35 protein-coding genes and 2 tRNA genes (1 of these 37 only partly in view) are annotated in these 42535 nt (G+C 65.6%); 29 read left to right on the top strand and 8 right to left on the bottom strand.

From position 1 onward, the window contains the following. Positions 1-2426 (bottom strand): aminopeptidase N (gene pepN / locus Q1V78_RS04655; protein ID WP_300612145.1); only part of this gene is annotated, 2426 nt, incomplete at its 3' end. Positions 2427-2588: 162 nt separating this feature from the next. Here pepN and Q1V78_RS04650 point away from each other — a divergent pair. The 8 genes from Q1V78_RS04650 (at position 2589) to clpX (ending at position 8921) form a co-directional block, all read left to right on the top strand. Continuing rightward, positions 2589-3218 carry a disulfide bond formation protein DsbA gene (locus tag Q1V78_RS04650; RefSeq protein ID WP_300612157.1) on the top strand — a complete coding sequence of 210 codons (630 nt, stop codon included), beginning with the start codon at positions 2589-2591 and terminating at the stop codon, positions 3216-3218. 5 nt (positions 3219-3223) lie between these two features. Continuing rightward, a complete protein-coding gene (locus Q1V78_RS04645) occupies positions 3224-3697 on the top strand; it encodes a ribose-5-phosphate isomerase (protein ID WP_300612143.1) in 474 nt (157 codons plus the stop codon). A gap of 118 nt (positions 3698-3815) precedes the next feature. Continuing rightward, positions 3816-3890, top strand: a tRNA-Gly gene (locus Q1V78_RS04640). Positions 3891-4008: 118 nt separating this feature from the next. After that, positions 4009-4082 (top strand) — tRNA-Pro (locus Q1V78_RS04635). Positions 4083-4444: 362 nt separating this feature from the next. Then, on the top strand, positions 4445-6019 hold the full coding sequence (tig, locus tag Q1V78_RS04630; RefSeq protein WP_300612141.1) for a trigger factor: 1575 nt from the start codon (positions 4445-4447) through the stop codon (positions 6017-6019). A 262-nt stretch (positions 6020-6281) separates the two neighbouring features. Then, the gene (locus tag Q1V78_RS04625; RefSeq protein ID WP_187441097.1) at positions 6282-6854 is read left to right on the top strand and encodes an ATP-dependent Clp protease proteolytic subunit; all 573 of its coding nucleotides are present in this window, start codon (positions 6282-6284) and stop codon (positions 6852-6854) included. Positions 6855-6857: 3 nt separating this feature from the next. Beyond that, the gene (locus Q1V78_RS04620; RefSeq protein WP_284780974.1) at positions 6858-7478 is read left to right on the top strand and encodes an ATP-dependent Clp protease proteolytic subunit; all 621 of its coding nucleotides are present in this window, start codon (positions 6858-6860) and stop codon (positions 7476-7478) included. 168 nt (positions 7479-7646) lie between these two features. Continuing rightward, positions 7647-8921 carry an ATP-dependent Clp protease ATP-binding subunit ClpX gene (clpX, locus tag Q1V78_RS04615; RefSeq protein ID WP_300612139.1) on the top strand — a complete coding sequence of 425 codons (1275 nt, stop codon included), beginning with the start codon at positions 7647-7649 and terminating at the stop codon, positions 8919-8921. Between the two features lie 90 nt (positions 8922-9011). Here the strand turns inward: clpX and Q1V78_RS04610 are convergent, their stop codons facing one another. Next, positions 9012-9782, bottom strand: a complete 771-nt coding sequence (locus tag Q1V78_RS04610; RefSeq protein WP_300612137.1) for a hypothetical protein — start codon at positions 9780-9782, stop codon at positions 9012-9014. Between the two features lie 132 nt (positions 9783-9914). On the opposite strand from Q1V78_RS04610, the gene Q1V78_RS04605 reads away from it, so the two are divergent. The 4 genes from Q1V78_RS04605 (at position 9915) to Q1V78_RS04590 (ending at position 15924) form a co-directional block, all read left to right on the top strand. Continuing rightward, positions 9915-10919, top strand: a complete 1005-nt coding sequence (locus Q1V78_RS04605; protein WP_300612135.1) for a malate dehydrogenase — start codon at positions 9915-9917, stop codon at positions 10917-10919. Between the two features lie 123 nt (positions 10920-11042). Continuing rightward, positions 11043-13829, top strand: a complete 2787-nt coding sequence (locus Q1V78_RS04600; RefSeq protein WP_300612133.1) for a valine--tRNA ligase — start codon at positions 11043-11045, stop codon at positions 13827-13829. Continuing rightward, positions 13826-15463 carry a folylpolyglutamate synthase/dihydrofolate synthase family protein gene (locus Q1V78_RS04595; protein ID WP_300612131.1) on the top strand — a complete coding sequence of 546 codons (1638 nt, stop codon included), beginning with the start codon at positions 13826-13828 and terminating at the stop codon, positions 15461-15463. Before Q1V78_RS04600 ends, Q1V78_RS04595 begins: the two co-directional genes overlap by 4 nt. Positions 15464-15495: 32 nt before the next feature. Next, on the top strand, positions 15496-15924 hold the full coding sequence (locus Q1V78_RS04590) for a DUF4233 domain-containing protein (RefSeq protein ID WP_300612129.1): 429 nt from the start codon (positions 15496-15498) through the stop codon (positions 15922-15924). Positions 15925-16035: 111 nt separating this feature from the next. On the opposite strand, the gene Q1V78_RS04585 is transcribed toward Q1V78_RS04590, so the two are convergent. Beyond that, positions 16036-17559, bottom strand: coding sequence for an AMP-binding protein (locus Q1V78_RS04585; RefSeq protein WP_300612127.1), 1524 nt, complete (start codon positions 17557-17559; stop codon positions 16036-16038). 165 nt (positions 17560-17724) lie between these two features. Here Q1V78_RS04585 and ndk point away from each other — a divergent pair, with 165 nt between their 5' ends. Then, positions 17725-18135 (top strand): nucleoside-diphosphate kinase, encoded by a 411-nt coding sequence (ndk, locus tag Q1V78_RS04580; RefSeq protein ID WP_070757592.1) that lies wholly within the window; start codon positions 17725-17727, stop codon positions 18133-18135. Between the two features lie 80 nt (positions 18136-18215). Here the strand turns inward: ndk and Q1V78_RS04575 are convergent, their stop codons facing one another. Then, positions 18216-18995, bottom strand: coding sequence for a hypothetical protein (locus Q1V78_RS04575; RefSeq protein WP_300612123.1), 780 nt, complete (start codon positions 18993-18995; stop codon positions 18216-18218). Positions 18996-19323: 328 nt separating this feature from the next. On the opposite strand from Q1V78_RS04575, the gene Q1V78_RS04570 reads away from it, so the two are divergent. The 13 genes from Q1V78_RS04570 (at position 19324) to holA (ending at position 35448) form a co-directional block, all read left to right on the top strand. Continuing rightward, entirely contained in the window at positions 19324-22857 is a 3534-nt protein-coding gene (locus Q1V78_RS04570; protein WP_300612121.1) for a translation initiation factor IF-2 N-terminal domain-containing protein, read from the top strand. Positions 22858-23225: 368 nt separating this feature from the next. Further along, positions 23226-23528 (top strand): 50S ribosomal protein L21, encoded by a 303-nt coding sequence (rplU, locus tag Q1V78_RS04565; protein ID WP_012360616.1) that lies wholly within the window; start codon positions 23226-23228, stop codon positions 23526-23528. Positions 23529-23591: 63 nt separating this feature from the next. Next, positions 23592-23858 (top strand): 50S ribosomal protein L27, encoded by a 267-nt coding sequence (rpmA, locus tag Q1V78_RS04560; protein ID WP_012360615.1) that lies wholly within the window; start codon positions 23592-23594, stop codon positions 23856-23858. Between the two features lie 128 nt (positions 23859-23986). Then, positions 23987-25501: a GTPase ObgE gene (gene obgE / locus Q1V78_RS04555; RefSeq protein ID WP_300612115.1), complete on the top strand. Its 1515-nt coding sequence runs from the start codon at positions 23987-23989 to the stop codon at positions 25499-25501. A gap of 110 nt (positions 25502-25611) precedes the next feature. Beyond that, on the top strand, positions 25612-26790 hold the full coding sequence (gene proB, locus Q1V78_RS04550) for a glutamate 5-kinase (protein ID WP_300612153.1): 1179 nt from the start codon (positions 25612-25614) through the stop codon (positions 26788-26790). 62 nt (positions 26791-26852) lie between these two features. Further along, on the top strand, positions 26853-28142 hold the full coding sequence (locus tag Q1V78_RS04545) for a glutamate-5-semialdehyde dehydrogenase (RefSeq protein WP_300612151.1): 1290 nt from the start codon (positions 26853-26855) through the stop codon (positions 28140-28142). A gap of 51 nt (positions 28143-28193) precedes the next feature. Next, positions 28194-28844: a nicotinate-nucleotide adenylyltransferase gene (nadD, locus tag Q1V78_RS04540; protein WP_300612113.1), complete on the top strand. Its 651-nt coding sequence runs from the start codon at positions 28194-28196 to the stop codon at positions 28842-28844. A 117-nt stretch (positions 28845-28961) separates the two neighbouring features. Next, positions 28962-29435 carry a ribosome silencing factor gene (gene rsfS, locus Q1V78_RS04535; RefSeq protein ID WP_300612111.1) on the top strand — a complete coding sequence of 158 codons (474 nt, stop codon included), beginning with the start codon at positions 28962-28964 and terminating at the stop codon, positions 29433-29435. 39 nt (positions 29436-29474) lie between these two features. Further along, on the top strand, positions 29475-30248 hold the full coding sequence (locus Q1V78_RS04530; RefSeq protein ID WP_300612109.1) for a histidine phosphatase family protein: 774 nt from the start codon (positions 29475-29477) through the stop codon (positions 30246-30248). Beyond that, a complete protein-coding gene (locus Q1V78_RS04525) occupies positions 30245-31228 on the top strand; it encodes a DegV family protein (protein WP_300612107.1) in 984 nt (327 codons plus the stop codon). The genes Q1V78_RS04530 and Q1V78_RS04525 overlap by 4 nt, the downstream gene beginning before the upstream one ends. A gap of 108 nt (positions 31229-31336) precedes the next feature. Next, complete coding sequence (locus Q1V78_RS04520) at positions 31337-32233, top strand: ComEA family DNA-binding protein (RefSeq protein WP_300612105.1); 897 nt, start codon at positions 31337-31339, stop codon at positions 32231-32233. Continuing rightward, positions 32230-34437: a ComEC/Rec2 family competence protein gene (locus Q1V78_RS04515; protein ID WP_300612103.1), complete on the top strand. Its 2208-nt coding sequence runs from the start codon at positions 32230-32232 to the stop codon at positions 34435-34437. Before Q1V78_RS04520 ends, Q1V78_RS04515 begins: the two co-directional genes overlap by 4 nt. Positions 34438-34443: 6 nt before the next feature. Then, positions 34444-35448 (top strand): DNA polymerase III subunit delta, encoded by a 1005-nt coding sequence (holA, locus tag Q1V78_RS04510; protein ID WP_300612101.1) that lies wholly within the window; start codon positions 34444-34446, stop codon positions 35446-35448. Positions 35449-35540: 92 nt separating this feature from the next. Here the strand turns inward: holA and Q1V78_RS04505 are convergent, their stop codons facing one another. From Q1V78_RS04505 to Q1V78_RS04495, 3 genes are all read right to left on the bottom strand, one after another. Then, on the bottom strand, positions 35541-36569 hold the full coding sequence (locus Q1V78_RS04505) for an ADP-ribosylglycohydrolase family protein (protein WP_300612099.1): 1029 nt from the start codon (positions 36567-36569) through the stop codon (positions 35541-35543). Between the two features lie 156 nt (positions 36570-36725). After that, positions 36726-36989: a 30S ribosomal protein S20 gene (gene rpsT / locus Q1V78_RS04500; protein ID WP_300612097.1), complete on the bottom strand. Its 264-nt coding sequence runs from the start codon at positions 36987-36989 to the stop codon at positions 36726-36728. A 176-nt stretch (positions 36990-37165) separates the two neighbouring features. Next, positions 37166-37735: a type II toxin-antitoxin system PemK/MazF family toxin gene (locus Q1V78_RS04495; RefSeq protein WP_070757614.1), complete on the bottom strand. Its 570-nt coding sequence runs from the start codon at positions 37733-37735 to the stop codon at positions 37166-37168. Positions 37736-37887: 152 nt separating this feature from the next. On the opposite strand from Q1V78_RS04495, the gene lepA reads away from it, so the two are divergent. Then, positions 37888-39741, top strand: coding sequence for a translation elongation factor 4 (lepA, locus tag Q1V78_RS04490; RefSeq protein ID WP_300612093.1), 1854 nt, complete (start codon positions 37888-37890; stop codon positions 39739-39741). A 132-nt stretch (positions 39742-39873) separates the two neighbouring features. Here the strand turns inward: lepA and Q1V78_RS04485 are convergent, their stop codons facing one another. Continuing rightward, the gene (locus tag Q1V78_RS04485; RefSeq protein WP_300612091.1) at positions 39874-40911 is read right to left on the bottom strand and encodes a bile acid:sodium symporter family protein; all 1038 of its coding nucleotides are present in this window, start codon (positions 40909-40911) and stop codon (positions 39874-39876) included. 212 nt (positions 40912-41123) lie between these two features. Between Q1V78_RS04485 and Q1V78_RS04480 the strand changes: the two genes are divergently transcribed. Continuing rightward, complete coding sequence (locus Q1V78_RS04480; protein WP_331550709.1) at positions 41124-41603, top strand: phosphoprotein phosphatase; 480 nt, start codon at positions 41124-41126, stop codon at positions 41601-41603. A gap of 238 nt (positions 41604-41841) precedes the next feature. Further along, positions 41842-42535: the 5' portion of a hypothetical protein gene (locus Q1V78_RS04475; RefSeq protein WP_300612089.1), read on the top strand. 77 nt of this gene lie beyond the right edge of the window; only the first 694 of its 771 coding nucleotides appear in the window; the start codon lies at positions 41842-41844; the stop codon falls past the right edge of the window.

The following is a 42535-nucleotide window of genomic DNA, read 5'->3' as shown; positions in this document are numbered from 1 at the left end:
GGCTGCAGCAGTTCGCCCTGACCCACCCGCGTCAGCCCCGCCATGCGGTGGCGCAGCGCGAGGTTGGAGAGCAGCGGGCCACGCTGCGTGATCTCCTCCCACACAGCGGCCTTGACCTCGGCGGTCGGGACGGCCGAGCGCGCCTCCAGCGCCAGCATCGCACCGGAGGAGGACGCATCGCGGTTCTCCTCCTCGGCGATCCGCGCGGCCACCTGCTCTTCAGCCTCCCCGCTTTCGTCCTGGCTGGCGGCCAGGGCGATGAGGAACTGCCAGCGCAGGTCCTGGTCGATCTCCAGTCCCGGCGCATAGTTCGCCGCAGCCCCGCCAAGCAGCTCCTGCAGGATCTGGGCGGACTCGGCGCTGTGGACGCTGTGCGCAAATGCACGGGCGAAAGCCAGCTGCGCCTGGCCCGTGGTTTCCTTCATGCCGCGCAGGAAGGCCTCGCGCAGCAGTTCCCAGCCCTGCTCGCGCCACTGCGGGGCAGCGTAGGTGCTCACCGCCACCCGGGACTGCGCGAGAAGCTGCTCCAGTACCGCCATCTCGGTCTCCGCGACGGCACCGCGGGCAACAAGTGCCACGAAGTCGCGGGCGTGCATCTGCGCATTTCGGGTCATGTTCCAGGCCGCGGACCAGATCAGGGAACGCGGCATCGGGTCTGCGATCGCGGTGATGTTCTCGGTCGCCACCTTCAGGGAGTCGGCGTCCAGCTCGATGAATGCGTAGCTCAGGTCGTCGTCGTTGACGATGACGAGCTCGCCCGCCGGCGTTCCATCCAGCTCCGGGATCGCGGTGTTAGGCCCAGCGACGTCGGCGTCCACGCGGGTGATGCGGCTGAGCTGCCCGTCGTCGTCGGTGCGGTAGATGCCGATGCCGATGCGGTGGGTACGGGTTTCGCCGGCCCCCGGGGCCGCCCCGCTTTGCTCGACAGCGAAGTTCCGGTAAGCGCCATCGACGACCTCGAAGCTGGCCTTGAGCGTGTTGATGCCCGTGGTCTTCAGCCACTGATCAGCCCAGTCCGAAAGATCCCGGCCGCTGGAGCGCTCCAGCGCGGAGAGCAGGTCATCGAAGGTGGCGTTCTCCCAGGCGTGTGCCGCGAAGTGAGTGCGCACCCCGGCGAAAAAGGCCTCCAGGCCCACGTAGGCGGCTAGCTGCTTGAGCACGCTCGCGCCCTTGGCGTAGGTGATGCCGTCGAAGTTGGCGTCCACGGTGACGATATCGGAGGCATCGGTGAACACCGGGTGGGTGGTGGAAAGCTGGTCCTGGGCATAGGCCCAGGCCTTCTCCTTGTTGCCGAAGGTCACCCACGCGGTGTCGAAGCGGGTGGCATTCGCCTGGCTCATGGCGGCCGACCAGGTGGCGAAGGACTCGTTGAGCCACAGATCATCCCACCAGGTCATCGTGACCAGGTCGCCGAACCACATGTGCGCCAGCTCGTGGAGGATTGTGTCCGCGCGGCGCTCGTACTCATAGTGGCTGGCCGCAGACCGGAAGACGTACTCGTCGCGGATCGTCACCACACCGGCGTTCTCCATCGCGCCCATGTTGTACTCCGGGCAGAACACCTGGTCGTACTTGTAGAAGGGATAAGCGATGCCGAAGTGCTCGGAGTAGTAGTCGAAGCCCTGCTTCGTGACGGTGAACAGCTCCTCGGCGTCCAGGTGCTCGGCCAGGGACTGCCGGCAGTACAGGCCCAGCGGCACGGTCTGAGAGCCGCTGTTCTGGATCTCGCCCCGGGTGCGCGCCTCCAGCAGCGCATCGTCGGAGGTCTCCGGGTGGGCGGTGATCTCGCCACGCCACACGTCGGTGACCTCGTGCCACGGCCCTACACAGAAGGCGATCAGGTAGGTGGACAGCAGGTGGTCCACCTCCGCGCGGTGGACCACCGTGTCGCCCTCGAGCTCGGCCGCAACGACGTTATTCGTCACCACGCGCCATGGCTGTGGTGTACGCACGCTCAGCGAGTAGGTGGCCTTGATATCCGGCTGGTCGAAGCAGGCGAAGACGCGCTTGGCGTCGGCGGTCTCGAACTGGGAGTAGAGGTAAACATTGCCGTCCGCGGGGTCCTGGAAGCGGTGCAGCCCCTCGCCGGTGACGGAATAATCGCCCAGGGCGTCCACCACCAGCTGGTGGGTGCCCTCGGCCAGGTCCGCAAGGGCGATGCCCGCGGTGGCGTCGTAGTCGCCGGTCCCGATGGCTTGTTCGGTGATGTCCTTCCCATCGAGGTGAATGGATTTCACCTCGCGCGCCCGGAAATCCACGAAGGTGGAACCAGCACCAGATCGGAAGTCGATCGTGGTGCGGCTCGGGAACTGCTCGCGCTGCATATCCTCGCCGGCAGAAAGGTCCAGCTCCACGGTGTAGTGGACATTGGAGATCAGCTCGGCGCGGGCCTGAGCTTCGGTTTGAGTGAGATTCGTTGAGGTCATGCGCTCCACCCTACGCGCGGGTTCGGACACGGATTTCCGCTCCTTGCACCCGAGGGCGTCGTCGTGAAGAAAAGTGGGGAACTGCGAGATGTATACAGTGGCGGGAAGAACAGAAGAAGAAAAAGAAAGGAGCCCGCCGTGGCCACCACGAACGAGCTGAACATGTACTTCGACGTCACCTGCCCCTTCGCCTGGGTGACCAGCCGCTGGCTACTGGAGGTCGAGAAGGTCCGCGACGTGAAGGTGAACTTCATCCCGATGAGCCTGTCCGTCCTCAACGACGGCCGCGACCTCGACCCCGCCTACATGGACCGCATGGAGGCAGCCTGGGCACCAGCGCTGGCCGCTGCCGCGATCTACGCCAAGCACCCGGACCAGATCGCCGATTACTACACCCTGATGGGCGAGGCCATCCACAACGAGAACCGCGGCGAGCGGGACTACATTGGTTGCTACGACGACCTCATCGCCGAGGTCGTTGAGAAGCTCGACCTTCCGGAGGGCTTCATCGACCGCATCGGGCTGCGCCCCCACGCCGAGAACGCATTCCTCGACGAGCTGAAGGAAACCCACCGGCACGGCATCTCCCTGGTTGGCGACGAGGTCGGCACCCCGATCGTGGACATCGACGGCCGTGGCTTCTTCGGCCCCGTGCTGACCCGCGTGCCGAAGGGGGAGCAGGCAGGCGAGCTGTTCGACGCCTCCGTCACTCTGGGTAGCTACCCGCACTTCTTCGAGCTCAAGCGGACCCGCACGGAGGATCCGAGCGCCACGGAGACTGCGGTAGGCTAAAGATCATGCGAATTTATCTTGGTGCCGATCACGCCGGTTTTGACATGAAAAACCTCATCGCAGACCACCTCAGGGCCGCTGGACACGAGGTGATCGACTGCGGTGCACACACCTACGACGCGAACGACGACTACCCGGCTTTCTGCATCGAGGCAGCCCGCCGGGTTGTTGCCGACGAGGGCTCCCTGGGCATCGTCCTGGGTGGTTCCGGCAACGGCGAGCAGATCGCCGCGAACAAGGTGGCGGGCGCACGCTGTGCGCTGGCCTGGTCCGTGGAGACCGCGAAGCTCGCCCGCGAGCACAACAATGCCCAGCTGATCGGCCTAGGCGGCCGCATGCACTCCGAGGAGGAGGCGCTGGCCATCGTGGACGCCTTCATCGCCCAGGAGTGGAGCGAGGCGGAGCGCCACCAGCGTCGCATCGACATCCTCGCCGAGTACGAGAAGACCGGTGAGGCTCCGGCACTCCCGGAGGCCTAAAGTCCACGGCTCACCCCGGTGGAGCCGGTTGGGTAGTTGACCGAGCCATCGTGTAGGGTGTCTATCCACAGCAAGCTTCGTGCTCACGCCGGGCCGGCATGATGTGAAGATTGCTTTTGGGAACGTCGTATAGTGGCTAATACCTCAGCCTTCCAAGCTGAAGACGCGGGTTCGATTCCCGTCGTTCCCTCCACTCTGACCAGCGGTTATAGCGGGGGATTCCAGGCTGTGCACAGCGGTTTGGACTTTCCCCAGGGCTAACGTATGGTTAGAGCGCACGCAACGCGAGCTTAGGTTCGCGAAAGTGTGGCCGGGGCATGGCGCAGTTTGGTAGCGCACTCGCTTTGGGAGCGAGGGGTCGCAGGTTCAAATCCTGTTGCCCCGACGGCAATGTTTAACCCCTAGTCTTCGGACTAGGGGTTTTCTCGTGTCTTAGGCTCGTCAAGTGCCTATCGCCCTGGCACGCTAAGCAGATCAATGGTGGACTCAAGACCCTCGCATTTGGCACGAATCTGGCACGACTTGGCACGGAGGAGGGGCGCCTCATCGCTGCTGCATGATCGGATGAGTGAGCCGAAATTGCGTGATTTCTGCCTGACGGAAACGCACCTGGTAGGGCGTCCTCGGCCAAAACTAGGTGGGGGTGTGGTGACACGGAAAATCAAGACCCTATAAACTTGGTCGATGTCCAACGCTGACTGGCGACACAGGCCGTCAGCAACCATGAATACACAGGAGAGTGCACTCGTGAAGAGCTCTGTTGAAAAGCTCAGCGCTACCCGCACCAAGATCACCGTCGAGGTACCCTTCGACGAGCTCAAGCCGGAGTTCGACAAGGCGTATGCCTCCCTGAGCCAGCAGGTCAACATCCCTGGCTTCCGCAAGGGCAAGGTCCCGGCGAAGATCATCGAGACCCGTCTCGGCCGCGGCGTGGTCCTCGACCAGGTGATCAATGAAATGCTGCCGTCCCGCTACAGCCAGGCTGTCGAGGAGCACGACGTCAAGGCCCTCGGCCAGCCGGAGATCGACATCACCGAGCTTAAGGACGGCGAGTCCGTCACCTTCACCGCCGAGGTCGACGTCCGTCCGGAGATCGAGGTCCCAGACTTCTCCGACATCGCCGTTGAGGTCGACGCCATCAAGGCCGACGATGAGGCCGTCGAGGGCGAGCTGAAGAACCTGCAGGCTCGCTTCGGCACCCTGAAGTCCGTCGATCGCAAGGTCAAGAAGGGCGACTTCGTCTCCATTGACCTGTCCGCCACCGTCGACGGCGAGACCGTGGACGAGGCCACCACCGAGGGCCTGTCCCACGAGGTTGGCAACGACTCCCTCATCGAGGGGCTGGACGACGCCCTGGTCGGCATGAAGGCCGGCGAGGAGTCCACCTTCACCTCCAAGCTGGTTGCCGGCGAGCACGCCGACGAAGAGGCAGAGGTTACCGTCAAGGTCGACTCCGTCAAGGAGCGCGAGCTGCCGGAGCTGGACGACGACTTCGCACAGCTGGCATCCGAGTTCGACACCCTGGACGAGCTCAAGGACTCCCTGGCAACCCAGGTTGAGGAGCAGCTGAAGAACGGCCAGGCCGGCCAGATCCGCGACAAGGTCCTCGAGGCTGCGCTCGAAAAGGTCGAGGTTCCACTGCCGCAGTCCGTGGTTGACGAGCAGGTGCAGGGCCAGATCCAGCAGCTCATCAGCCAGTTCGGTGGCGACGAGAAGGTCTTCGAGCAGATGCTCGCAGCCCAGGACATCACCCGCGAGAAGTTCGAGGAAGATGCCCGCGAGGCCGCTGAGGGCTCCGTCCGCACCCAGCTGTTCCTGGACGCCCTGGCTGACGTCGAGCAGCCGGAGGTCTCCCAGGAGGAGCTGATGGACCACATCGGCTTCACCGCTGCCCAGTACGGCATGGACCCGAACCAGTTCATCATGCAGCTGCAGCAGGCCGGTCAGATCGGCAGCCTGTTCGCTGACGTCCGCCGCGGCAAGGCTCTGGCGATCAATATCGCCAAGAGCTCCGTGAAGGACTCCGAGGGTAACGAGGTCGACCCGAAGCAGTTCTTCGGCACTGAGGAGGAGTCCGAGAAGGCCGAGGAGGCCAAGAAGGACGAGAAGCCGAAGAAGGCCGCTAAGAAGTCTTCCGCGAAGAAGACCACCAAGAAGGCTGCTAAGAAGTCCACGGCGAAGAAGACGACCAAGAAGTCGACCGCCAAGAAGTCCACGGCGAAGAAGACGACCAAGAAGTCGACCGCCAAGAAGACGACCAAGAAGGCCGCAGCTACGAAGACCACGAAGAAGGCTGCAGCCAGGAAGAGCGAGGACAAGTAATCCCCGCGCACGCTAGCCACCCGGCCTGCTGTGCCTGACAAGGTTCGGTGAGCGCCGGCGGCGTCGTGACACCAAAGCGGCGGCTTTGACCGACGGCTTTGACTCAGCACCCCTGGAGGAATACTCCGGGGGTGCTGTGCGCTTAAAGCGAACAGGGGCTTTTCATAGGGCACGACCCGAGGGTTAGTCGCTACTGTGGAAGCCACAAAGAATAAACCAATGAACGAAAAGGGGCACAATGAGCAGTCTTTCGAGCAGCCTCATGTCCGCCGACACGGCTGGGATGAACCTCAACGACTCGGTCTTCGAGCGTCTGCTGCGCGAGCGCATCATCTTCCTGGGCAGCCAGGTTGACGACGAAATCGCTAACAAGCTCTGCGCTCAGATCCTGCTGCTGGCAGCGGAGGACCCGGAGAAGGACATCTCCCTGTACATCAACTCGCCGGGTGGCTCCGTCACCGCGGGTATGGCCATCTTCGACACCATGCAGTACGCGCCCTGCGACATCGCCACCTACGGCATGGGCCTGGCAGCGTCCATGGGCCAGTTCCTGCTCTCCGCAGGCACCAAGGGCAAGCGCTACGCTCTGCCGCACGCTCGCATCATGATGCACCAGCCTTCCGCTGGCGTGGGCGGTACTGCGGCCGACATCGCCATCCAGGCAGAGCAGTTCGCACACACCAAGCGTGAGATGGCGGAGCTGATCGCCGGCTTCACCGGCCAGACCGTCGAGCAGATTACGAAGGACTCCGACCGCGACCGCTGGTTCACCGCCCAGCAGGCCAAGGACTACGGATTCGTCGACCACGTCATCAGCTCTGCGAAGGAGAAGTAAAGAATGAAGATGCCAGAATCGCGCTACATCCTGCCATCCTTCGTTGAGCACTCCAGCTACGGGGCGAAGGAATCCAACCCGTACAACAAGCTCTTCGAAGAGCGGATCATCTTTCTGGGCACCCAGGTGGACGACGCCGCGGCCAACGACATCATGGCCCAGCTGCTCGTCCTGGAGGGCCTCGACCCGGACCGCGACATCACGATGTACATCAACTCGCCTGGTGGTTCCTTCACCAGCCTGATGGCCATCTACGACACGATGCAGTACGTCCGCCCGGACGTGCAGACCGTGTGCCTCGGCCAGGCGGCCTCTGCTGCCGCCGTGCTGCTCGCCGCGGGTACCCCGGGCAAGCGCGCCGCGCTGCCGAATGCCCGCGTGCTGATCCACCAGCCAGCCTCCGGCGGCGTGCAGGGCCAGGTCTCGGACCTGGAGATCCAGGCCAACGAGATCGAGCGCATGCGCAAGCTCATGGAGTCCACCCTGGCTCGCCACACAGGCAAGTCCGAGGAGCAGATCCGCATCGACACCGACCGCGACAAGATCCTGGACGCCGAGGCCGCCAAGGAATACGGCATCATCGACCAGGTCTTCGAGTACCGGAAGCTCTCCGCTCAGGAGTAGCGGTCGATAGTTTCCGTGGGGCGTGGCCTCACGGTTCTCGCAACCGGGGTTGGCGAACCCAGCCCCTCAAGCCCCGCAGTGTTGCTCAGTCAGCGCAGCGGGGTTTTTGGGTAGTGTTGGATACCCGCCGTAGCACCACCAATTTCTCAGAAAGACTGGTTCTCACAGATGCAAGAAAGCGCAGAGCTGCTGAAGTGCTCGTTTTGCGGCAAGAGCCAAAAACAAGTCCGCAAACTCATCGCCGGCCCCGGGGTCTACATCTGCGATGAATGCATTGAACTCTGCAACGAGATCATCGAGGAAGAGCTGGTAGCTACCAGCGCGCAGGAGCCGCAAAGCAAGCTGCCAACCCCGTCCGAGATTTCCGCTTTCCTGGACAAGTACGTCATCGGCCAGGATGAAGCGAAGCGCACCCTCGCGGTGGCTGTCTACAACCACTACAAGCGCATTCAGGTCGAGGAGGCCAATGCGCTGGCCCGCCGCAGCGACGACGAGGTCGAGCTCTCGAAGTCCAACATCCTCATGTTGGGACCCACCGGCTCCGGTAAGACCTACCTGGCGCAGTCTCTGGCCCGGATGCTGGACGTCCCCTTCGCCATCGCCGACGCGACCTCGCTGACCGAGGCCGGCTACGTGGGCGAGGACGTCGAGAACATCCTGCTGAAGCTGCTGCAGAGCGCAGACTTCGACGTCGAGAAGGCGCAGCGCGGCATCATCTACATCGACGAGGTGGACAAGATCGGCCGTAAGTCCGAGAACCCGTCCATCACCCGCGACGTCTCCGGTGAGGGCGTGCAGCAGGCGCTGCTGAAGATCCTGGAGGGCACGGTCGCTGCCGTCCCACCCCAGGGCGGGCGCAAGCACCCGAACCAGGAGTTCATCCAGTTCGACACGAAGAACGTGCTCTTCATCGTCGCGGGTGCGTTCGCGGGCCTGGAGAAGGTCATCGAGGATCGCCGCGGCAAGAAGGGCCTGGGCTTCGGTGCGGAGGTCACCTCCAAGAACGACCAGGTCAAGGACCCGTTTCAGTATGTGGAGCCGGAGGACCTGGTGAAGTTCGGGCTGATCCCGGAGGTCATCGGCCGCCTGCCGGTGGTCACTCACGTCGGACACCTGGACGAGGACGCGCTGGTGCAGGTGCTCACCGAGCCGAAGAACGCCCTGGTGCGCCAGTACCAGCGCCTGTTCGAGATGGACAACGTGCAGCTGGCCTTCGAGGACGGAGCGCTGCGCGAGGTTGCCCGCCAGGCGCTCGCGCGGGAGACCGGTGCACGCGGGTTGCGCTCCATCATGGAGCGGATCCTGCTGCCGATCATGTACTCCATCCCTGAGGAGGAGGACATCGCCGAGGTGTTGATCACCGAGGCTGCTGCGAAGGGTGAATCCGAGCCGACCCGCCTGACCCACGAGGAGGTCGCCGAGCGAGATAAGCGCTCCGCTTAGGCGGCGCGCAAGGAGGGCAAGGCGACTAGGGGGGCAGTGAACCGCGGCCCACCCTGTGCACCGCGTGGGGCGGGGGATTGGTTGGCGGGGCTACTCCTGCCAGAACTCCTCGGAGTCGTAGAGGCTCGCGGCAACCGATTCGCCCACAATCTCGGAGGGGGAGGAGTGGGTATAGGAATTATCCTGCCTGGTCCGCATCGGCGTGGTGAGGAAGGCGACGACGGCGTCGCAGGCAAGTTCGGTGACCCCGGACTCGTTGTGCGGCTCGCGGACGTCCATCCCGTAGAGCGCGTAGAAGGTGTTGCGGTGCAGTGTGGCGAAACCGGATAGCCCCAGGATGAGGATGTAGACGTCCTCCGCGGACACCCCGGTGCGGAAGGCGCCGAGGTCGTGGCCTCGCAGGAGGGCACGGTCTATCTGGAGAATGACGGGGGACTGCTCGAGCACGTCGATACGGTTCGGCACGTCCGCCCGGTTGTAGAGGTTCTCCGCGGCGATCAGGCGCATGGAGTCCGGATTGCGCTGCGCCCGGGCGAGCGTTTCGCACACGAGGCGCCGCACTGCCTGCACCGGGGTGAGGCTGGCGATGTCGTCCTCGAACTTCTTTGGTTCGGCCGGCCAGAGGGTTGCCAGCGCGTAACGCAGCGCCTCCTCGTAGAGCTCCTGGTTATTGCTCAGCAGGGCGTGCTCGGCGGGGAGGTTACCGGCGCGTTGGATCGCCACCAGCTGGGCCTTCGGGATATCCGTCCCGTACTCCACGGCGATCGGCAGGGCGCACTCCATCGCTCGGGCGTAGTCGATCGGGTCGAGGTCGTACCGGTGCACCGAGTGAGGAAGATGGCGAGCTGAGTCGTCGGTCATTGTTCCTCTCCAGTCAAAACTTTCTCTCCTCATCGTAATGACTGTTCGCGGGTAGGCTGGGGTCGGAAAGATCAATTGGGGGATATCGCCCCCGGTTGGTGCCCCCGATCCTGATTAAAGGCGGTTTCACTCATGGTTGATAACACTTCGCAGAACACCTCCGATGCCTTGAACGTGGCGGTCACCGGCGCAGCGGGGCAGATCTCGTACTCCCTGCTGTTCCGTCTGGCAGCAGGCGAAATCTCACCGGGGCGGAAGGTGAACCTCCGCCTCATCGAGATCGAGCCCGCTAAGCGCGCCGCGGAGGGCGTGACCATGGAGCTGAAGGACGCCGCGTTCCCGCTGCTCGGGGACGTCACCGTCCACACCGATGCCCGCGAGGGTTTCCAGGACGCCGACGTCGTTTTCCTGGTCGGTGCGAAGCCGCGCCAGAAGGGGCAGGAGCGTGCGGACCTGCTCGCCGCCAACGGTGCCATCTTCGGCCCGCAGGGTGAGGCACTGGGTGAGGTCGCCCCGAACGCCCGCGTGCTGGTGGTCGGCAACCCGGCGAACACCAACGCCGCCATTCTCGCCGCCCACGCCAAGGGCATCGCGCCGAACCGTATTACCGCGATGATGCGCCTGGACCACAACCGCGCGCTGTCCCAGGCCGCCGACCGCCTAGACGTCCCGGTCTCCGAGCTCTCGGGCATGGTCGTGTGGGGCAACCACTCGGCATCCCAGTTCCCGGATGCTACCGCCCTGCGCGCGGGCGGCGAGCCGGTCTTCGAGAAGCTGGGCGCAGAGTGGGTCAGCGAGGAGTTCATCCCGCGCGTGGCCAAGCGAGGCGCTGAGATCATCGAGGTCCGCGGCCACTCCTCTGCAGCTTCCGCGGCGTCCGCGGCCATCGACCACATGCGGGATTGGCTGCTCGGCACCGAGGGCGACGAGTGGGTCTCCGTCGCGCTGCCTTCCGACGGTTCCTACGGTGTGCCGGAGGGGCTTGTCTTCGGCTTCCCGTGCCGCAGCGTGAACGGCGAGTGGGAGATCGTCCAGGGCTTGGATCTGGGTGAGGAGCAGAAGCAGCGCATCGCGCGCACCCAGCAGGAGCTGGAGGAGGAGCTGGCCGCGGTGCGCGAAGCCGGCTTCATCGACTAGCCACACACCGCTGTTCCGGCTGGTGGCCCGGGTTAGCCGACGAGCTGCCAGCCGTGTCCGCCCGGTCTACTACACTGGGATGAGTTCAACAGAATTTGTCCCCGAGTAAGTGATCAGGGTGCGATGACCAGCAATACTCCTGCAACGTCCCAGGGTGTCCAGCGCGGCGAGGATCGTTCGCAGCTGTTGCCCAATCAGTGGAACCCATCCGATGTGGAATCGGAGCTCTACGAAGGCTGGGTTTCGGCCGGCTACTTCAAGGCCGACGCGACGAGCGATAAGCCGCCGTTCTCCATCGTCCTGCCGCCGCCGAACGTCACCGGGCGGCTACACATGGGCCACGCGCTGGATCACACCCTGATCGACGCGATGTCCCGCCGCCGTCGCATGCAGGGCTACGAGGTCCTGTGGCTGCCGGGCTCCGACCACGCAGGCATCGCCACCCAGACCCGCGTGGAATCCGACCTAAAGAAACGCGAGTCCAAAGACCGCTTCGATTACGGCCGCGAAGAGTTCATCGAGCGCGTCTGGGAGTGGAAGGACGAATACGGTGGCCTGATCCAGCAGCAGATGCGCGCCATCGGCGACTCCGTGGACTGGTCCCGCGAGCGCTTCACCCTGGACGAGGGACTCTCCCGCGCCGTCCAGACCATCTTCAAGGCCCTGTTCGACCAGGGCATGATCTACCAGGCCAACCGGATGGTCAACTGGTCGCCGGTGCTGCAGACCGCCATCTCCGACATCGAGGTCAACTACGAGGACGTCGAGGGCGAGCTGGTCAGCCTCCGTTACGGTTCCCTCAACGACGACGAGCCCCACGTCATCGTCGCGACCACCCGCGTGGAAACGATGCTGGGCGACGTGGCCGTTGCAGTGCACCCGGAGGACGAGCGCTACGCCGACCTCGTCGGCACCACGCTGCCGCACCCATTCCTGCCGGACCGCGAGATGGTCATCATCGCGGACGACTACGTGGATCCGGAGTTCGGCACCGGTGCGGTGAAGATCACGCCGGCGCACGACCCGAACGACTTCGCGATGGGGCAGCGCCACGACCTGCCGATGCCGGTGGTGCTCGACGAGACCGGCCACGTGTCCGGCACGGGCACGCAGTTCGACGGCATGGACCGCTTCGAGGCCCGCGAGAAGATCCGCCTGGCCCTCGAGGAGCAGTGCCGTGTGGTGGCCCGCAAGCACCCCTACGTGCACTCCGTCGGCCACTCCGAGCGCTCCGGCGAGCCGATCGAGCCGCGGCTTTCCCTGCAGTGGTGGGTGGACGTGAAGAAGCTGGCGAAGATGTCCGGCGACGCCGTCCGCGAGGGGGATACGACCATCTACCCGGCCTCCCAGGAACCGCGGTGGTTCGACTGGGTGGACAACATGCACGACTGGACCATCTCCCGCCAGCTGTGGTGGGGCCACCGCATCCCGATCTGGTACGGGCCGGAAGGTGAGGTCGTGTGCTGCGGCCCGGATGACGAGCCGCCGACGGGCGAGGGCTGGCGCCAGGACGAGGACGTGCTGGACACCTGGTTCAGCTCCGCCCTGTGGCCGTTCTCCACGATGGGCTGGCCGGAGAACACCCCGGACCTGCAGAAGTTCTACCCAACCTCCGTGCTGGTCACCGGCTACGATATTTTGTTCTTCTGGGTCGCCCGCATGATGATGTTCGCTACCTTCGCGGACACGCTCGAGGACTCCCCGCTGCACGGCAAGGCAAATGGCGAGGACCCGGCTGCCCGCGATGGCCGTCCGCAGGTGCCGTTCAAGGACGTCTTCCTCCACGGCCTCGTCCGCGACGAGCACGGCCGCAAGATGTCCAAGTCCCTGGGCAACGGCATCGACCCGATGGATTGGGTGCGCGATTACGGCGCTGACGCGCTGCGCTTCACCCTGGCTCGTGGCGCCAACCCCGGTGCGGACCTGCCGGTTGGCGAGCACTCCGCGCAGTCCTCCCGCAACTTCGCGACGAAGCTGTACAACGCCACCAAGTTCGCGCTCATGAACGGCGCGCAGATTGGCGAGCTGCCGCCGCGCGAGGAGCTGACCGACGCGGACCGTTGGATCCTCGACCGCCTCGAGGCCACCCGCGCCCTCGTCGACGATGCCCTGGAGCGCTACGAGTTCTCCCTGGCTAATGAGAACCTCTACAAGTTCGCGTGGGGCGAGTTCTGCGACTGGTACCTGGAGATCGCGAAGGTGCAGATCCCGCGCGATTGGGACTCCGCCACCGAGGAGGAGTACGTCCGCGGCGTGAACACCCAGGTGGTGCTCGGCCGCGTCCTCGACGCGGTGCTGCGACTGCTGCACCCGGCGATGCCTTTCGTCACGGAGACGCTGTGGACCGCCCTAACCAAGGACGTCGAGGGCTACCCGGAGTCCCTGGTCATCGCCGAGTGGCCGGACCAGTCCATGACCAACAATGGCGCTGAGCCGGACGAGCTGGCCGCCCGCCGCATGGCCGACCTGGAGAAGCTCGTCACCGAGCTGCGCCGATTCCGCGCCGACCAGGGCGTCAAGCCGAAGCAGCGCGTCCCGGGCCGCCTGGACTTCGCCGCCGTGGACCTCGAGGAGGAAGAGGCAGCCATCCGCTCCCTGGCGCGCTTCGAGGAGCCGGGGGATGACTGGGAGACCACCGCCTCCATCGAGCTGCGCCTGAGCCAGGCCACGATCACCGTTGAGCTGGACACCTCCGACGCGGTGGATATTGAGGCCGAGCGCAAGCGCCTGGAGAAGGACCTCGCCAACGCCCAGAAGGAGCTGGATAACGCGGCGAAGAAGCTCAGCAACGAGAACTTCCTGAATAAGGCTCCGGAGCACGTCGTGGTAGATATCAAGGAACGCCAGGTTGTGGCTCAGGAGGAGTTCGACCGCATCACCCGCCGCCTGGAGGGGCTGCCAAAGAAATGACCGATTCCACGGACCGTGATCTGAATACCACGCCGGCAGAGGACCCCGGCCACGGCGAGGCCGGGGAGGCCCGTGCGGCCGAGCTGACCGGCCAGGGGGCAGCCGCTGCCGCGTCCGCCGTCGGTGGAGTGCGCCTCGACGAGCACGGCCTAGCGCTGCCGATCGACGCTGCCGGCGCGAAGCCGGGCGAGGAGGATGGTCAGCTGAGCGGCGACGACGCCCTGCCGCCGCGGCCCATCACGGAGGAAGATCTGGCGGACCTCGCCGCGGTCGAAGCCGAGCTGAATCAGCGCTGGCCGGAGACGAAGATCGACCCCTCCCTGGAACGCATCGAGATGCTCATGGATCTCCTGGGTAACCCGGAGCGCTCCTTTGCGACCATCCAGGTCGCCGGCACCAATGGCAAGACCTCCGTGGTGCGGATGATCGAGTCACTGCTGCGGGCGTTCCATCGCCGCACGGGTCGCACGACCTCCCCGCACTTGCAGCTGGTCACCGAGCGCATCGCCGTCGACGGCGAGCCGATCCACCCGCAGGATTACATCCGCATGTGGCGGGAGATCCAGCCGATGGTGGAGATGGTGGACGCGAAGTCCACGGCCGAGGGTGGCCCGCAGATGAGCAAGTTCGAGGTGCTGGTCGCCCTCGCGTACAGCGCCTTCGCGGACGCCCCGGTGGACGTCGCCGTCATCGAAACCGGCATGGGCGGGGCCTGGGACGCGACGAACGTCGTGAACTCCGATGTCTCCGTAATTACGCCCATCGGCATGGACCACACGGACTTCCTCGGCGACACCCTCACCGAGATCGCCGGTGAAAAGGCGGGCATCATCAAGTCCCGCTGGGACCGTGAGGATCTGCTCACGCCACCAGAGAACATCGCGATCATCTCGGAGCAGGATCCCGAGGCGATGTGCGTGCTGCTGGAGCGGTCCGTCGAGGTCGACGCCGCGGTGGCTCGCGCCGGAGCCGAGTTCGGTGTCGTGGAATCCACCGTCGCGGTGGGTGGTCAGCGCCTGACGATCAAGGGCCTGGCCGGGACCTATGACGACATTTTCCTGCCGCTGTCCGGGGAGCACCAGGCCCGCAATGCCGCGACCGCCCTGGCCGCGGTGGAGGCCTTCTTCGGGGCGGGCGGGGACCGTCAGCTGGACGTCGACAAGGTGCGCGAGGGCTTCGCCACCGTGGCTTCCCCCGGTCGGCTGGAGCGCGTGCGCTCCACCCCGAGCGTGTTCATCGACGCCTCCCACAACCCGCACGGCGCGGCCGCTTTGGCTAAGGCCGTGGACCGGGACTTCGATTTCCGCCGACTCATCGGCGTGGTCGGGGTGCTGGGGGACAAGGACGCCCGCGGCATCCTCGCCGCGCTCGAGCCGGTCCTCGACGACGTCGTCATCACGGAGGTGCAGTCCCCGCGTGCCCTGCCGGTGGATGTGCTCGCCGAGTACGCCCGGGATGCCTTCGGGGAGGAGCGGGTCCACGTCGCCGAACAGCTGCCGACCGCGGTGGAGACCGCGATCCAGTTGGCTGAGGACGATAGCGATGGCATGCTGGCCGGGGCCGGGGTGCTGATCACCGGCTCTGTGGTGACTGCAGGTGAGGCGCGAACGCTGTTCGCCAAGAAGCCCGAGTAGAACGCTCGAGTACACAGGAGGATTGGAAGCAGATGGCGCGCAAGCCGGCTGAAGAACTGGAGATGGGGCCACTCGGCCCGGGACACGCCCCAACCAATGACCCGATGAAGGGCATCCGCGGGGTCATGGCGGGCACCCTGATCCTGGAAGGGATCGTGATGCTGCTGGGGCTGACCGTGGTCGGCCGCGTGGATTCGGGACTGGGCCCGGTCTGGCTGCAGTTCGGCTACGTCCTCGCCGTGGCGGTGCTGATGTTCGCGGCGGCCTTCATGCAGAAGGCCGAGGCTGCGGACAAGATCAACTGGGGCCTGCAGATCCTGGCCCTGATCGGGGTATTCGCCAACCTGGTGATCGGCGTGATGGCCCTGATCTTCATCGGCGTGTGGTGGTACATCTACCACCTACGCAAGGTGGTCCAGGAGCGCATGCGGCGCGGCCTGCTTCCGAGCCAGCACGTTTAGCGAATCAAGCCTCCTCTACAGCGCTAGCGAGCGAGAAGCCTCCCCACCAGCCCAACTTTCGGGTGGGTCGGGGAGGCTGAGGCTTCTAGGGATTCTCGCGGTGTGGGGCTGCTAGCCCTCGAAGGGCACCTTCGCCAGCTCGCGGCGCAGGATCTTGCCGGTGGGGTTCTTCGGGATGGCATCGACGAACTCCACCGCGCGAACCTTCTTGTACGGCGTCACGCGGTCGGCGACCCAGCCCATGAGCTCCTGTGCCCCCAGCTCTGAGCCCTCACGCTTGACGACGAACGCTCGCGGGATCTCCAGGCCGTCGCGCTCCGCGCCGACGACGCCGACGTCGGCGATGTCTGGGTGGGAGAGCAGCAGGCTCTCCAATTCGGCCGGCGCGACTTGATAGCCCTTGTACTTGATGACCTCCTTGGCGCGGTCAACGATGCGCAGCCCGCCATCCTCTCCGAAGTGGGCGATGTCACCGGTACGCAGCCAACCGCCCTCGATGAGCGTTTCGGCGTTGGCCTCGTCGTTGTTCAGGTAGCCCTTCATCACTTGTGGACCGCGCACGAGTACCTCGCCGGCCTCGCCTTCGGGAACATCTTCCAGGGTGTCGATATCAACTAGGCGGATTTCCGTGTCTGCCACCGGCTTACCGACGCTGGAATGATCGGCGTCGCCGTGAAGGTTTAGGGCGACCAACGGGGAGGCCTCCGTCATGCCCCATCCCTGCACAACCTTCGTGTCGAGGCGTTCTTCGACCGCGCGCATAATTGGAGCGTCGATCGGCGCCGCGGAGGAAACCATGAGCTTTGAAGCGGAGAACCACGCCGGGTCGATCTCTGGGCCTTTGGCCATCGCGATGGCCATCGGCGGGGCAATGAACGTGAACTCAATCGCGCGCTCAGCGTGGGCACGCAGGAACTGCTCGATGTCGAACTTCGGCATGGTGAAGATGTGGTGCCGGTGCAGCAGCGGCCCGAGTAGCAGGACCGTCATGCCATAGATATGGGAGAAGGGCAGCACACTCAGGGTGTTGCTGCGTGCTTCGATGCCGGAGCGCTCAATCATCTCCCGTACGTGCATCAAGTTGCTGGTGAGATTGCGGTGAGTCAGCTGCACGCCCTTCGGCAACCCGGTGGTGCCGGAAGAGAAGGGGACAGCGGCAACCGAGTCAGGGTCGATATCGACCTCTGGAGCGGTTTTCGGACTGCCCTGTAGGGAAGCAAGCTCCATGGAGAAAATCTGTGGGAGTTGCTCCATATTGGTCGGGCCGATGAACAACTTGGCTCCGGCAGCTTCTACGATGTGCTCCACGTCCGCCTGGTTCATGAGCATGCCGATCGGGTTGACGATGGCCCCGGCTCGCAGGATACCGAGCAGGCTAGCGGCGAAGTTGATGGAATTGGGTACCTGGAGGGTAACCACGTCCCCCTCGCCGATGCCTCGAGAAGCTAGCTCGGCGGCGATGGTCTCGGAGAATTCTGTGAGCTCGCCATAGGTGGCCGTCGATTGGGTGGAAAGCTCTGTGATGGCGGGCAGTGCTGCTTCTTCTTCGGTGAGATCGCCGAAGATGAGGTCGAAAACGTCGGTGCTGGGGTAGTCCAAACTCGGGTAGGGGCTGGAGTAGATCCTGGGTGCCATGTGCGCCTCCTTCAGTGAGGTGTGATCTATGTCTCATAAATAATAGTGTCTCTTATAAAAATTATTTCGCTATTTCCATTACGTCAGCGAAGAGACCAGAACACATGGGGGCAAAGGGGAAACCTAAGGGGCGAGGGGCCTAAGAATTCGCTATCCTTAGGAACCATGACTGAACGCACTCTCATCCTCATTAAGCCGGACGGTGTCGCTAATGGCCACGTCGGCGAGATCATCTCTCGCATCGAGCGCAAGGGCCTGAAGCTCGTCGAGATGGATCTGCGCACCGCAGACCGCGCAACCGCAGAGAAGCACTACGAGGAGCACAAGGACAAGCCGTTCTTCGGCGAGCTCGTGGACTTCATCACCTCCGCACCGCTGGTCGCGGGCATCGTCGAGGGCGAGTCCGCCATCGCTGCCTGGCGTCAGCTGGCCGGTGGCACCCACCCGGTCGAGGCAGCCACCCCGGGCACCATCCGCGGCGACTTCGCACTGACCGTCGGCGAGAACGTCGTTCACGGCTCCGACTCCCCGGAGTCCGCTGAGCGCGAGATCGCTATCTGGTTCCCGAACCTCTAAAAACTGCTCAACGCACAATGTCCCGGCAAGCCCAGGTGGGCTCGCCGGGACGTTTTCTTATGCTGCGGGGAGCGGTGCCGTTACTGGCTTCCCACGCCCCGCGCAGCGCGGACGCTGTCCTGATATTCCTTGCTGGCTTCCTCGGTCAGCGTCAGCCATTGGTCGGTGCTACCGCGGTGTCGCATTTCGCGGATGCGCACCACACGCCCGTGCGCATCGGCCTCGTTGAGCGCTGCCTTGACCTCGTGCTCGAGGGCCCCGTGCGCGACCAGCTCCGCCACGAGCTCGCTTTCCAAACGCTGATAGATGCCGGGCACGAGCTCATCGGCATGCATGAAGGCCACGATGGCATCCGGACCGTCAAAGACCTGGCCAGACTCACGCGGAGAATTGCCTGCGTCGCCGAAGAGTTGTGGTGGCGCCGCATAATGCGTTGGGTGGTGCGCCCCGGAGGTGAAGTACCACACCATCCCCAGGCCGGTGGCGATCGCTGCCGGAATGACGACCAGCCACGGCGCCCCGGACTGTGCGATGCTCAGCGCCACATAGGCCGCGGAGTAGGGGACAACGAAGCGCAGTACCTCGCGCCAGCTGAACTCGGTCCGCTGCAGCTTCGCATCCGGCTTGAGCGGGTCGTAGTCGTTCCTTCGGTAGCCATGCCGGTTGAAGAACTTCATATAGCCGAAGACCATCAGCCCCAGCAGAAAAGCAATCGCCACGAAACCCATCCACACTTCTGGCAGGGCAGAACAAGCGATGACGACGAGCGTCCACACAACGCCGAGGGCCCAACCAAGCACCGTGGAAGGTTGATGCTTCGCGTAGTGGCGTTGAAGCTGCTTTTCGCTGATCTGGAACATTCCATCAGGTTAGCAACCGGTGTAGACACGATCTCTCGGGACGCTGGCTACCTCCCGGCGGGGGAAGTTATGACAAGATGGGGGACAGGATTTTCCTTATACCCGTACCCACAACGACGATGCGGTTCGGCAGGGCTAATCCATCACACTTAAACATCGTTTGTGAGCACACCTCCATCGCCAGGCCTCCTTTTGAGGCGCCCGGCCCCGGTGTCGCTCTGGCGCCTGGCTGGCGCAGCGGCCGTCGTTTCCACAGGTTCGCTGCTGTTCTCGATCTTTTTCTTTAGGACGCCGCCAGCTAGCGCGAGAAAATCTTTCAAGGAGAAACGTGGCTTTTACGCCGGAACCAGCGCTGATTGAATCGGCCGGAAAAATTAATACTGAAAGCTTCGGTCGTAGGGTGCGCGTGCACTCGGTGGCCAAGGAGCTGGGGATCACCAGCAAGGAGTTCATCGACGTGCTGGGGGAGTTCGGGATCACCGGTAAGGTGCCTTCCTCGACGCTGTCGAATGAGGAGGCCACCGACGTGGTCTCTCGTCTGGCTGGCGGGGGAGGGCTAACCCAGTCTGAGCAGCCAGCGGCGAAGGACGGGGCGGACCCAGCGGAGCCCGCTGCCGACAAGGCCGGGGCCAAGAAGGCGGGAGCCAAGAAGACCGCTGCCAAGAAGAGCGTGAAGAAGTCGACGGCTAAGAAGGCTGTGGCCAAGAAGAGCGCCAACACGGCCGCGCCGGCTAAGGCCACGGCCAAGGAAGCGCCGTCCGAGCAGGAATCCCTGGAGCAGGACGCCACACCAGAGGTGGCTGAGCAGCAGGAACAGCAGAAGCAGGCTGAGCCCAAGAAGGCCTCCCGCAAGAGTACTCAAAAGAGTGCGCAGAAGGCTACCAAGAAGGCTGCCGCGAAGAAGACGACCAAGCCCACGGTCAGCAAGAAGGCGGAAGCCAAGAACACCGAGGCGGAAAGCGCACAGCAGCACCAGTCCGCTGAGGCGCCGCAGGCTCAGGCTGAGGAAGCGGCGTCCACGACCCCGGAGCAGCAGGCTCCGACCAACGAGGAGGCTCCGCGGCCTACTCGCCGCCGCGTGCGCCGAATTGTGCGCCGCGTGGGCAGCCGCGCCATCCAGCAGGACACCGCAGCGGAAAAGGCGGAGCCCTCGTCCGAGGGGATGGCCGAGAAGCAGGAGCAGCCGAAGAAGGCCGAATCCAAGAAGGCTGAGCCCAAGAAGAAGGAACAGAAGGCCGAGCAGCGCCCCGCCGAGCCTCAGCCCGCGGCCGAGGAGGAGACCCCGGCCGACCAGCTGCACCCGGGCGAGCGCGGGGAAGCGGACATCGTCGACGAGCCGGTGCGCCTGAAGGGCTCCACCCGCCTGGAATCCAAGCGCCGCTGGCGTGAGGAGAACCGCGAGCGCGGCCGCCACAAGGCCATCAGCCGCTCTGAGTTCCTCGCGCGCCGGGAGTCCGTGCACCGGCAGATGATGGTGCGCGACGCCGAACGCCACGACCACACTGGTCTGACGACCCAGGTGGGCGTCGTGGAAGATGGGCAGCTGGTGGAGCACTTCGTCACCAGCGACACCCAGCAGTCGATGATCGGCAATATCTACCTGGGCCGGGTGCAGAACGTCCTGGCCTCCATGGAGGCGGCCTTCATCGACATCGGCACCGGCCGCAATGCCGTGCTCTACGCCAGCGAGGTCAACTGGCACTCCCCGCACCTGCACTCCAAGTCCCGCCGCATCGACCAGGCGCTGCGCTCCGGCGACCAGGTGATGGTCCAGGTCATCAAGGACCCGGTCGGCCACAAGGGCGCCCGCCTGACCAACCGCATCAGCTTCGCGGGTCGCTACCTCGTGTACTTCCCGGGCGGCACTACCGCGGGGATCTCCCGCAAGCTGCCGGAGGCCGAGCGCAAGCGCCTGAAGGAGATTCTGCAGCGCGTCGTGCCGGGCCAGGGCGGGGCGATCATCCGCACCGCCGCGGAAAACGTGGCCGAGGAGCTCATCGAGGAGGACGTCAACCGCCTCCACGAGCAGTGGCTGAACATCGAGAAGACCGAGGCCAAGGAGCGTAAGTCCAAGGGCGCGAAGCCCGTCACGCTCTACGAAGAGCCGAACATGCTGATCACGGTCATCCGCGACCTGTTCAACGAGGACTTCTCCGAGCTGCTCGTCGAGGGCGATAAGTCCTGGCGCATGGTCCGCGATTACATGGGCCGCATGGCCCCGGAGCTGATGGATCGGGTGCACAAGTGGCACCCCGAGCAGCACGCCGACGAGGACGTCTTCGCCGCGCACCGCCTCGATGACCAGCTCGCCAAGGCGCTGAGCAGGAAGGTGTGGCTGCCCTCCGGCGGCCACCTCGTCATTGACCACACCGAGGCGATGACCGTCATCGACGTCAACACCGGCTCCTTCGTGGGCTCCGGCGGCAACCTCGAGGAGACGGTCACCGAGAACAACCTCGAGGCAGCCGAGGAGATCGTGCGCCAGATGCGGCTGCGCGACATCGGCGGCATGATCGTCGTCGACTTCATCGACATGGTGCTGGAGGAGAACCAGGACCTGGTGCTGCGCCGCCTCATCGAGTACCTGGGCCGCGACCGCACCCACCACAAGGTCAGTGAGGTCACCTCGCTGGGCCTGGTTCAGATCACCCGCAAGCGCCTGGGCGCGGGCCTGCTGGAGACCTTCTCCACCACCTGTGAGTGCTGCGACGGCCGTGGTGTGATCGTGCATCCGGACCCGGTGGAGCAGGACTTCAACGAGGAGCCGGAGCGGCGCCGTCGTTCCTCCCGCGGTAATGGTCGCGGCCGTGACGAGCAGGGCTCGAAGGTACAGCGCAAGAATCAGGGCTCCAGGGACCAGGGCCGTGACGAGCAGCGTGACGAGCGTCGCGAAGAGGCGAAGAGCCACGAGGGTAAGGGATCCAAGTCCAGTGCCTCCCACGGCAAGGGGCGCGAGGATTCCCAGGACCACCGCAATTCCGAGGGGCAGGAACGTCGCTCCCGCGAGCAGCGCCAGGGTTCCCAGTCCGGTTTTGAGTCCGCTGCGGAGAGCAGCGAGGGTCAGAAGCAGGAGACGAGGACGTCGCGCCGGGGCGGTCGCCGTTCCGTTCAGCGCCGCTCCAGCTCCGCAGTCAAGGACGCCACCGCCCGCGCAGAGCAGGGGCCCGCGGAGAAGAAGCAGCCTGCCGGCCGATCAGGCGATGAGTCCCAGGCCGGCCAGGAGCGCGCTCCGCGTCGGGTGGTTCGCCGCATCGTTCGGCGCACGGCACCTAGCCAGCAGCGCGGCGGCACCGGCCAGCGCAAGTCTGCGGCGAACGCCGATGCCCCGGAGCTGAAGATTTCCTCCCGCGAGGATCGCGCCTCGGCGCAGCGGGATGAGCAGGAGAAGCCCGAGCGTGGCTCCCAGGGGTCGCGCCGCCGTGGCCGCCGCGTGGTCCGCTCTAAGCCGGCCGCTCGGCAGGCAGGTGCCCGCCAGGCAGGCGAGCACAACTCCCACAAGAAGGGCCAGGGCGACCAGCCTTCCGGCCAGAAGCGAGGCTCCGAAGGCGATCGCCGCAACGCCGGGGCGCGACGCTCTGGGACTCGGGGTGCTGGGAAATACGGCGCCAACACCTACGAGGAGGCGGTGAAGGAGTTCGAGAACTCCCCACGCCGTCGCCGTCGCACGCGTGGCAACTCCGTCTCGGATCGCCGTCCGCAGCCGGAGGACTTCGGCAAGCAGCCCGAGGCTGCCCAGCCCAAGGGCGAGCAGAAGCGGGAAAACCAGAGCGCCGGCAAGTCCGAGCAATCGGCGAAGGGGGAGACCCAGGGCCGGGCGCGAGGTCGGCGCCGCCGGGTGGTGCGCAGCAACCCGCGACGCTAGCCTCGCGGTTGCGCTAGCACCACGGCTGCCCGCTTGCCCCGCGGCTGTGCATCAGCCACTTCTGTGTGCTCGGCCGCGGGCGGGGAGGGGTGGCGTGTGCCGGTTTCGCCACATTAGTCCCACCCTTCACAGCCCGGTGGTTGAGCCGGGCGCTACCTGCGATGGGCTGCAAAAAGATTTTGGTTTTCCGGCCCCGGCTGGGTAGTATTGGGCAGTCGTTGTTCATCGCCTCTAATCGGGCGCGGCTTGTTGTGCCGAAATGAACACACTTAATTTTGCATATTGTCCAGTCAGGATGCTCGCGTCGCACGTGGGATCGTCGTCGAGAGCTGCCTGAGTCGAAGAGATTTATAAGGGGTAGCCCTACCATGTACGCGATCGTCAAGACCGGCGGCAAGCAGTACAAGGTTGCCGAAGGTGACCTCGTCAAGGTCGAGAAGATCGAGGGTGAGCCAGGTTCCGCCGTGGCTCTCACCCCGGTTCTCGTCGTCGATGGCGCGGATCTGACCTCCGGCGACAAGCTGGAAAACGTCGCCGTGAACGCAGAGATCGTCGAGCACGTTCGTGGCCCGAAGATCCGCGGAATGCACTACAAGAACAAGACCGGATACAAGCGCCGCTGGGGCCACCGTCAGGCCCTGACCGTGCTGAAAATCACCGGCATCAAGTAATAACCGAGACGCGTCCGTGCTGAGTGCGCGGGTGCTCTTACTTCTTCCCGAGGAGGGAGACTCATGGCAACTAAGAAGGGTGCTTCTAGCTCCAGTAACGGTCGCGACTCCGAGGCAAAGCGTCTCGGTGTTAAGCGCTTCGGCGGCCAGCAGGTCAAGGCGGGCGAGATTCTCATCCGGCAGCGCGGCACCAAGTTCCACCCAGGTGTGAACGTTGGTCGCGGCGGCGATGACACGCTGTTCGCACTGAAGGCTGGCGCCGTCCAGTTCTCCACCAAGCGCAACCGTCGCCTGGTGAACATCGTGGAGGACGAGGCCGTCGAGGCTTAAGGCCCGCGGTTTTTCAAAACCTCACGAGCACGAAGCTCCCGCACGTTTCGCCCCATCGGGGCGAGGGCGGGAGCTTCTTTGCATTATTCGCTAAAATTTGAATCCGATCGAAGGAAGGACTTACATCCATGTCGCAATTCGTTGACCGGGTCGTTCTGCACCTCAAAGCCGGCGATGGCGGCAATGGCTGTAACTCCGTGCGCCGCGAGAAGTTCATGCCTCTGGGCGGGCCGGACGGTGGCAACGGTGGCCACGGTGGGGACATCATCCTCGAGGTCGACCCCCAGGTGCACACCCTGCTGGACTTCCGCTTCTCCCCGCACGTGCGCGCCGAGCGCGGCAACAACGGCGCCGGCGACGACCGGCACGGCGCCCGCGGCAAGGACCTGACCCTCCACGTCCCGCCGGGAACCGTCGTCATCGACGAAGACGGCGAGGTCCTCGCCGACCTCGTCAGCCCCGGGCAGAAGGTCATCGTCGCCCAGGGTGGTTTCGGTGGGCTGGGCAACGCCTCCCTGGCCTCCAAGACGCGCAAGGCCCCGGGCTTCGCGCTGCTCGGTGAGCCCGGCGAGCAAAAGGACATCACTCTTGAGCTGAAGTCCATGGCCGACGTCGGCCTCGTGGGCTTCCCCTCGGCGGGTAAGTCCTCCCTGATTTCCGTGCTCTCCGCAGCCAAGCCCAAGATCGCGGACTACCCATTCACCACGCTGGCGCCGAACCTCGGCGTGGTCAGCGTGGATCACGATACCTTCACCATCGCGGACGTCCCGGGCCTCATCCCGGGAGCCAGCGAGGGCCGAGGCCTTGGCCTGGACTTCCTGCGCCACATTGAGCGCACCGCCGTCCTGGCGCACGTGGTGGACGCCGCGGCACTGGAGTCCGAGCGCAACCCCCTGGACGACATCCGCGCGCTCGAGCACGAGCTGGACAGCTACCAGAGTGAGCTCAGCGCCGATGCGGGCCTGGGCGACCTCCGGGAACGTCCCCGCGTCATCATCCTGAACAAGATGGATGTCCCGGACGCCGAGGATATGGCCGACCTGCAGGAGGAGGAGCTGAAGAAGTTCGGCTGGCCGATCTTCCGCATCTCCACGGTCGCGCGCACCGGGCTCAACGAGCTGCGGTTTGCCCTGATGGACATCGTCCGGGAGCACCGCAAGAAGGTCGAGGACACCCCAGAGCCGCAGCAGGTGATCCGCCCGCAATCGGTGGGGCCGAAGCGCAAGGGCCGCTTCGCGGACTTCGAGGTCCACGAGGATAAGCAGAACCCGGGCGCGTTTATCGTCACCGGGCACAAGATCGACCGCTGGATCCTGCAGACCGACTTCGAGAACGACGAGGCCATCGGCTTCCTCGCCGACCGCCTGGCCAAGGCCGGCGTCGAGGAGGCGCTGTGGCAGGCCGGTGCCGTGGACGGCTCCGAGGTCACCATCGGCGGGATCACCTTCGAGTGGGATCCGCAGACCGTGGCGGGCGTGGACCAGACCCCGGCGTACGGCCGTGGCAAGGACCGCCGCCTGGAACAGACGGACCGCGTGACCGCAGAGCAGCGTAAGCGCGCCTCCCAGGCGCGACGCGGGCTGATTGACGAATACGATTACGGCGATGGCGAGGTCGCGGATACCGAACGCTGGCAGGGCTAGTGACGCCCTGAGTACCGAGTGAGATAACGTTTAGATAACTCAAAAGCCTGGGTTTTCATAAGTAATTTGGCATACTGGTGGGCATGTCTGCAGCGAGCAACGAAAATTCAATGCCCACACAGCAGCTAGATGCCACCCTGTTGCCGGAACCCGGCACCGTGCGTCACCGCATCGCTAATGCCAAGCGACTGGTGGTGAAAATCGGATCCTCGTCCCTGACCGACGAGTCCGGCCGCGTGGACCCCGCTCGCATCGACACCATCGCCGATGCTCTGGAAGCTCGCATGGCGGATGACACGGACCTCATCGTCGTCTCCTCCGGTGCAGTGGCCTCGGGTATGGACCCGCTTAGCCTGAGCCGGCGACCCAGCGACCTGGCCACCAAGCAGGCAGCAGCCTCGGTAGGCCAGGTGCTGCTCGCCCAGGAGTGGGGGCGGAGTTTCGCCCGCTATGGCCGCACTATTGGTCAGGTTCTCCTGACCGCCGCCGACGCCGGCCGTCGCGACCGCGCCCGCAACGCGCAGCGCACCATCGACCGCCTGCGCCAGCTCTCCGCCGTGCCCATCGTCAACGAAAACGATACGGTCGCGACCTCCGAGATGCGCTTCGGCGATAACGACCGCCTCGCCGCCATCGTCTCCCACCTCGTCTTCGCGGACGCCCTCGTCCTGCTCTCCGACGTCGACGGTCTCTACGACCGCAACCCGAACGAGCCGGACGCGCAGTTCGTTTCTGAGGTGCGCAGCAGCAATGACCTCTCAGGTGTCGCAGCCGGCGATGGTGGTCGCCTCGGCACCGGCGGCATGGCCGCGAAGGTCACCGCGGCCCGCCTCGCCTCCCGCGCGGGCGTTCCGGTGCTCCTGACTTCCACCGAGAACATCGCCCCCGCCCTGGAAAGCGCCTCCGTGGGCACCTGCTTCTGGCCGAAGGAGGACCGCCTGTCCGCCTGGAAGTTCTGGGTGCTCTACGCCGCCGAGTCCCGCGGCGCACTGCAGCTCGACGACGGAGCGAAGGCGGCCGTGGTCGACGGGAACAAATCCCTCCTCGCAGTCGGTGTCACCCAGGTCATGGGTGACTTCCACCGTGGCGACATCGTGGACCTCGTGGACAGCGACGGAAAGATCTTCGGTCGCGGCGAGGTCAACTACGACGCCACCGACCTGGTTCCGATGCTGGGGCGCCACACCTCGGAGCTTCCGGGCGACGCGCAGCGCCCCGTGATTCACACCGATTACCTCTCTTATTACGCCAACCGCCAGCCGCCCCGCCGCCAGCAGCTGCTTATTTAGTCACGCGATTCCGGAGCCCCACCAGAGGCAACCCCAAATTTTCCCTAGTATGAAGAGGCATGATGAGCGAAAAGAACGATAACCTTTCCCCACAGCGTCAAGCCGAGCGCGAAGAAGTGCTCGAGAAGGCCGCCAAGGCGAAGCAGGCCAGCCGGGTCGTGCTCACCACCCAGCAGAAGAATGACCTACTGCTCGCCGCCGCCGAGGCGCTGATCGCCAACACTGACGCGATCCTCGAGGCCAATGCCAAGGACGTCGCCGCGGGCCGCGAGGCCGGTTTCGACGAGGCTCTGATCGACCGTCTCGCCCTGGACGCCGGCCGCATCGAAGGCATCGCCGGCGGGCTGCGCCAGATCGTCGGCCTGCCGGACCCGGTGGGAGAGGTCGTCCGCGGCCACACCCGCCCGAACGGCATCGACCTCAAGCAGGTCCGCACCCCGCTCGGCGTGATGGGCATGGTCTACGAGGCCCGCCCGAACGTCACCGTCGACGCCTTCGGCCTGGCCATCAAGTCCGGCAACGTCCCGCTGCTGCGCGGCTCCCGCTCCGCCCGCCAGACCAACGAGAAGCTGGTGGAGCTGCTGCAGGACGTCGCCGCCGAGCAGGGCCTTACCCGCGACATCGTCCAGCTGCTGCCGTGCGATAGCCACGACTCCGTCCAGGACCTGGTCACTGCCCGCGGCCTTGTCGACGTCGTCATTCCGCGCGGTGGGGCGCGCCTGATCGAGGCGGTTGTTCTGAACGCGACCGTTCCCGCGATCGAGACGGGCACGGGCAAGTGCCACTTCTACATCGACGCCTCCGCCGACCTGGACGAGGCGATCGAGCTGCTGCTCAACGGTAAGACCCGCCGCTGCTCGGTGTGCAATGCGACCGAGGCCGTTCTGCTGGATGCGGCCCTCTCTGAAGACGCCAAGAAGCGCGTCTTCGCCGAACTGGCTGCCGCCGGCGTGCGCGTCCACGGCGTGAAGGCCGAGCTGGATAGCCTGGCCGAGGACGTGGTGGAAGCCACCGAGGAGGACTGGACCGACGAGTACTTGAGCTTCGACATCGCCGCCGCGATCGTGGACGGGGTGCGCGGCGCGGTGGAGCACATCACCACCTACAGCTCCGGCCACACTGAGGGGATCTCCGCGCGCGACTACGAGGTGCTGCGCTACTTCGAGAAGCACGTGGATGCCGCCGCGCTCTCCCTGAACACCTCCACCGCCTGGACGGATGGCGAGGAGTTCGGCTTCGGCGCCGAGATCGGCATTTCCACCCAGAAGCTGCACGCCCGCGGGCCGATGGGTCTTCCGGAGCTCACGAGCACCAAGTGGGTGCTCACTGGTGAGGGCCAGACCCGTCCCTAGGCGACACAGTGCGCACCGGCCCCGCGACCCCGGTGCGCTAGCCTAAGCAGCATGACTAACACCCCGTCCCCGGCCGCGGAGGCTCCCGCGACCCCCGACTCGCCGCGCCGCGTCGGCGTCATGGGTGGGACTTTTGACCCCATCCACAATGGCCACCTGGTCGCCGCGAGCGAGGTCGCGGACCGCTTCGACCTGGACGTCGTCGTCTTCGTCCCCACCGGGCAGCCCTGGCAGAAGAAGGGCAAGCGGGTCTCCCCGGCAGAGGACCGCTACCTGATGACCGTCATCGCGACGGCCGCGAACCCGAGTTTCCGGGTCTCACGGGCGGACATCGACCGTGGGGGAAACACCTACACGGTCGACACGCTGGCGGATATGCGCAAGATCTACCCGGACGCGGAGCTGTTCTTCATCACCGGCGCGGACGCGCTGAACCAGATCATCACCTGGCGGGACTGGGAATCCATGTTCGACCTGGCAAACTTCGTCGGGGTGACCCGGCCTGGTTACGAGCTCTCGATGCTGGACTCCCCGCTGGCCCGGGAAGTAGAAGCCGGGCGGCTCAGCCTGGTGGAGATCCCCGCGATGGCGATCTCCTCCACGGACTGCCGGGAGCGCGCGAAGAGCGGTCGACCGGTATGGTACCTCGTCCCCGACGGGGTGGTGCAGTACATCGCCAAGCACCGCATGTACGTGGATTAGGCGCCATTCAGCAACCCACGGCGCCCCGCGCTGCCCGACGCGCCGGGAACAGGCGGAACCCTCGCGGGTGCCCCGCTATCATGGGAGCCAGAGCATACTTCTTTAGAAAGGTTTCGCTTGACCGCACAACCAGAATCCATCGCCCTCGCCGGTCTCGCTGCCCAGGCGGCAGATGAGAAGAAGGGCGAAGACATCCTCGTCATCGACGTCTCCAACCGCCTGGCCATTATCGACTGCTTCGTCATCGTCACCGGCGATAACGAGCGCCACGTGCAGTCCATCGTTGACGAAGTCGAGGATCACCTGGCCGAAAATGGCACGAAGCCCCTGCGCCGCGAGGGCCGCGGCGAGGGACTGTGGGTGCTGCTGGACTACGGCGACGTCGTCGTCCACGTGCAGCGCCGCGCCGAGCGCGAGTACTACGCGCTGGACCGTCTCTTCCTCGACGTCCCGCAGATCGAGGTCGAGGGCGTGGAGCAGGTCGACCGTGGTGACAACTGGGCCCCGGACGCTGAGGTGGATGTCCTCGACGTCCAGACCATCGACGACCTGCCGCTGGCTGGTCCAGAGCCCGACGCCGACGAGATCTAAAACCAGCAAAAATCCAACACGACCGAGAAGAACACCGCCATGACCACTAACGCGAGCCAGCGCAGGCTCATCCTGATGCGCCACGGAGAGACGGAGTACAACTCCGCGGGGCGCATGCAGGGTCAGCTGGACACCCCGCTATCGGAGGTCGGCCGGCAGCAAGCCCGCGACGTCGCCGCGGTGGCCCGCGACTGGGATGTCACGAAGGTGGTCGCCTCCGACCTGGAGCGCGCGGTGGAGACGGCGAGTATCGTCGCCGAGGCCTGGGGGCTGGACGTCGACGTCGACCCCCGCTTCCGGGAAACGCACCTGGGGGACTGGCAGGGCGGGTCGCACACCGAAATCGATGAGCAGTACCCCGGCCAGCGGGCCTATTGGCGCCATGATCCGCGCTGGTCACCACCGCGTGGGGAGACCCGGCTGGATGTGGCCGAGCGCACCGCCGCTGGGATCGCCGACCTCATGGCCTCCGATGCCTTCGAGGGCACGGTGCTGGTGGTGGCGCACGGCGGGTCGATCGCGGCACTGACCTCGCGCTTGCTGGACGTCCCGGCGGAGCACTACCCGGTATTCGCCCGGCTCGGCAACGCGCGCTGGGCCGAGCTGGTGGCGCGCCCGCGCTTCCCGGTGACTGAGCAGGGGGATGGGCCGCAGACCGCGCCTGCGGTGGACGGTTCGACCGTCCCGGAGGTGCCGGACGCCGAGTCTGAGTGGTGGCGCAGCCCGCGTTGGTACCTGGAGGGCTGGAACATCGGAGTGCAGGATTCGGGTCAGCAGCTGGAGAACCCGGATGAAGGGGGAGCAGTACGGTGACCGTTCATGTGATCACGGATTCCTCCAGCTGCCTGCCCCGCGAGCTCGCCGACGCCGCGGGCGTGACGGTGGTGGATCTCTACACCTCGGGGCAGGGGGCAGAGAAGACCACCGCGGGGCTGGGCGCATTGGAGCTGACCGCAAACTATGCCCGCCTGCTGGAACGCAGCGGCGACGAAGGCGTGGTCGCGCTGCATCTGTCCAAGGAGCTGTCCTCTACCTGGTCTAACGCCGTGACTGCCGCTGGGGTGTTGGAGGGCAAGGTGCGCGTCATGGACACGAACACGGCGGGTATGACGCTCGGCTACGCCGCACTGGAGGCCGCCCGGGTGGCTCGCGCCGGGGGCAGCCTCGACGAGGTGGCTGATGCCGCAGACCGGGTGCTGAGCACCGCGACCCTGTGGCTGTATGTGCACAAGATCGATAGCCTTCGCCGGGGTGGGCGCCTGTCCACCGCGCGCACGCTGCTGACCACCGCTCTGGCGATTAAGCCGATCCTCAAGCTTGCGGACGGGGAGCTGCAGCTGGCGGCGAAGACCCGCACCCAGGCCAAGGCGATGGCGAAGCTGGTGGAGATGGCCAGCGAGGTCGTCGTGGCGGAGGTTGATGCCGCGGCCGAGGAAGGGCGGAAGCCCCGGCGCATGAAGGTCGGGATCATGCAGTCGGAGGCCGTGGAACCGGCCAATCACCTGAAGCAGATGATCGAGGGGCGGCTGGCTGAACTCCCGGCGGAGCTGGTGGAGCGGGCCCTGAAGACGGAGAAGTCGAAGAAGTCCGAGAAGGCAGAGAAGGCTGATAAAGCCGACAAGGCGACGAAGACTGCGCAGGAGGCCACGGCGGAGACTGCCGATGGGGGTGATTCGGCTGGGCCGACGCCACCGGCCCTGCCTGAGGTCGACGTCGAGCTCTACGAGGTCTCCGAAGGGCTCGCGGTCCACACCGGTCCGGGCGCGATCGGCGTGGCCATGGTCTGCGAATAACACGCTCCATCCACAGGCCGGGGTTGTCCACAGGCTCCAGGGGTTTTGGCATGGGGGTTGCTTCCTGCCGCGGTGGGAGTGGGTGGCGACCGTGATTCGCTGGGCGGCATGGGAGGCAATTTTCAACGCAAGCAGGATCACAGCGCGCTCCAGGAGCGGATCGCCGCGCTGACCCAGCCGATGCCGGGGCACGAGACGGCGCTTGTGGACTTCGAGAAGCGCTCCTGGTTGAGCGCTGCGTCGGCGAAAGTGCTGGTGGGGATCGTCGCCGCCGTGGTGATCGCGGTGGGTGGCATCGGATTGCTCACTCGGACAGATGACGAGGCGAAGGACGTGATTAACCCGGCGGGCAGGAACATTAATAGCGAGGATGCCGAGAGGGTGCTTTCGGCGGATGGGGACGGGGCTGACGGTGCTGCCGGTGATGGGGGCGCTGGAGCCGACGCCACCAGCCAGGGCGGTGGCTCCGGTGCGGCGGCGGGTGACGGGAAGCAGGACGACGACGCGGCGGTCGTCGTTTCCGTGCAGGGCAAGGTGCGCACCCCGGGGCTGCTGGAGATGACCGGAAAACAGCGGCTGGGGGATGCGATCAATAAGGCCGGCGGGGCATTGCCTGGGGCGAATCTCAATAACGTGAACTTGGCCGAGAAGGTCTCTGACGGACTGCAGATCGTCGTGGACCAGCACGGTTCCTATGTGCTGCGGCCAGGTGAGGCCGGGCCGGCTGGTGCTGGTGGCCCGTCGGGCGGTGCAGCGGATGGTACGTCGGCTGGCGGCTCTGGTGGTAGCGGGGCCGGGGGAGGTGCAGCTGGCGGGAAGGTCAACATTAACTCCGCGGACGCCACGCAGCTCGAAACCTTGGACGGGGTGGGACCTGCGACGGCCAAGGCGATCGTCGAATGGCGGGAGGCCAACGGGCCATTCCGCTCCGTGGAGCAGCTCATGGAGGTCCGTGGCATCGGGCCGGGCAAACTCGCTGCGATGAAGGACGGGGTCAGCTTGTGAGCGTGCGGAGCCTCGCGGGTGAGCAGAACCAGCCCGTGGAACCGGTGGCGGATCGTAGGCCCCCGGAGGCGGCCCGAGATCCGCGCTCGCCCGATGCGCAGCGTGCCCGCCGTGGCCCGGACCTCAGGCTGCTGCTTCCCGCCGCGGCCGCGTGGGCCGCGACGGCAGCGACGATTCTGCTTCGGGGCCCGTGGGTGGCGGTCGCTGCGGTGGGCCTTGCGGTCATTGCGGCGGCGGTGCTGGTCTCATCATGGGTGCGCAGCTACCTGCGCTGGCGCGGGCTGCTTCGGGCGGCCGCGTGGAACCTCGTGGTCGCGGCGGCGATCGCCAGCCTGGCCGCAGCGGGCACAGCGCTGCAGGTCAGCCGGGTGGATAATCACCCGATGATGCGTGAACTCAACTCCAGCGAATCGGCAGGCCGGCAAGGTGAGAAAAACGAGGAGGGGGCGCGGGGCCACTACCGGGGAGAGGTCACCATCGCCGGTGGGGCACGGGTGCTTAACGGCGGCAGCCTAAAGATCCCGGTACAGATCACTGGGCTGGGAGAGCTGCCGCTGTTTGTTAACGACCGCCACCGAAGCCCGGAGCTGCTTAATGCTCAGCCCGGCACCACCCTCGAGCTCGCGGCGACGGTGCGGGCCGATGAACGCCCTGGGCTGGTGCCCGCCAGACTATCCGCGACCAGGGAGCCCACCATCACGGCAGAACCACGGGGCCTCATGGGGATCTCCGCACGGCTGCGCCGGAACATCAACGAGCTGGCCAGCGCCGGACCGATAGCGACGTTAGCCAACCATGCCTGGTTTTCCGGTGCGGAGGCGTTGATCCCCGGCATGCTCATCGGGGATATCTCACAGATGCCCCAGGACATTCGGCAGCACTATATCGTCAGCGGACTTTCCCACCTGACCGCCGTCTCCGGGCTGCACGTCGCCGTGCTCATCAGCGCGGTGACCATCGCCGCCACCGCGTGCGGGGTGTCCCGGCGGGGCAGGTGGGTCATCGTCATGGGCGCCCTCGTGGCCTTCGCGATAGTGGTGGGTCCGCTGCCGAGCATCCTGCGCGCCGGGTTCATGGGAATCGTCGGGGCGGTGGCGGTGTTGAGCTCCCGTTGGAGTGACTCGCTGGCAGCCCTCGGCGGGGCGGTCCTGGTTCTGGTGCTGATCCGCCCCGGCATGGCGGTGGAGTACGGCCTGCTGCTCTCGGTGCTGGCGACCGTGGCGATCGTGACTGCCGGACCCCGGATTGGCCACTGGCTCATCGTGGGTTGGGGCCGGTTCACCCAGCGCCGCTGGGCTCGCGAGCCACGGGTGGTCGAGGGGATGATCCTGCGCGCTCTTGCGGTCTCCTTCGTCGCCGATGTGGCGACGCAGCCGGCGATCGTCATGATGACGGGCATCGTCTCGCCCGCGGCGGTGCCCGCCAACCTTGCGGTGGGGTGGGCGGTCGCCCCACTGATGGTGCTGGCGCTCGCTGCCTGCCTCGTCGGCAGCGCTGCCTTGCTCCTCGGTATACCTGCGGGACTGGCCGCCTGGCTGCTCGTCCCTGCGGCCCCGGCGGCGTGGTGGATCCACGCCGTGGCCGAGCGTTGCTCGCGCACCTGGGTGCTGCACACCCCTGGCGGCCCCGGGTGGGCGCTGGCTTGGGCAGCGATGCTCGGGACGATGATCCTCGCAGCCATGGGCGTGCTGTGGTGGCAGACCATCCCCGCGCTCTTCGCCTGCGCGATGCTCCTCGTACGCATCGGCACCTGGCAGCTCGGGCCCTATGAGGCAGCGGCACCCGCGCCGGGTTGGGGCAGCGACCTCGGTGCCGAGCCACACTGGACGGTAGCGGTCTGCGGTCGGGACGGCGAAACAAGCGGCTGGGAGCTTCGCTATCCCACCGGCACGCGCCAGCCCTGCCAGACGCCGCGGGGAAAGCTCACACTGCAAGCGGGTGGCGTCGTCGAAAAGGAAGGGGAACAGGCCGCGGCCGGAGAGCCGAAGGTGGTGACGGTGAGCAGCGACGCGCAGGCCCTCAGCGTCTGGGAGGCAGCGCTCATCGTCGTGCTGGACTGTGCAGGGCCCGCCGAGGGCAAGGGGAGGCGCAGCCATGGGCGGCCGAGCCAGACGCCGGGTGGGGTTCCCGTGCACTATCCCTGCGCCGATGGGGCGGGGCTGCTCACACCGAAGGGGCTGGTTGTTTCCGGTGGGCCGCGATGATCTGGCATGATTTTGGGCATGGCACGTGGCAAACAGGCGAGCAAGAAACCCCCGGCGATCTCCGCGGTCAACATGATCGTGGGCGCGGAGGAATTCCTCGCCGAGCGGCAATGCTTCGCCATCGTCCACGCGGCTCGCAAGAACGCGGGCAACCCAGAGCTACCCGTGGAGCTGCACAAGGCCACCAACTTGAGCGAGCCGCAGCTCATCGAGTTGCTGAGCCCCTCGCTGTTCGCAGAGGACCGGATCGTGGTGATCTCCGGGGTTGCGGACTGCGGGAAGGAGACGGTGGCGCTGCTGAAGTCCGCCATCGAAACCCCGGCTGATGGCGTGGTGCTGATCCTGCTGCACAGCGGGAAGGGCCGCAATAAGCGGCTGGTCAACGAGTGGCAGAAGCTCGGCGTGCGGATCTTCCCGGCAGAGCCGCTCCGGCCCCGGGAGCGGCGGTCCTTCGTGGAGCAGGAGTTCCGCTCCTATGGGGTGAGCGTGAGCCCCGAGGTCGTGGACCGCATGCTCGACTCGGTGGGCTCCGATCTGCGCGAGCTGGCGAGTGCGGTGAGCCAGCTGGTCGCCGACACCGATGCGAACGTCACCCCCGATGCGGTGCAGCGCTACTACCAAGGGCAGGCGGAGGTCACCGGCTTCGATATCGCGGACCTGGTGCTGGCCGGCAGGCAGGGGGAGGCGGTGGCCGCAGCGCGCCGGGCGATCCAGCTGGGCGTGCCACTGGTTCTCATCGCCTCGGCGCTGTCCACCGCGATGCGAGACGTGGCGCGCGTGGCCGGTGCCGGACGGATCGACCCACGCAGGGACGCGTCGGCCTTCGGTATGGCGCCCTGGAAGCTGGAGAAGACGCTGCGGGTGGCCAGGCAATGGCCCCCGGCGGCGGTGTCCCGGGGTGTGCAGCTGGTCGCGCAGCTGGATGCTGGGGTGAAGGGGCAGCTGCCCGCCCCGGAGTATGCGGTGGAGGACATGGTGCGACAGCTCGCGGGGCTCATCGCCCGCCGCTAGCGCTCTGGCCCTAGCCCCCGCCAACCCCATCCAGCGGCCCATGGTGTGTCGCCCGCTCCCCAGGGGAGCGAGCCGCCCGCGACGCGAGGAAACTAAGCGCCGAAGCCTGCCCAGACCCCGGAGTGGATCGCCTGGTCGTAGCGGGACCCGAAGTCGTAATCGCGGGTCGCCTCCCAGCGGGTGTCCGCCAGGTGCGCGCCGATCAGCGCGCCCGTGAGCGCCGCGCGGGAGTTGCGGTTGCCCTCCCAGCTCACGGCGACGTGCAGGAAGTCCTGCGGGGCGTAGCGCTCGGCGTTGTCCAGGTAAAGCTGCGCCAGCAGCAGCGCGGAGGCCGTCGCGGAGCCCGCGCCCCAGCCACGCCCCAGGATCTTCAGGAACTTGTGGGCATCGCGGTAGAGCTCCTCGAAGTCGCCGTTGGCCAGCATGGGGCTGATCACCTTGCGCACCTCGATCACTCGGTTGACCAGCTCGATGAGCGGCACATCCGGGCCCGGCAGGTCCGTGATCAGCGCGTTCTCCAGGTCCTCGATGATGTCCGACTTCTCCTGGTCGGTGAGGATCGTGTCCTCATCGAAGTGCCGGTCGCCCGCCAGCCCGGAGGCCACGTCGAGCAGGTCAGAACCAGGATCCGCGAGCAGCGCGCAGGCCACGACCGCTGCCGCCGCACGTGCCGGGCAGGAGTCGTGGGTCAGCGTCGTCTGCAGCACGCTCCAGCCCACGCCGGTGCCGCCCTGACCGAGGAACGCGGAGGCCGAGGAGCGCAGCACCGCGCCCGAACCAGGGGAGTGGGTGGATACCTTGTCCCACTCCTTGGGGCCGTGTTCTAGCAGGCGGTCCAGGGACTCGGTGTTCGACGCGCCCGGGTAGCGCTGGTAGTCCGGGTCCCGGCGGTACGCGATGAACTGGTTGGCGATGGTCTCCATGCCCTCGTCGCGGTCCATGTCGCCCTCGTCGATTGCCCGCATCGCGGCGGTCAGCGCCAGCGTCATCTGCGTGTCGTCGCTGATCTTCAGCTGATCCGGCAGCGGGGTGCTGTCCGACTGGGGCTCGGCGTTATAAGGAAAGCCCCATGCGTCCCCCAACGCGGTGCCGAACAGTGCCGAACGGAAGCGTTCCTTCATAGAACTTGTGGCTCCTTGGATTCTCAAAAGAGGAGTGCGAAATTGCGGTTTCGCAGGAAAGCAAAAAGGGACCGGAGAACCGATCCCTTCGTACTCTAGTGGAACCCCGCGGCGGAGAAATCCCCGCGCTGCGCGATCCCCCTGAAACGGCGTACTTTACTTCATGCCGTTCAGGTGTGCGGCCATGCGGGACTTCTTGTTCGCCGCGTTGTTGCGGTGCAGAACGCCCTTGGTGACGGCCTTGTCGTACAGACGAGCAGCAACGCGCATCTGCTTCTCGGCTGCGTCCTTGTCGTCGGCCTCCACGAGTGCGTGGAACTTGCGGGACTCGGTGCGCAGACGGGAGCGGACTGCCTTGTTGCGCTGACGTGCGATCTCGTTGGTGAGAACGCGCTTCTTGGTCTGCTTGATGTTTGCCATGTGCTGGCTACCTCTTCCTTAAAAATCAGTGTTCGTGAAAACCATGGTGGCCGAGTGTGTCCAACGACGTTCTCTCACACGATGCCCAAGGTCCTGCGCCGTGCGGCCGGTGGCCCGAATCCGCCATGGGGAACTCGACGGATTTTAGCAGCTGCGTGACGCGAAGCCTAACCGGCCTAGTGCCAGCCGTAGTCCTCGCGGAGCCGCTGGGCGATGCGGTCGTAACGGCGTTCCGGCATGTGCAGTCCGCGCCGCAGGATCTGTGACTCCGGAATCTCGAGGATCTTGTCGAGGCGCACCCAGCTTTCGCTGCGGTTCATATCCCACGCGCCTGGCCCGATCGCGGTCCAGTTGTCGTGGTTGCGGTGCTCTTCGTTCGACGAGATCAGCAGGGTCAGCAGCGTGTGGTGGTTACGTCCGACGATGAGGACGGCGCGTCGTTGGATCTCGGCCCCACGGTTGGGGCGGATGTCCGCCCACACCACCTCACCGGGGTCCGCCTGACCGTCCATGTCTGGCGCGTAGATCGTGGCGCGCGCATGCACGTGCGTGGGTGTCTTCACGGTGGGCTCGGGCGGCACGTAGCGCACGCTCGCGGATTCCGTGAGCCCCAGCTCGGAGTTCAATAGCTCGAGCCCCTCGGCCAGGTTCCCGTAGTGCCGGAAGTGCCGGTTGAGCAGCCGGGTGATCCGGCCGGGCCGATCCTGCTGCTTCGGTTGCGGTGGCGTCCTGTCGAAAAGGGGCATAGCGCTGATCTTATCGCGCCCGGTAGGCGGGGCGTGCGGAACGAGGCGCGACGATAGTGCACAATCCGCGGAACATAGTAGTGTTTGGATAGCGATTTACCCCCGCACGGTGCTGGGGAGAAGTGGCTTGAAGGAGAGTCGAGGAGTACGGCATGAGCGCCAAGCAGAAGAACTACGCCATCGAGACGTTTACGGAGCCCGAGCGGATCCGAAACTTCTGCATCATCGCTCACATCGACCACGGGAAGTCGACGCTGGCGGACCGCATCCTCGACCTCTCCGGCGTCATCGAGCACCGCGATATGCGCGACCGCTACCTGGACAACATGGAGCTGGAGCGGGAGCGCGGCATCACCATTAAGGCGCAGAACGTGCGCATCCCGTGGGTGCCGAAGTCCGGTGAGCACGAGGGCGAGCAGCTGGTCCTCCAGCTCATCGACACCCCGGGCCACGTGGACTTCACCTACGAGGTCTCCCGCGCCCTCGAGGCCTGTGAGGGCGCGATCCTGTTGGTCGATGCGGCCCAGGGTATTGAGGCCCAGACCCTGGCGAACCTCTACCTCGCGATGGATAAGGACCTGGAGATCATTCCGGTCTTGAACAAGATCGACCTCCCGGCGGCCGATCCGGAGAAGTACTCCCAGGAGCTGGCGAACATCATCGGCTGCGAGCCGGAGGAGGTCCTGCGCGTCTCGGGCAAGACGGGCGAGGGCGTGCCGGAGCTGCTGGACCGGGTCTGCGAGCTCGTCCCGCACCCGGTGGGCGACCCGGATGCCCCGGCCCGCGCGCTGATCTTCGACTCGGTTTACGACACCTACCGCGGCGTGGTGACCTACATCCGCATGATGGACGGTCGCCTCAACGACCGCGAGAAGAACAAGATGATGTCCACCGGGACGGAGCACGACACCCTCGAGATCGGCGTCGTCTCCCCGGGACCGACGAAGACCAAGGGCCTCAGCATGGGCGAGGTGGGCTACCTCATCACCGGTGTGAAGGACGTCCGTCAGTCCAAGGTCGGCGATACCGTCACCCTGGCTCACAACGGCGCGACCGAGCCGTTGCAGGGCTACGCCGAGCCGAAGCCGATGGTCTACTCGGGTCTGTTCCCGATCTCCGCGGACCAGTACCCGGAGCTGCGCGAGGCCATCGAGAAGCTGCAGCTCAACGACGCCTCCCTGAGCTTCGAGCCGGAAACTTCCGTCGCCCTGGGCTTCGGTTTCCGCTGCGGCTTCCTGGGCCTGCTGCACATGGAGATCACCCGCACCCGCCTGGAGCGGGAGTTCGGCCTGGATCTGATCTCCACCGCCCCGTCCGTGGTCTACCGCGTAATCCAGGAGGACGGCACCGAGACCTTCGTGCGCAACCCGTCCGACTGGCCGGGCGGCAAGATGCAGGCGGTCTACGAGCCGATGGTGGATATGACGATCATCGTGCCGGAGACCTTCCTGGGCGGGACCATGGAGCTGTGCCAGTCCAAGCGTGGCCAGATGAAGAACATGGACTTCCTCTCGCAGGACCGCGTGGAGCTGCGCTACCGCATCCCGCTGGGCGAGATCATCTTCGACTTCTTCGATTCCTTGAAGTCCCGCACCAAGGGCTATGCCTCTCTGAACTATGAGGAGGCCGGCGAGGAGCAGGCGGACCTGGTGAAGGTGGATATCCTGCTGCAGGGCGAGCCGGTGGATGCGTTCAGCGCGATCGTGCACCGCGAGAATGCTCACTACTACGGCAACAAGATGGCCGTGAAGCTCAAGGATCTGATTCCACGCCAGCAGTTCGAGGTGCCGATCCAGGCTGCCATCGGCTCAAAGATCATCGCGCGTGAGAACATCCGCGCGCTGCGCAAGGACGTCCTCGCGAAGTGCTACGGCGGTGACATCTCGCGTAAGCGCAAGCTGCTGGAGAAGCAGAAGGAAGGTAAGAAGCGCATGAAGAACATTGGTACCGTCTCGGTGCCGCAGGAGGCCTTCGTCGCTGCCCTGTCCACCGGGGGCGAGGACTAACTTCCTTCCTTTAGGACGACGACCCGGCCGCCAGTTTGGCGTTGCCGGGTCGTTGTGTATTTCAGCTGCCCAAGGTTCAGCGCGTGGGCGCACAGGCTCACGCGCGAAACGGGGAGCGGGCTTTAGTGAGCCTTAGTCTGCGACCGGGGTCGGGGCCTCCTCAGGGTTAGCCTGCTTGGTTTCTTGGGTTGCGGGCTGAGCCGCGCGCTTGGCGTCGATGCGGCGTGCCAGGAAGGCGAAGATCGCACCGGAGATGTTGTGCCAGACCGCGGCGATCGCGCCTGGGATGGCGGCCTCGGGGCTCCAGTACTTGCCCGCCATCGCGGAGGACAGGCCTGCGGACTGGGTGGCGACCTCGATGGAGGTGGTTCGGGCGACGGCCTGGGAGTAGCCGAAGACCTTGGCCGCCAGGAAGCCCAGGGCGTATCCGATGGCGTTGTGCAGGATCACCGCGATGAGGGTGAGCAGGCCGACCTTGGCCAGGGTGTCGGAGGACTTCGCGACGGCGGGGAAGACCACACCACCGATGGCGATGATGGACAGCCATGGCAGGATCGGCAGCAGCGCGGTGACGAAGCGGTCGAAGATCACGCGGATGACCAGGCCACCGACGACGGGCAGAAGCACAGTCTGAACCAGGGACCAGGCCATGTTCGCGCCGTCGACTGGGGTCTCCTCACCGGCGAGCAGCAGCATGATGATCGGGGTAGCGATGGGGGACAGGATCGTCGACACGGAAGTCATAGCGACGGAGAGGGCGACGTCGCCCTTCGCGAGGTAGGCGACCACGTTGGAGGTCGTGCCGCCGGGCACGGAGCCCAGCATCAGCAGGCCGATGGCGAGCATCGGGTTGAGCCCCAGCAGCTTGGCGACCGCGACCGCGCCCAGCGGCATGATGACGAACTGGGCGATCACGCCGACGAAGATCGGCCAGGGGCGACGCAGAATCTCCTTGAAGTCCGGCAGGGTCAGCGTGAGCCCCATGCACAGCATGATGATGGCGATCATCGTGGAGACGTGCGGAGCCAGCGGGGTAAAGGTGCCGGGGGAGAAGAAGGCCAGGGCGGAGCCGGCCAGGATGAACGCCGGGAAAGCGAAGACGGCGATGCGTGCCGAGCGCTCTTCGGCATCCACGGTGGTGGTGTTCGTGGTGGTGTTGTGCTGAGTCATAAAACCACTATATGGGATCAGGTTCCCAAAGTATGAAATGGGGCGGTTTTTGCTGAGCATGGCTAAGTTGGGATGAAAGTGTTGAACAGAGCGCGTTATCGATGAGATGGGCGCGATGTTCGTGAGGATTAAGGGAGGTGTGCGCGATGTTGGCCAGCGGAGAAGGGTCCACAACCTGGTTCACGAGCGATCTGCATCTTGGGCACCCCTTGGTGTCCGGCATTAGGGGTTTCGGCGAGGACGAGGCCGGGGTGGCCCGTCACGACGACACGCTGCTAAGCAACCTCCGCGAGTCCCTGCAGGAGGGGGACCACCTGTGGATCCTCGGAGATATCTCCAGCGGCTGGGGGCCACAAGAAGAGGCGGCGCTCGACAAGATCCAGGTGGCGCTGCGTGCGGAAGATATGCCGCGGGTCTACCTACACCTGGTGAGCGGCAACCACGACTCAACCCACCCGCTGCACACGCACGCCTACCTGCGCCAGCCCCGCTTCCTGGAAGTCTTCGGCTCCGTGCAATCGATGCAAAACCTCCTCTGGGAGGGGCACACTGTGTGGCTCAACCACTTCCCGCGCCCCGGCCAGGACCACATCCCAGGTGGTTCCCGCCACGACGAGCTGCGCCTGGATGTGCCCTGGATGCTGCACGGTCACCTCCACTCGCCGACCCCATCACCGGTGTCGGCCAGGTAGACGTTGGCGTCGATCCCTGGGGGTTCAAGCCGGTGGTCAAGGAAGAGCTCATGGAGACCCTCATGGCCTCCGGGCGGGCCTAAGCACCGAGAATTCCAAGGCCCTGTGCTGAAAAAAATTGGCTGAGCTGCGTTGCTCTGAGAGGTCTCTAAGGTAGGGTTAATCCGAAAACCTCGTGGCCTAAGCTGCATTTCTCCTGCTTCGGGCACCCCTGGACGCTTTAAAAGGTGGGAAGACAGTGAAGTTCAATATCCGCACTTCCGCGACACCGGCACGCTCGCTCGCTGCCGTACTCCTCGGTGCGGGCCTCACTGCCTCGGCCGTCGCGGGACCGGTTGGTGCAACGAACGCGGCGAAGCAGGAAGCGCTCGCAGCGTGGCCCGCGACGTCCGAAGACCTGGGCAAGTACATCACCAACGTGCCTGCCGAGACCACGATGTCCGTCGTCACCCCGAAGGGGATCGCGAAGACCGGCAACGCCGACGAACCGCGCCCCGGGCTGTCCGTGATGAAGATGTACATCGCGGACTACGTCCTGAAGTCCGGGGATAAGTCCGGCCGCGATTGGTACCTCACCCAGAAGATGCTGCGCATCTCCGACGATGACGCCGCCAACCAGCTCTATAAGAAGTACCCGGAGGCGATCACCAAGACCGCCCAGCGCTATGGCCTGTGGAGCACCGTGGCGGGGGATAAGTGGGGCACCTCGCTGACGAGCGCGACGGATGCCGCAGTTTTCCTCGATAACCTGCGCAAGCATACCCCCAACTCCCCGGTGCTGTTCTGGATGGGCACGGCGGCTCCCGTGGCCAGCGACGGCACCCGCCAGAACTGGGGCACCGCGCAGCTGCCGGGCGCCGAAGGTACCAAGTGGGGCTGGTCCGACTACGGCCAGACGGCGGTGAGCTCCGCCAGCTACGGCGCCAACTACA

Origin of the sequence: Corynebacterium sp., from assembly GCF_030152825.1 — a bacterium.
Classification (GTDB): domain Bacteria; phylum Actinomycetota; class Actinomycetes; order Mycobacteriales; family Mycobacteriaceae; genus Corynebacterium.
The sequence above is the reverse complement of the archived record's forward strand: the minus strand, read 5'-3'. Positions and strand labels throughout refer to the sequence as shown.

What these genes read in the sequence shown, in the direction of transcription:
- Q1V78_RS04625 (WP_187441097.1), top strand. Translation starts at nt 6,282, where the DNA reads ATGTCCGCCGACACGGCTGGGATGAACCTCAACGACTCGGTCTTCGAG.
- Q1V78_RS04645 (WP_300612143.1), top strand. Translation starts at nt 3,224, where the DNA reads ATGCGAATTTATCTTGGTGCCGATCACGCCGGTTTTGACATGAAAAAC.
- Q1V78_RS04590 (WP_300612129.1), top strand. Translation starts at nt 15,496, where the DNA reads ATGGCGCGCAAGCCGGCTGAAGAACTGGAGATGGGGCCACTCGGCCCG.
- rpsT (WP_300612097.1), bottom strand. Translation starts at nt 36,989, where the DNA reads ATGGCAAACATCAAGCAGACCAAGAAGCGCGTTCTCACCAACGAGATC.
- proB (WP_300612153.1), top strand. Translation starts at nt 25,612, where the DNA reads ATGCCCACACAGCAGCTAGATGCCACCCTGTTGCCGGAACCCGGCACC.
- obgE (WP_300612115.1), top strand. Translation starts at nt 23,987, where the DNA reads ATGTCGCAATTCGTTGACCGGGTCGTTCTGCACCTCAAAGCCGGCGAT.
- Q1V78_RS04505 (WP_300612099.1), bottom strand. Translation starts at nt 36,569, where the DNA reads ATGAAGGAACGCTTCCGTTCGGCACTGTTCGGCACCGCGTTGGGGGAC.
- Q1V78_RS04650 (WP_300612157.1), top strand. Translation starts at nt 2,589, where the DNA reads ATGTACTTCGACGTCACCTGCCCCTTCGCCTGGGTGACCAGCCGCTGG.
- rpmA (WP_012360615.1), top strand. Translation starts at nt 23,592, where the DNA reads ATGGCAACTAAGAAGGGTGCTTCTAGCTCCAGTAACGGTCGCGACTCC.
- Q1V78_RS04585 (WP_300612127.1), bottom strand. Translation starts at nt 17,559, where the DNA reads ATGGCACCCAGGATCTACTCCAGCCCCTACCCGAGTTTGGACTACCCC.
- Q1V78_RS04495 (WP_070757614.1), bottom strand. Translation starts at nt 37,735, where the DNA reads ATGCCCCTTTTCGACAGGACGCCACCGCAACCGAAGCAGCAGGATCGG.
- Q1V78_RS04545 (WP_300612151.1), top strand. Translation starts at nt 26,853, where the DNA reads ATGAGCGAAAAGAACGATAACCTTTCCCCACAGCGTCAAGCCGAGCGC.
- holA (WP_300612101.1), top strand. Translation starts at nt 34,444, where the DNA reads ATGATTTTGGGCATGGCACGTGGCAAACAGGCGAGCAAGAAACCCCCG.
- Q1V78_RS04620 (WP_284780974.1), top strand. Translation starts at nt 6,858, where the DNA reads ATGAAGATGCCAGAATCGCGCTACATCCTGCCATCCTTCGTTGAGCAC.
- ndk (WP_070757592.1), top strand. Translation starts at nt 17,725, where the DNA reads ATGACTGAACGCACTCTCATCCTCATTAAGCCGGACGGTGTCGCTAAT.
- Q1V78_RS04520 (WP_300612105.1), top strand. Translation starts at nt 31,337, where the DNA reads ATGGGAGGCAATTTTCAACGCAAGCAGGATCACAGCGCGCTCCAGGAG.
- Q1V78_RS04530 (WP_300612109.1), top strand. Translation starts at nt 29,475, where the DNA reads ATGACCACTAACGCGAGCCAGCGCAGGCTCATCCTGATGCGCCACGGA.
- nadD (WP_300612113.1), top strand. Translation starts at nt 28,194, where the DNA reads ATGACTAACACCCCGTCCCCGGCCGCGGAGGCTCCCGCGACCCCCGAC.
- Q1V78_RS04605 (WP_300612135.1), top strand. Translation starts at nt 9,915, where the DNA reads ATGGTTGATAACACTTCGCAGAACACCTCCGATGCCTTGAACGTGGCG.
- clpX (WP_300612139.1), top strand. Translation starts at nt 7,647, where the DNA reads ATGCAAGAAAGCGCAGAGCTGCTGAAGTGCTCGTTTTGCGGCAAGAGC.
- Q1V78_RS04600 (WP_300612133.1), top strand. Translation starts at nt 11,043, where the DNA reads ATGACCAGCAATACTCCTGCAACGTCCCAGGGTGTCCAGCGCGGCGAG.
- rplU (WP_012360616.1), top strand. Translation starts at nt 23,226, where the DNA reads ATGTACGCGATCGTCAAGACCGGCGGCAAGCAGTACAAGGTTGCCGAA.
- lepA (WP_300612093.1), top strand. Translation starts at nt 37,888, where the DNA reads ATGAGCGCCAAGCAGAAGAACTACGCCATCGAGACGTTTACGGAGCCC.
- Q1V78_RS04575 (WP_300612123.1), bottom strand. Translation starts at nt 18,995, where the DNA reads ATGTTCCAGATCAGCGAAAAGCAGCTTCAACGCCACTACGCGAAGCAT.
- Q1V78_RS04610 (WP_300612137.1), bottom strand. Translation starts at nt 9,782, where the DNA reads ATGACCGACGACTCAGCTCGCCATCTTCCTCACTCGGTGCACCGGTAC.
- Q1V78_RS04595 (WP_300612131.1), top strand. Translation starts at nt 13,826, where the DNA reads ATGACCGATTCCACGGACCGTGATCTGAATACCACGCCGGCAGAGGAC.
- Q1V78_RS04485 (WP_300612091.1), bottom strand. Translation starts at nt 40,911, where the DNA reads ATGACTCAGCACAACACCACCACGAACACCACCACCGTGGATGCCGAA.